47 protein-coding genes and 2 tRNA genes are annotated in these 55,192 nt (G+C 71.3%); 43 read left to right on the forward strand and 6 right to left on the reverse strand.

Features of this window, described 5'->3' with window-relative positions:
• Positions 1-150 precede the first annotated feature (150 nt).
• The 11 genes from AB0M11_RS26730 (at position 151) to AB0M11_RS26780 (ending at position 15,673) form a co-directional block, all read left to right on the forward strand.
• Positions 151-2,652 carry a SpoIIE family protein phosphatase gene (locus tag AB0M11_RS26730; RefSeq protein ID WP_365709740.1) on the forward strand — a complete coding sequence of 834 codons (2,502 nt, stop codon included), beginning with the start codon at positions 151-153 and terminating at the stop codon, positions 2,650-2,652.
• On the forward strand, positions 2,645-4,159 hold the full coding sequence (locus AB0M11_RS26735) for a folylpolyglutamate synthase/dihydrofolate synthase family protein (protein WP_365709742.1): 1,515 nt from the start codon (positions 2,645-2,647) through the stop codon (positions 4,157-4,159). The genes AB0M11_RS26730 and AB0M11_RS26735 overlap by 8 nt, the downstream gene beginning before the upstream one ends.
• 2 nt (positions 4,160-4,161) lie before the next feature.
• Positions 4,162-4,518: a DUF4233 domain-containing protein gene (locus tag AB0M11_RS26740; protein WP_365709744.1), complete on the forward strand. Its 357-nt coding sequence runs from the start codon at positions 4,162-4,164 to the stop codon at positions 4,516-4,518.
• Between the two features lie 186 nt (positions 4,519-4,704).
• Positions 4,705-5,118: a nucleoside-diphosphate kinase gene (gene ndk / locus AB0M11_RS26745; protein WP_365709746.1), complete on the forward strand. Its 414-nt coding sequence runs from the start codon at positions 4,705-4,707 to the stop codon at positions 5,116-5,118.
• Between the two features lie 350 nt (positions 5,119-5,468).
• Positions 5,469-6,488: a rod shape-determining protein gene (locus tag AB0M11_RS26750; RefSeq protein WP_046734341.1), complete on the forward strand. Its 1,020-nt coding sequence runs from the start codon at positions 5,469-5,471 to the stop codon at positions 6,486-6,488.
• 198 nt (positions 6,489-6,686) lie between these two features.
• Complete coding sequence (gene mreC, locus AB0M11_RS26755; RefSeq protein ID WP_365709748.1) at positions 6,687-7,694, forward strand: rod shape-determining protein MreC; 1,008 nt, start codon at positions 6,687-6,689, stop codon at positions 7,692-7,694.
• Positions 7,695-7,709: 15 nt separating this feature from the next.
• Entirely contained in the window at positions 7,710-8,387 is a 678-nt protein-coding gene (gene mreD, locus AB0M11_RS26760; protein WP_365709750.1) for a rod shape-determining protein MreD, read from the forward strand.
• A 115-nt stretch (positions 8,388-8,502) separates the two neighbouring features.
• Positions 8,503-10,758, forward strand: coding sequence for a penicillin-binding protein 2 (gene mrdA / locus AB0M11_RS26765; RefSeq protein WP_365709752.1), 2,256 nt, complete (start codon positions 8,503-8,505; stop codon positions 10,756-10,758).
• Positions 10,755-11,954: a rod shape-determining protein RodA gene (gene rodA, locus AB0M11_RS26770; RefSeq protein ID WP_365709754.1), complete on the forward strand. Its 1,200-nt coding sequence runs from the start codon at positions 10,755-10,757 to the stop codon at positions 11,952-11,954. Before mrdA ends, rodA begins: the two co-directional genes overlap by 4 nt.
• 136 nt (positions 11,955-12,090) lie before the next feature.
• Positions 12,091-13,593: a CYTH and CHAD domain-containing protein gene (locus tag AB0M11_RS26775; protein WP_365709756.1), complete on the forward strand. Its 1,503-nt coding sequence runs from the start codon at positions 12,091-12,093 to the stop codon at positions 13,591-13,593.
• Positions 13,594-13,723: 130 nt separating this feature from the next.
• Positions 13,724-15,673, forward strand: coding sequence for a TIGR03960 family B12-binding radical SAM protein (locus tag AB0M11_RS26780; protein WP_365709758.1), 1,950 nt, complete (start codon positions 13,724-13,726; stop codon positions 15,671-15,673).
• A gap of 40 nt (positions 15,674-15,713) precedes the next feature.
• Here AB0M11_RS26780 and AB0M11_RS26785 read toward each other — a convergent pair whose 3' ends face one another.
• Positions 15,714-16,676, reverse strand: a complete 963-nt coding sequence (locus AB0M11_RS26785) for a zinc-binding dehydrogenase (RefSeq protein ID WP_365709760.1) — start codon at positions 16,674-16,676, stop codon at positions 15,714-15,716.
• A 131-nt stretch (positions 16,677-16,807) separates the two neighbouring features.
• Here AB0M11_RS26785 and AB0M11_RS26790 point away from each other — a divergent pair, with 131 nt between their 5' ends.
• The 5 genes from AB0M11_RS26790 (at position 16,808) to AB0M11_RS26810 (ending at position 20,124) form a co-directional block, all read left to right on the forward strand.
• A complete protein-coding gene (locus tag AB0M11_RS26790) occupies positions 16,808-17,443 on the forward strand; it encodes a helix-turn-helix domain-containing protein (RefSeq protein WP_365709762.1) in 636 nt (211 codons plus the stop codon).
• A gap of 205 nt (positions 17,444-17,648) precedes the next feature.
• The gene (locus AB0M11_RS26795; RefSeq protein ID WP_365709764.1) at positions 17,649-18,296 is read left to right on the forward strand and encodes an isochorismatase family cysteine hydrolase; all 648 of its coding nucleotides are present in this window, start codon (positions 17,649-17,651) and stop codon (positions 18,294-18,296) included.
• Positions 18,297-18,347: 51 nt separating this feature from the next.
• Entirely contained in the window at positions 18,348-19,097 is a 750-nt protein-coding gene (locus AB0M11_RS26800; RefSeq protein WP_365709766.1) for an SDR family oxidoreductase, read from the forward strand.
• 53 nt (positions 19,098-19,150) lie between these two features.
• On the forward strand, positions 19,151-19,759 hold the full coding sequence (locus AB0M11_RS26805) for a VOC family protein (protein WP_365709768.1): 609 nt from the start codon (positions 19,151-19,153) through the stop codon (positions 19,757-19,759).
• Positions 19,760-19,860: 101 nt separating this feature from the next.
• Positions 19,861-20,124, forward strand: coding sequence for a DUF6400 family protein (locus AB0M11_RS26810; RefSeq protein ID WP_365709770.1), 264 nt, complete (start codon positions 19,861-19,863; stop codon positions 20,122-20,124).
• 100 nt (positions 20,125-20,224) lie between these two features.
• Here AB0M11_RS26810 and AB0M11_RS26815 read toward each other — a convergent pair whose 3' ends face one another.
• Positions 20,225-20,578, reverse strand: coding sequence for a DUF805 domain-containing protein (locus tag AB0M11_RS26815; protein ID WP_365709772.1), 354 nt, complete (start codon positions 20,576-20,578; stop codon positions 20,225-20,227).
• 171 nt (positions 20,579-20,749) lie between these two features.
• Here AB0M11_RS26815 and AB0M11_RS26820 point away from each other — a divergent pair, with 171 nt between their 5' ends.
• The 11 genes from AB0M11_RS26820 to AB0M11_RS26870 all read left to right on the forward strand — a co-directional run bounded on the left by AB0M11_RS26820 (position 20,750) and on the right by AB0M11_RS26870 (position 38,385).
• Complete coding sequence (locus AB0M11_RS26820) at positions 20,750-21,568, forward strand: hypothetical protein (RefSeq protein ID WP_365709774.1); 819 nt, start codon at positions 20,750-20,752, stop codon at positions 21,566-21,568.
• A gap of 80 nt (positions 21,569-21,648) precedes the next feature.
• Positions 21,649-22,413 (forward strand): TIGR03936 family radical SAM-associated protein, encoded by a 765-nt coding sequence (locus tag AB0M11_RS26825; RefSeq protein ID WP_365709776.1) that lies wholly within the window; start codon positions 21,649-21,651, stop codon positions 22,411-22,413.
• A 275-nt stretch (positions 22,414-22,688) separates the two neighbouring features.
• Entirely contained in the window at positions 22,689-26,924 is a 4,236-nt protein-coding gene (locus AB0M11_RS26830; RefSeq protein WP_365709778.1) for an Rne/Rng family ribonuclease, read from the forward strand.
• A 394-nt stretch (positions 26,925-27,318) separates the two neighbouring features.
• On the forward strand, positions 27,319-27,639 hold the full coding sequence (rplU, locus tag AB0M11_RS26835) for a 50S ribosomal protein L21 (RefSeq protein ID WP_030217740.1): 321 nt from the start codon (positions 27,319-27,321) through the stop codon (positions 27,637-27,639).
• Between the two features lie 14 nt (positions 27,640-27,653).
• Positions 27,654-27,908, forward strand: a complete 255-nt coding sequence (gene rpmA, locus AB0M11_RS26840) for a 50S ribosomal protein L27 (RefSeq protein WP_007381992.1) — start codon at positions 27,654-27,656, stop codon at positions 27,906-27,908.
• 129 nt (positions 27,909-28,037) lie between these two features.
• Positions 28,038-29,477, forward strand: a complete 1,440-nt coding sequence (gene obgE, locus AB0M11_RS26845; protein WP_365709780.1) for a GTPase ObgE — start codon at positions 28,038-28,040, stop codon at positions 29,475-29,477.
• Between the two features lie 340 nt (positions 29,478-29,817).
• Entirely contained in the window at positions 29,818-31,368 is a 1,551-nt protein-coding gene (locus AB0M11_RS26850) for an alkaline phosphatase D family protein (RefSeq protein ID WP_365709782.1), read from the forward strand.
• A 123-nt stretch (positions 31,369-31,491) separates the two neighbouring features.
• The gene (locus AB0M11_RS26855; protein WP_365709784.1) at positions 31,492-32,736 is read left to right on the forward strand and encodes a hypothetical protein; all 1,245 of its coding nucleotides are present in this window, start codon (positions 31,492-31,494) and stop codon (positions 32,734-32,736) included.
• A 315-nt stretch (positions 32,737-33,051) separates the two neighbouring features.
• Complete coding sequence (locus AB0M11_RS26860; RefSeq protein WP_365709786.1) at positions 33,052-34,551, forward strand: bifunctional cytidylyltransferase/SDR family oxidoreductase; 1,500 nt, start codon at positions 33,052-33,054, stop codon at positions 34,549-34,551.
• Positions 34,552-34,704: 153 nt separating this feature from the next.
• Positions 34,705-36,819: a hypothetical protein gene (locus AB0M11_RS26865; protein WP_365709788.1), complete on the forward strand. Its 2,115-nt coding sequence runs from the start codon at positions 34,705-34,707 to the stop codon at positions 36,817-36,819.
• Positions 36,820-37,224: 405 nt separating this feature from the next.
• Positions 37,225-38,385, forward strand: coding sequence for a glycosyltransferase family 2 protein (locus tag AB0M11_RS26870; RefSeq protein ID WP_365709817.1), 1,161 nt, complete (start codon positions 37,225-37,227; stop codon positions 38,383-38,385).
• Positions 38,386-38,398: 13 nt separating this feature from the next.
• Here AB0M11_RS26870 and AB0M11_RS26875 read toward each other — a convergent pair whose 3' ends face one another.
• A complete protein-coding gene (locus tag AB0M11_RS26875; RefSeq protein ID WP_365709790.1) occupies positions 38,399-39,817 on the reverse strand; it encodes a polysaccharide pyruvyl transferase family protein in 1,419 nt (472 codons plus the stop codon).
• 203 nt (positions 39,818-40,020) lie between these two features.
• Here AB0M11_RS26875 and proB point away from each other — a divergent pair, with 203 nt between their 5' ends.
• The 5 genes from proB to AB0M11_RS26900 all read left to right on the forward strand — a co-directional run bounded on the left by proB (position 40,021) and on the right by AB0M11_RS26900 (position 45,029).
• Positions 40,021-41,148: a glutamate 5-kinase gene (gene proB, locus AB0M11_RS26880; protein ID WP_365709793.1), complete on the forward strand. Its 1,128-nt coding sequence runs from the start codon at positions 40,021-40,023 to the stop codon at positions 41,146-41,148.
• Between the two features lie 123 nt (positions 41,149-41,271).
• Positions 41,272-41,700, forward strand: a complete 429-nt coding sequence (locus tag AB0M11_RS26885; protein WP_189261483.1) for a hypothetical protein — start codon at positions 41,272-41,274, stop codon at positions 41,698-41,700.
• Between the two features lie 112 nt (positions 41,701-41,812).
• The gene (locus tag AB0M11_RS26890; RefSeq protein WP_365709795.1) at positions 41,813-43,099 is read left to right on the forward strand and encodes a glutamate-5-semialdehyde dehydrogenase; all 1,287 of its coding nucleotides are present in this window, start codon (positions 41,813-41,815) and stop codon (positions 43,097-43,099) included.
• A gap of 146 nt (positions 43,100-43,245) precedes the next feature.
• Complete coding sequence (locus tag AB0M11_RS26895) at positions 43,246-43,857, forward strand: hypothetical protein (protein WP_365709797.1); 612 nt, start codon at positions 43,246-43,248, stop codon at positions 43,855-43,857.
• A gap of 101 nt (positions 43,858-43,958) precedes the next feature.
• The gene (locus AB0M11_RS26900; protein ID WP_365709799.1) at positions 43,959-45,029 is read left to right on the forward strand and encodes a hypothetical protein; all 1,071 of its coding nucleotides are present in this window, start codon (positions 43,959-43,961) and stop codon (positions 45,027-45,029) included.
• Positions 45,030-45,060: 31 nt separating this feature from the next.
• Here the strand turns inward: AB0M11_RS26900 and AB0M11_RS26905 are convergent, their stop codons facing one another.
• Positions 45,061-46,182, reverse strand: a complete 1,122-nt coding sequence (locus tag AB0M11_RS26905) for a M48 family metallopeptidase (protein WP_365709801.1) — start codon at positions 46,180-46,182, stop codon at positions 45,061-45,063.
• A gap of 100 nt (positions 46,183-46,282) precedes the next feature.
• Here AB0M11_RS26905 and AB0M11_RS26910 point away from each other — a divergent pair, with 100 nt between their 5' ends.
• The 7 genes from AB0M11_RS26910 (at position 46,283) to AB0M11_RS26940 (ending at position 50,644) form a co-directional block, all read left to right on the forward strand.
• The gene (locus AB0M11_RS26910) at positions 46,283-46,444 is read left to right on the forward strand and encodes a hypothetical protein (RefSeq protein ID WP_365709803.1); all 162 of its coding nucleotides are present in this window, start codon (positions 46,283-46,285) and stop codon (positions 46,442-46,444) included.
• A gap of 120 nt (positions 46,445-46,564) precedes the next feature.
• Entirely contained in the window at positions 46,565-46,729 is a 165-nt protein-coding gene (locus AB0M11_RS26915; protein ID WP_165939217.1) for a hypothetical protein, read from the forward strand.
• Between the two features lie 82 nt (positions 46,730-46,811).
• Positions 46,812-47,504, forward strand: coding sequence for a nicotinate-nucleotide adenylyltransferase (nadD, locus tag AB0M11_RS26920; protein WP_365709805.1), 693 nt, complete (start codon positions 46,812-46,814; stop codon positions 47,502-47,504).
• Between the two features lie 16 nt (positions 47,505-47,520).
• Complete coding sequence (locus AB0M11_RS26925) at positions 47,521-49,236, forward strand: LCP family protein (protein ID WP_365709807.1); 1,716 nt, start codon at positions 47,521-47,523, stop codon at positions 49,234-49,236.
• Between the two features lie 112 nt (positions 49,237-49,348).
• Complete coding sequence (gene rsfS, locus AB0M11_RS26930) at positions 49,349-49,792, forward strand: ribosome silencing factor (protein ID WP_365709809.1); 444 nt, start codon at positions 49,349-49,351, stop codon at positions 49,790-49,792.
• Positions 49,792-50,460 carry a histidine phosphatase family protein gene (locus AB0M11_RS26935; RefSeq protein WP_365709811.1) on the forward strand — a complete coding sequence of 223 codons (669 nt, stop codon included), beginning with the start codon at positions 49,792-49,794 and terminating at the stop codon, positions 50,458-50,460. Before rsfS ends, AB0M11_RS26935 begins: the two co-directional genes overlap by 1 nt.
• 111 nt (positions 50,461-50,571) lie before the next feature.
• Positions 50,572-50,644, forward strand: a tRNA-Ala gene (locus tag AB0M11_RS26940).
• A 61-nt stretch (positions 50,645-50,705) separates the two neighbouring features.
• Here AB0M11_RS26940 and AB0M11_RS26945 read toward each other — a convergent pair.
• Entirely contained in the window at positions 50,706-51,647 is a 942-nt protein-coding gene (locus AB0M11_RS26945) for a helix-turn-helix transcriptional regulator (RefSeq protein WP_365709813.1), read from the reverse strand.
• A gap of 94 nt (positions 51,648-51,741) precedes the next feature.
• Here AB0M11_RS26945 and AB0M11_RS26950 point away from each other — a divergent pair, with 94 nt between their 5' ends.
• The 3 genes from AB0M11_RS26950 to AB0M11_RS26960 all read left to right on the forward strand — a co-directional run bounded on the left by AB0M11_RS26950 (position 51,742) and on the right by AB0M11_RS26960 (position 53,690).
• Positions 51,742-53,211, forward strand: coding sequence for an MFS transporter (locus AB0M11_RS26950; protein WP_365709815.1), 1,470 nt, complete (start codon positions 51,742-51,744; stop codon positions 53,209-53,211).
• Between the two features lie 68 nt (positions 53,212-53,279).
• Entirely contained in the window at positions 53,280-53,453 is a 174-nt protein-coding gene (locus AB0M11_RS26955) for a hypothetical protein (protein WP_107483215.1), read from the forward strand.
• Positions 53,454-53,456: 3 nt separating this feature from the next.
• On the forward strand, positions 53,457-53,690 hold the full coding sequence (locus AB0M11_RS26960; protein ID WP_006136074.1) for a hypothetical protein: 234 nt from the start codon (positions 53,457-53,459) through the stop codon (positions 53,688-53,690).
• On the opposite strand, the gene AB0M11_RS26965 is transcribed toward AB0M11_RS26960, so the two are convergent.
• Complete coding sequence (locus tag AB0M11_RS26965; RefSeq protein WP_365709819.1) at positions 53,680-54,894, reverse strand: glycosyltransferase 87 family protein; 1,215 nt, start codon at positions 54,892-54,894, stop codon at positions 53,680-53,682. The genes AB0M11_RS26960 and AB0M11_RS26965 overlap by 11 nt on opposite strands.
• Before the next feature lie 149 nt (positions 54,895-55,043).
• Between AB0M11_RS26965 and AB0M11_RS26970 the strand changes: the two genes are divergently transcribed.
• Positions 55,044-55,116, forward strand: a tRNA-Ala gene (locus AB0M11_RS26970).
• Positions 55,117-55,192: the final 76 nt, after the last annotated feature.

Below are 55,192 nucleotides of genomic sequence, written 5' to 3' on the forward strand. Positions count from 1 at the left end.
CGCCGTCCCGAGGCGTCCCCGCCGGCGCCCGGCGGCCCCCTCGCACGGGGCCGCCGGGCGCCTGCGCGCTGTGTCCCGCCCTACAATCCAGAAGTGGGAACATGACCTTAATGTTCCGTTTTGGTGCCTTGTGGCGGAGGGAACGCCCACATGCAGCGCAGGGGACGGACGCGGACTCCACCGCACCGGGGGCTGGTCCCCCTGACGACGGTCGCGGGCGCCCTGCTCGCCGTGCTGACGGGCCTCGTCTTCCTGATGCTGGTGCTCGCGATCCAGGACGCCCGGCACTCCCTGCTCTCCGCCCGCAGCGGCCGTCCCGCCCTGGACCAGGTCGGGGTGGTCCAGGGGACCATCCTCGACATGGAGGGCGGACAGCGCAGCTACGTCATCACCCGGCAGGACGCGTTCCTCGCGCCGTGGCGGACCGCCACAGCCGCGTTCCCCGCGCAGGCACAGCGGCTCGTGGACGTCAGCACGTCACCCTCCCAGCGGCAGCTCGCCCGGCAGATCCAGCGGGCCGGGCAGTCCTTCGTCGACGACTACTCGGTCCCGCTCGTGGCCGCGGCCCGGCGCGGCGACCCCGACGCGAGCAGCACCGCGCGGACCCTGGAGGGCAAGCAGCGGCTCGACGCGCTCCGCGGCCAGTTCTCCCGCTACCTGCGCGCCCAGCGCGCCGCGGTCAGCCGGCACGAGAACGCGCTGGAGGCCCGGATGCGCACGCTGATGATCGCCGCCTCCGCCGGGGTCGGGGTCGCCCTCCTCCTGATCGCCGCCTTCGGCGCCTACCTGACCCGGGTGATCGTCTGGCCGGTGCGCAGGATGGCCCGCTTCGCCACCCGGCTGGCCGCCGGCGACCTCGGCGCCCGGGTACCGCTCACCGGACGCCGGGAGATCGGCCAGCTGGAGGCCGCGTTCAACAGCATGGCCGGCTCCCTGGAGAAGAGCCACCGGCGACTCCGGCTGCTCTACGACGCCGGTACCGCCGTCGGCAACACCCTGGACATCAGGCGCACCGCCGACGAACTGGTGCGGGTGGCCGTACCCCGCTTCGCCGACTTCGTCACCGTCGACCTGGAGGAGTCCGTCCTGCTGCTCGGCGGGGAGCCGACGGCCAAGGAGACCGTCCTGCGGCGCGTCGCCCTGGGCGGCGTCCGCGACGACTCCCCGCTGGAGGCGGCCGACGCCCTGATCGCCGTGGAGCCGCCCGTCGAGGCCGTCCGGGACCCCGGCAGCGCCGCGTCCCTCGTCGCCGACCTGCGGGACGCCCCGGACGCGGTCTTTCCGGAGGCGTCCCGCACCGACCGGCTCCTCGACTACGGGATGAGCTCGCTGATCACCGTGCCGCTGTCGGTCCAGGGCGTCCTGATGGGCGTCGTCGTCTTCTGGCGCACCCGGGACTCACCGCCGTTCGAGGAGGACGACCTGTCCGACGCCCGGGAACTCGCCGCGAGGTCCGCGACCGCCATCGACAACGCACGGCGCTACACCCGGGAGCGCGAGACCGCGCTCGCGCTCCAGCGCAGCCTGCTGCCGCACGTCCTGCCCGACTCCCCGAGCCTCGACTTCGCCTTCCGCTACCTCCCCACCGGCACCCGGGCCGGCGTCGGCGGCGACTGGCTCGACATCATCCCGCTGTCCGGCACCCGGGTGGCCCTGGTCGTCGGGGACGTCGTCGGACACGGCATCGAGGCCTCCGCCACCATGGGCCGGCTGCGCACGGCGGTGCGCACCCTCGCCGACGTCGACCTGCCCCCCGACGAACTCCTCACCCACCTGGACGACCTGGTCCTGCACCTGGACGACGGCGCCGGAGAACAGGCCGGTGAGGTCGGCTCGACCTGCCTGTACGCCGTCTACGACCCGATCTCGCGGCAGTGCTCGCTGGCCAGCGCCGGCCACCCGCTGCCCTTCGTGATCTCCCCGCAGGGTGCGGTGGAACCCGCCCCCGGGCAGGCCGGACCCCCGCTCGGGCTCGGCGGGCTGCCCTTCGAGACCACCGACCTCCTCCTCCCCGAGGGCGCCACCCTCGCGCTGTTCAGCAACGGCCTGGTGCACTCCCGCGACCTCGACCTGAGCCACGGTCTCGACCGGCTGCGCCGCGCGCTGGCGGCGTCCGGTGCGGAGGAGTCGCTGGAGGCGGACTGCGACCGGGTGGTGGCCGCGCTGCGCACCGGCGAACCCGCCGACGACGTCACCCTGCTGCTGGCCCGGACCCGTGCCCTGCCCGGCGACCAGGTGGCCGCCTGGGAGGTCCCCCCGGACCCCGAGCAGGTCGCGCGGGCCCGGACCCTGACCACCGGCCAGCTCGGCGCCTGGAAACTGGACGAGCTGTCGTTCACCACCGAACTCGTGGTCAGCGAACTCGTCACCAACGCCATCCGCTACGGCGGCCCCCCGATCCGGCTGCGGCTCATCAGAGACACCAGGGCGCTGATCTGCGAGGTCTCCGACGGCAGCAGCACCGCCCCCCATCTGCGGCGGGCCCGGGTCTTCGACGAGGGCGGCCGCGGCCTGCTGCTGGTGGCCGGGCTCACCCGGCGGTGGGGGACCAGGCAGACCGCCGCGGGCAAGACGATCTGGTGCGAGCAGGCGCTGCCGGCGACCGACGCGTCCGGGCGTGCGCCGGGCTCCGTAGACTGGTCCCGTGAGTGATCTGCCTCCGCACGACCCCCATGAGAGCTTCGACGACCACTTCGACGACATCGTCGAGGCCGAGACGGACCGCGACCCCGATCTCGCGGTGATCGAGGCCGGCAGCCGGACCCTGCGCACCCAGGGCGGACCGCAGCAGGCCGACGTCCCCGGCCGTCCCGAGGACCCCGAGGTCGACAAGGCCCTGCGCGAGGTCGAGGCGGAGCTCGCCACCCGCTGGGGCGAGACCAAGCTGGAGCCGTCGGTCACCAGGATCGCCGCGCTGATGGACGTCCTGGGGGACCCGCAGCGGTCGTACCCCTCCATCCACATCACGGGCACGAACGGCAAGACGTCCACCGCCCGGATGATCGAGGCCCTCCTCGGCGCCTTCGACCTGCGCACCGGCCGCTACACCAGCCCGCACGTGCAGTCGATCACCGAGCGCATCAGCCTCGACGGCGCCCCGGTCTCCGCCGAGCGGTTCATCGAGACGTACCAGGACGTCAAGCCGTACATCGAGCTGGTCGACGCCCGGCAGGAGTACCGGCTCTCCTTCTTCGAGGTGCTCACCGCGATGGCGTACGCGGCCTTCGCGGACGCCCCCGTGGACGTGGCCGTCGTCGAGGTCGGCATGGGCGGCTCCTGGGACGCCACGAACGTCATCGACGGTGACGTCGCCGTCGTCACCCCCATCGACCTCGACCACACCGACCGGCTCGGCACGACCACCGCCGAGATCGCCGCAGAGAAGGCCGGCATCATCAAGCAGGACGCCACCGTCATCCTGGCCCAGCAGCCGGTCGACGCGGCGCAGGTCCTCCTGAAGAAGGCCGTCGAGGTGGACGCCACCGTCGCCCGCGAAGGCCTGGAGTTCGGCGTGGTCGCCCGCCAGGTCGCCGTCGGCGGCCAGCTGCTGACGCTGCGCGGCCTCGGCGGCGAGTACGACGAGGTCTACCTGCCCCTGCACGGCCCCTACCAGGCCCACAACGCGGCCGTCGCGCTCGCCGCGGTCGAGGCGTTCTTCGGGGTCGGCTCGCAGCGTCCCGAGCCCCTGGACATCGACACCGTCCGCAAGGCCTTCGCGGCCGTCTCCTCGCCGGGCCGCCTCGAAGTCGTACGGCGCTCTCCGACCGTCGTCCTGGACGCCGCCCACAACCCGGCCGGGGCACGGGCCACCGCCGAGGCCGTGGGCGAGGCCTTCGACTTCAGCCGGCTGATCGGCGTGGTCGGGGCCAGCGGCGACAAGAACGTCCGGGGCGTCCTGGAGGCCTTCGAGCCGCTCTTCGCCGAGGTCGTGATCACCCAGAACTCCAGCCACCGCGCGATGGACGCGGACGAGCTGGCCGCGGTCGCCGTCGAGGTGTTCGGCGAGGACCGCGTCCAGGTCGAGCCGCGGCTGCCCGACGCCCTGGAGGCCGCGATCACGCTGGCCGAGGAGGAGGGCGAGTTCGCCGGCGGCGGGGTGCTGGTCACCGGCTCGGTCGTCACCGTCGGCGAGGCCCGGCTGCTCCTCGGGAGGGGCTGACCATGCGCACGCTCTGTTCCTCGACCCTGATCGGCGAGTTCTTCGTCATCGGCTTCGCCGCCCTGGTCGCCATGAAGGACCCCGGCCTCTCCGCCTCCACGGTGTGGCTGGTCAGCGGCATCGCCATGGCCCTGTGCGTCGCCCTGTGCGGGGTGCTCACCCGCCCGGGAGGCGTCCCCCTCGGCTGGGCCCTGCAGCTCGCCCTGATCGCGTCCGGGATCTTCGTGCCGACGATGTACTTCCTGGGCGCGGTGTTCGCAGGCCTGTGGTGGGCGTCCGTCCACTACGGAAGAAAGATCGACGAGGCCAAGGCCCGCTTCGCCGCCCAGCCCCCCGAGAACACCCCGTCCGGCGCCTGACCACCGAGGCCGACCGGTGCGTCCGGGAGCGGAAGCAGGCCGGCGCGGCACCTCGGTCTGCCGGGCGTCCGGGGCGCAGCCCCGAAGACGGCCCGGCCGCCCGACCCGCACACGGTGTAACGGGCGCTCAGACCGGCCCTGTAGCCTCTCCTCACCGCACCCGGCCAGTACCGAAGGAGCCCTCCCGTGACCCAGCGCACCCTCGTCCTGCTCAAGCCCGACGCCGTCCGTCGGGGCCTGACCGGCGAGATCATCAGCCGTATCGAGCGCAAGGCCGGCTGGCAGATCACCGCGCTGGAACTGCGTACCCTGGAGCGCGCCACGCTGGAGCAGCACTACGCCGAGCACGTCGGCAAGCCGTTCTACGAGCCGCTGGTCGAGTTCATGTCCTCCGGTCCGGTCGTCGCCCTGATCGTCGAGGGCGAGCGGGTCATCGAGGGCATCCGCGTGCTGGCCGGTCCCACCGACCCGATCGCCGCCGCGCCCGGCTCCATCCGCGGTGACTTCGGCGTCATCGTCCGCGAGAACCTGATCCACGCCTCCGACTCGGAGGAGTCCGCCGAGCGCGAGGTGAAGATCTTCTTCCCGGGCCGCGGGTAACCGCAGCGGACCCGCGACGCACCCCCGACGGGCCCGCGACGGGCCCGTACGGAGTTTTCGTGGACGTTTTTGACGCGATGTCAGCCCGATGGGCCGGACGCGCGGGGACGGCCGGACGATTTCGGCCGTCCCTCGGCATATGCGTGCCGATCGGGGGAACGAGTGGCCCCGTTGGCCCGTCTCCACAAGCGAGGCGGCCCGGTACGTGCTGACAATGGCGAAGACCCTCGCGCAGTGTTCGTGCAGGCGCGTCTACGATGGAAGCCTTCACGCCACAGCACCCACTTCGCCGACCTGAAATGCCCTCAAAAGCTCCCGGGAAGGCCAGACGAATCCTGATGGGGAACTCAATGTCGTTCATTGGCCGTGACATGGCTGTCGACCTCGGGACCGCCAACACGCTGGTGTACGTCAGGGGTCGCGGGATCGTACTCAACGAGCCGTCCGTTGTCGCGATCAACACGAACACCGGTGGAATTCTGGCGGTCGGCGCGGAGGCGAAGAAGATGATCGGGCGCACGCCCGGCAACATCGTCGCCGTGCGCCCGCTCAAGGACGGCGTGATCGCCGACTTCGAGATCACCGAGCGGATGCTCCGCTACTTCATCCTGAAGATCCACAAGCGCCGGTACCTGGCCCGTCCCCGTGTCGTCGTGTGCGTGCCCTCCGGCATCACCGGTGTCGAGCGCCGTGCCGTCATCGAGGCGTCCTCGCAGGCCGGAGCCCGCCAGGTGCACATCATCGAGGAGCCCATGGCGGCCGCCATCGGCTCCGGCCTGCCGGTCCACGAGGCCACGGGCAACATGGTGGTGGACATCGGCGGCGGCACCACGGAGGTCGCGGTCATCTCGCTCGGCGGCATCGTCACCGCCCAGTCCATCCGTGTCGCCGGCGACGAGCTGGACAACGCGATCATCCAGCACATCAAGAAGGAGTACAGCCTCCTCCTCGGTGAGCGGACGGCCGAACAGATCAAGATCACGATCGGTTCCGCGTACGAACTCGACTCCGACGAGCACACCGAGATCCGCGGCCGGGACCTGGTGTCCGGGCTGCCGAAGACCGTGGTCATCTCCGCCGCCGAGGTCCGCAAGGCGATCGAGGAACCCGTCAACGCGATCGTCGACGCCGTCAAGACGACCCTCGACAAGTGCCCGCCGGAGCTGTCCGGCGACATCATGGACAGGGGAATCGTTCTGACCGGCGGCGGAGCACTGCTGCGCGGTCTGGACGAGCGGCTGCGCCGCGAGACCGGCATGCCGATCCACATCGCCGAGGACCCGCTGGACAGCGTGGCGCTCGGTTCCGGCAAGTGCGTCGAGGAGTTCGAGGCGCTCCAGCAGGTCCTGGACGCCCAGCCGCGCAGATGAGGTAACTCTTCGATTCCGCCGTACGAGACGAACCCCTCTCGTGCGGCGGATCGTTGACATGGAGGCATAGGCTCGCACCGAGCGGGTTCCCCCACCCCGGTTCCCCGCCCCGACGGACCTCCGCACCCCCCACCTGGTTCACAAGCTTCCGCAACCAAGCCCCACCATTTCCTATCGAGGAAGGCACGGCCGCCGCACGTGAGGGACACGAAAGAGAGCCGGCTGCTCCTGGTGCTGCTGATCGCGATCGCGTTCGCGCTGATCACGGTGGACATCCGAGGTGGCAGGAACTCCCCGGTCGACGGCGCCCGGCAGGCCGCGGCCGCGGTCTTCGGCCCGATCGAGAACGGCATGTCGACGGTGGTGGACCCGGTCGGCAACGCCGTCTCCGCCGTCCGCAACTCCGGCGAACGGCACGACCGGCTGACCCGGCTGGAGAAGGAGAACGCGGCTCTCAAGGCGAAGCTCGGCAGCGACGACCGCAACCGCAGCCGCCTCAACCAGCTCGACAGGATGCTGAACATCGCCGCCGAGGGCCAGTACGGCATCAAGGGCGCCCAGGTCATCGCCATAGGATCCGCGCAGGGCTTCTCCTGGACCATCACCATCGACGTCGGCTACAACGACGGCATCAAGCGGGACATGACCGTCCTCAACGGCGACGGCCTGGTCGGCCGCGTGACCACCGTCGGCCCGGACGCCTCCACCGTGCTCCTCGCCAACGACCCCGACTTCACCGTCGGCACCCGCATGGAGGGCAGCGACGAACTCGGCTTCGCCTCCGGGCAGGGCGACCGCCCGCTCCGCGTCGAACTCCTCAACGGCAAGGCCGAGGTGAAGAAGGGCGACCGGCTCGTCACCTTCGGCTCCCAGAACGACAGGCCGTTCGTGCCCGGCGTTCCCGTCGGCACCGTCACCGGCGTCGACCCGTCCAACGGCGGCCTCACCCGCACCCTGTACGTCACGCCGTTCGTGTCCTTCACCAAACTCGACATCGTCGGCGTGGTCGTCCAGGCCCCCAAGAAGGACCCGCGCGACGAGGTGCTCCCGGCCAAGCCCAGGCCGACCCCGACGCCGACGGTGACCGTCACGGTCACCCCGTCCGCGAGCGCGGGCACGGGCGCGAACACGGCATCGGACTCCGGCACCGACGCGGGCACGGCCCAGGCCACGGACGCGACCGCCACCAACGACCAGCAGCGGTAGGAGCTGAATCCCCTCATGCGTGTCAACCGGATCCTGCTCTCCTCCGCCCTCGTCGTCGTCGCCCTGGTCATCCAGGTCAGCGTCCTCGCCCGCCTCCACCTGCCCGGCGCCGTCCCCGACCTGATGCTGCTCACCGTCCTCGGCCTCGCCATGGTGTACGGCCATGTGGGCGGCGCCCTCGTCGGATTCGGCGCCGGACTCCTCGCCGACCTCGCCCCGCCCGCCGACCACGCGGCCGGCCGCTACGCCCTGGTGCTGTGCGTCGTCGGCTACTTCGCCGGCCTCATCAAGCCGGAGAACGGCCGCCTGAAGTCCGCCACCGGCCCGATGCTCGTCGTGGTCGCCGCCGCCGTCGGCTCCACCCTGCTGTACGCGGGCGTCGGTGCCCTCGTCGGCGACACCGCCGCCCGGCACGTCGGCATGACCAGCCTGCTGGTCACCGCCGCCCTCTACGACCTGCTGCTCGCCCCGTTCGTGGTCCCCGGTGTCATGGCCCTGGCCCGCCGCGCCGACAACGACCCGCTGACGGAGGCCAACTCCGGCTCCAAGGCGGGCGACATCTCGGCCGGCTGGATCTCCTCCGGCACCGGCATGCGCATCGGCGGCCAGCGCGGCGGCCTCGGCGGCCTCAAGGCCAAGGCCCGCACCCGGACCGTGCGCGTCGGCCGCATCAAGGGGGTCAAGCGCCTGTGACCAGGGGCGAGTTCACCCGAACGGGTACACCGGGGCGGAACGCGGCCTCACAGGTCCGTCGTTCATCATGCGTACGCGCAGGCGCAGACGTGCAGCGAGAGGGGGAGCCAGCCCAGTGACCAACATCCCCGAGACCGGTCGGACCCCACGGGTCCAGATCCGTCTCGTCGTCATCCAGATCCTCGTGCTCTCCCTGCTCGGCACCCTCGGCGGCCGCCTGTGGTACCTGCAGATCCGCGAGGGCGCGGAGTACCAGAAGGAGGCCTCGGGCAACCACGTCCAGCAGGTCGTCGACCCCGCCGTGCGCGGATCGATCCTGGACGCCCGCGGAGTCCCCCTCGCGGACAACGAGACCCGGCTGGTGGTCTCCGCCTCCCGCACCGACCTGCTCAAACAGAAGGACGACGGCAAGGCGGTCCTGACCAAGCTCGCGGCCGTCCTCGGCATGAAGCCCGAGGAGGTCATGCAGAAGGTCCGCCTCTGCGACGCCAAGACCCCCCAGCCCTGCTGGAACGGCTCGCCGTACCAGCCCATCCCGATCACCGACGAGGCCACCGCCAAGCAGGCCCTGCAGATCCGCGAGCGCTCCGAGGACTTCCCCGGCATCACCGCCGAGCCCGAGGCCGTGCGCCGCTACGCGGGCCCCGGCAAGTCCAACACCGCCCAGGTCCTCGGCTACCTCTCCCCGGTCACCGACGACGAGATCGAGCGGGCCAAGGACACCTCCTCGCCCTACCTGCGCTCCGACATGGTCGGCCGCTCCGGCCTGGAGCGGGAGTACGACAAGGAGCTGCGCGGCAAGGCCGGCGTCACCCGCTACGAGGTCGACAACCTCGGCCGCGTCATCGGCAAGGCCAAGTCCGACGCCGCCCAGGCCGGTTCCAACCTGGTCACCAGCATCGACTCACGGGTGCAGCGGGTCGCCGAGTACGAGCTGGACAGGGCGATGAAGGCCGCCCGCCAGCAGTACGACAGCATCACCCACGAGAACTACAAGGCCGACTCCGGCGCCGTCATCGTGATGGAGGCCAAGACCGGCCGGATCGTCGCCATGGCCTCCGCCCCGACCTACGACCCGAACGTGTGGGTGGGCGGCATCTCCGCCAAGGACTACAAGGCCCTCACCGGCAAGGACTCCGACTACCCGCTGCTGAACCGGGCCATACAGGGTCAGGCGGCCCCCGGTTCGACGTTCAAGGTGGTCTCCACCGCGGCCGCGGTCAACGCCGGCTACGCCTGGGACGGCGGCTACCCCTGCACCAGCTCCTACTCGGTGGGCGGCCAGGTCTTCAAGAACTTCGAGGGCGAGAACTTCGGCGACATCTCCCTGGGCCGCGCCCTGGAGGTCTCCTGCGACACCGTCTTCTACGGCCTCGCCGACCGCGAGTGGAAGAAGGACGGCGGCATCAACCCGAAGCCGGGCGAACCGAAGGACTACTTCTTCAAGACCGCCCACCAGTTCGGCCTCGGCAAGGAGACCGGCATCGACCTGCCCAACGAGGTCACCGGCCGTGTCCCCGACCGCCAGTGGAAGATCGACTACTGGAAGGCCAACAAGGACGCCTGGTGCAAGTCCGGGAAGAAGGACGGCACCTACGTCGAGAGGATCGAGTACGAGAACTGCCTCGAAGGCAACAAGATGCGCGAGGGCGACGAGATCAACTACTCCATCGGCCAGGGCGACACCCTCGTCACGCCGATACAGGAGGCGATGATCTACGGCGCCGTGGCCAACGGCGGCACCGAGTACCAGCCGACCATCGGCAAGGCCATCGTCAGCGCCGACGGCAGGACCGTCCAGGAGATCAAGCCCAAGGTGGTGCGCAGGCTGCCGGTCACCCAGGCCACCCTCAAGGGCATGGACGAGGCCTTCGCGGGCGTCATCACGCGCGGTACGGCCGCCTGGAAGTTCGGCGGCTGGCCGCAGGACAAGATCGCCCTGCACGGCAAGACCGGTACCGCCGAGGTCTACGGCAAGCAGACCACCTCGTGGCTGGCCACCTACAGCAAGGACTACACCGTCATCATGACCATCTCCCAGGCCGGTACCGGTTCCGGTGCCTCCGGTGAGGCGGTCCGCAACATCTACAGCGCGCTGTACGGCGTGTCCGCCGACGGCTCCATCGACAAGTCCAAGGCGCTGCTCTACACCCCGCAGCAGGGCCTGCCCAAGGTCCGCACGGACGGCACGATCGACTCTCCGAAGATCTCCAAGGACCCGGCGAAGGACTTCCAGGCCTACTCCCAGCAGGGCGACAAGAACACCGACAACGGGCAGACCCCGGCCGCCACCACGGCCTCCCCGTCCGCGGGCAACCGCACCACCCGCAGACGACCGCACAGGCGCGGCAGCCGGAGGACGCTCACATGACCGGCGTGAACAGCTTCTCCGTCTCCGGGTACGGCCCGGCACGCCCCCGCTGGACCAGGGTCTTCGCCCGCGACTCGCTGACCCGCCGGCTGGACTGGCCGATGCTGCTGGCGGCGGTCGCCCTGTCCCTGCTCGGCTCGGTGCTGGTGTACTCGGCGACCCGCAACCGCACCGAGATCAACCAGGGCGACCAGTACTACTTCCTGGTCCGGCACCTGATGAACACCGGCATCGGGCTCGCCCTGATGATCGGCACCATCTGGGTCGGCCACCGCCAGCTCCGCAACGCCGTGCCGATCCTCTACGGCCTCTCCCTGGTCGGCATCCTCGCGGTGCTCACCCCGCTGGGCGCCACCATCAACGGCAGCCGCAACTGGATCGTCTTCGGCGGCGGCTTCTCGCTGCAGCCCGCCGAGTTCGTGAAGGTCACGATCATCCTGGGCATGGCGATGATACTGGCGGCGCGGGTCGACGCCGGTGACAAGAAGTACCCCGACCACCGCACCGTCCTGCAGTCCCTGGCCCTGGCCGCGGTCCCGATCATGATCGTGCTGCTCATGCCCGACCTCGGCACGGTCCTGGTCATGGTGACCATCATCCTCGGCGTGCTGCTCGCCTCCGGCGCCTCCAACCGCTGGGTCTTCGGCCTGCTCACCGCCGGCGTGATCGGCTGCGTCGCCATCTGGCAGCTGCACATCCTGGACGAGTACCAGATCGCCCGCTTCGCCGCCTTCGCCAACCCGAGCCTCGACCCGTCCGGCGTCGGCTACAACACCAACCAGGCCCGCATCGCGATCGGCTCCGGCGGCCTGACCGGCGCGGGCCTCTTCCACGGCTCGCAGACCACCGGCCAGTTCGTCCCCGAGCAGCAGACCGACTTCGTCTTCACGGTCGCGGGGGAGGAGCTGGGCTTCGTCGGCGCGGGCCTGATCATCGTGCTCCTCGGCGTCGTCCTGTGGCGCGCCTGCCGTATCGCCCGCGAGACGACCGAGCTGTACGGCACGATCGTCGCGGCCGGGATCGTGGCGTGGTTCGCGTTCCAGGCGTTCGAGAACATCGGCATGACCCTCGGCATCATGCCCGTCACCGGTCTCCCGCTGCCCTTCGTGTCGTACGGCGGCTCGTCGATGTTCGCGGTGTGGGTGGCGGTGGGACTGCTGCAGTCGATCAGAGCGCAGCGGCCGATGTCGGCATAGCCGGAGCCGGCCGGGGAACTCGCCGGGGTGAAGACACCGGACAGGGTGTCTTCACCCCGATCACATTTTCCGTTTCCCTCCGATTCACCCCCATCGACGTCTGCCCTCTCGGCGGCCACACCACTAGATTCAGCTCATGGCGGATACGAAGCGTGAAATCGAGCGCAAGTACGAGTCCAACGACAGCGGTCTGCCCGACCTGACCGGAGTCGCCGGCGTGGCGAACGTCCTGGACAAGGGCACCACCGAACTCGACGCGACCTACCACGACACCTCGGACCTGCGACTGGCCGCGGCCCGTATCACCCTGCGCCGCCGCCAGGGCGGCAGCGACGCCGGCTGGCACCTGAAACTCCCCGTCGCCCCCGGCGTCCGGGACGAGATCCACGCCCCGCTCGCCGACACCGTCCCCGGCGAACTCGCCGCCCTCACCCGCTCCCGGGTCCGCGAAGGACAACTCGTCCCGGTGGTCCGCCTGCGCACCACACGAGACGTGCAGAACCTCGTCGACGCCCGCGGCCGGCTGCTCGCCGAGGTCAGCGTGGACCACGTCCGCGCCGAACGCCTCTTCGGCGGCGAGGGCACCGCCCAGTGGACCGAGATCGAGGTCGAACTGGCCGACGGCGGCGACCCCGGCTTCCTCGACAAGGTGGAGAAACGACTGGGCAAGGCGGGCGTACGCCCCTCCGACTCCCCCTCCAAGCTGGCCCGCGCCCTCGCCGAGACCAAGGGCGGCAAGCCGCACCCCGCCCCGCCCCCCGGCCGACCCGCCACCGCGGGAGACCACGTCCTCGCCTACGTCCGCGCCCAGCGCGACGCCATCGTCGCCCTCGACCCGGCCGTCCGCCTGGACACCGAGGAGGGCGTCCACGACATGCGCGTGGCCACCCGCAGGCTGCGCAGCACGTTCCGCTCCTTCGGCAAGGTGCTCGACCGGAAGATCACCGACCCCGTCGCCGCCGAACTGAAATGGCTGGCCGGCGAACTGGGCCTCGGCCGCGACCTCGAAGTCCTCGCCGAACGCCTCATCGGCTCCCTCGCCGACGTTCCCCCCGCCCTGGTCTCCGGACCCGTCCACGACCGCCTGCGCGCCTGGGCCGACGCCGGTGAACGCGGCTCCCGGCACCGCCTGCTCGGCGTCCTGGACTCCCGGCGCTACCTCGACCTCCTCGACACCCTGGACGCCCTCATCGCCGACCCGCCCCTGCTCAAGGCGGCCGCCAAGAACCCCGAGAAGGTGCTCACCAAGGCCGTACGCAAGGACTTCCACAAGGTCACCGACCTGATCGAGACGGCCATGGCCCAGCCCCCCGGCCGCGACCGCGACCTCGGCCTGCACGAGGCCCGCAAGAAGGCCAAGCGCACCCGCTACGCGGCCGAGGCGGCCCACCCCGCCCTCGGCAAACCGGCCAAGAAGCTGACCAAGTCCATGAAATCCCTGCAGAGCATGCTCGGTGAACACCAGGACAGCGTGATGGCCCGCGAGACCCTGCGTGAACTGTCCGCGGTGGCCCACGCCGCCGGGGAGAGCGCGTTCACCTACGGGCTGCTGTACGGCCGCGAGGAACAGCGCGCGGCGGCGATCGAGGCCGAGACCCCCGACGCCTGGAAGAGGATCAAGAACAAGGCGCCGGTGTGATCCTGGCGTACGGGGGAGCCCGCCGACCGGGTTAGGCTTGATGGTCACCCGCCCCGGCCGCCGGCCGGGAAGCCGCCCCGGCCACCGGCCGGGGAAGCCGCCCCCCAGCCACCTCACAAAGGTCCGCGAGATGCCTGCCGAAGCCGCCTCTCAGGTCGCCGAGTCTGTGTTCCCGCAGCTCGAAGCACTGCTCCCGCACGTGCAGAAGCCGATCCAGTACGTCGGCGGAGAGCTCAACTCCACGGTCAAGCCGTGGGAGGCGTGCGACGTCCGCTGGGCACTCATGTACCCCGACGCGTACGAGGTCGGCCTGCCCAACCAGGGCGTCATGATCCTCTACGAGGTGCTCAACGAGCAGGAGGGCGTCCTCGCCGAGCGCACCTACAGCGTCTGGCCGGACCTGGAAGCGCTGATGCGCGAGCACCGCGTCCCCCAGTTCACGGTGGACAGCCACCGCCCCGTCAAGGCCTTCGACGTGTTCGGCCTGTCCTTCTCCACCGAGCTGGGCTACACGAACATGCTCACGGCCCTCGACCTGGCCGGCATCCCCCTGGAGTCCCGCGAGCGCACCGTCGACGACCCGATCGTGCTGGCCGGCGGACACGCGGCCTTCAACCCCGAGCCCATCGCCGACTTCATCGACGCGGCCGTCATCGGCGACGGCGAACAGGCCGTCCTCGACATGACGGAGATCATCCGCGCCTGGAAGGCCGAGGGCCGCCCCGGCGGCCGCGAGGAGGTCCTCCTCCGCCTCGCGAAGACCGGCGCCGTCTACATCCCCGCGTTCTACGACGTCGAGTACCTCCCCGACGGCCGCATCGCCCGCGTCGTCCCCAACCGGTCGGGCGTGCCCTGGCGGGTCTCCAAGCACACCGTCATGGACCTGGACGAGTGGCCCTACCCCAAGCAGCCCCTCGTCCCGCTCGCCGAGACCGTCCACGAACGCATGTCCGTGGAGATCTTCCGCGGCTGCACCCGCGGCTGCCGCTTCTGCCAGGCCGGCATGATCACCCGCCCGGTGCGCGAGCGGTCCATCACCGGCATCGGCGAGATGGTCGACAAGGGCCTCAAGGCCACCGGCTTCGAAGAGGTCGGCCTGCTCTCCCTCTCCTCCGCCGACCACTCGGAGATCGGCGACATCGCCAAGGGCCTCGCCGACCGCTACGAGGAAGACAAGATCGGCCTCTCCCTGCCCTCCACCCGCGTCGACGCCTTCAACATCGACCTGGCCAACGAACTGACCCGCAACGGCCGCCGCTCCGGCCTCACCTTCGCCCCCGAAGGCGGCTCGGAACGCATCCGCAAGGTCATCAACAAGATGGTCTCCGAGGACGACCTCATCCGCACCGTCGCGACGGCCTACGGCAACGGCTGGCGCCAGGTGAAGCTGTACTTCATGTGCGGCCTGCCCACCGAGACCGACGACGACGTCCTGCAGATCGCCGACATGGCGACGAAGGTCATCGCCAAGGGCCGCGAGGTCTCCCGCTCCAACGACATCCGCTGCACCGTCTCCATCGGCGGCTTCGTCCCCAAGCCCCACACCCCCTTCCAGTGGGCCCCCCAGCTCTCCGCCGAGGAGACGGACGCCCGCCTGGAGAAGCTCCGCGACAAGATCCGCGGCGACAAGAAGTACGGCCGCTCGATCGGCTTCCGCTACCACGACGGCAAGCCCGGCATCGTCGAGGGCCTCCTCTCCCGCGGCGACCGCCGCATCGGCGCCGTCATCCGCGCCGTCTACGAGGACGGCGGCCGCTTCGACGGCTGGCGCGAGCACTTCTCCTACGACCGCTGGATGGCCTGCGCCGACAAGGCCCTCGCCCCCTTCGGCGTCGACGTCGACTGGTACACCACCCGCGAGCGCACCTACGAGGAGGTCCTCCCCTGGGACCACCTCGACTCGGGCCTCGACAAGGACTGGCTCTGGGAGGACTGGCAGGACGCCCTCGACGAGACAGAGGTCGAGGACTGCCGCTGGACCCCGTGCTTCGACTGCGGGGTGTGCCCGCAGATGGACACCCACATCCAGATCGGCCCGACCGGCAAGAAGCTCCTTCCCTTGACCGTGGTGAACAAGTAGGTCGATCGGGCCCTGCGGGAACGCCCGCGGGGCCCACCGGCTACGGGACGAGCACGATCCTGCCGACCACCTCGCCCGCGTCCATCATGCGGTGCGCCGGCACGGCCTGGTCCAACGGCAGCACCTCGTGCACCACCGTGCGGAGTTCGCCGCGGACCGCCGCAGCGAACTGTTCGGTCCGAACGGCATGTCGCTCGGGTGTGCTCACGGTGTCGGCGCTGAACGTCGCGAACGACATGGACTTCCGGAACGCCGCCATCATGCTCATGCCGAAGTCGGCCGGCGGCGGTCCGCCGACCATGCCGACGGCCACCATGCGGCCGTTCGGGTTGAGCTTCTCGAAGAACGACGGCATGTCCGTACCCGCGACGATGTCGACGATGACGTCGTAACCGGGGGGAGCGTCCTCGCCGCCTGCACCGGAACGGTTCAGCACATGTGTTGCGCCGAGCTCGCGCAGCCGTTCGCCGCGCTCGGCCGACGATGTCGTGACAGCCACGGCGCCGGCACCGGCACCGGCCGCGAGCTGGACCGCCATGATCCCGATGCCGCCGGCCGCGCCGCGCACCAGCACCGACTCGCCAGGGCGGAGGCGGGCATGGGAGAGAGCGAAGCGGGCCACGACTCCGGAGCTTCCGAGCGTCACCGCGTCGGCTGCGGACAGACCGGCGGGGAGGGGGAGGATCTCCTCGACCGGGGCGACGGCCTGCTCCGTGTACCCGCCGCCCAAGCCCGTGAACGCCCACACGCGCTGCCCGATCCATGCCGTGTCGACCTCGTCGCCGACCGCCGTCACCGTGCCCGCCACTTCGCTGCCCGGGACGTGGCCTTCCGTGAAGCCGTAGGCGGCCAAGGCGCCGCTTCGGATCAAGGTGTCGACACCGCCGACGCCGATCGCCTCCGTGGTGATCAGCACATGTCCACGTGCGGGGGCCGGGGGCGGAAGGTCGATGACCGCCAGGCCTTCAGCGCTTCCGAATGTCTGGATCGTGACTGCTTTCAAGGCCGTCTCCTGCTTCTGGGGCCGGTGGGGCCGGTGGGGCCGGTGGGGCCGGTGGGGCCGGTGGGGACGGAGCCGTCCGCCGATCCGGGACGCTAACGGACGCCTGCGTCCGTTTCGCTAAAGTGAGAGCGGTGACGAACCGTTTGCCTCAGACCTTGCGCTCGGACGCCCAGGGCAACCGTGACCGCATCCTCGACGCGGCCCGCACGCTGTTCGCCGCAGAGGGGCTGAACGTGACGATGCGCGCGATCGCCCGGCGCGCCGAAGTGGGCCCCGCCACGCTGTACCGCCGGTTCCCCACAAAGCAGATGCTGGTCACCGAAGCGTTCATGGAGCAGATGCGGGCCTGTCGCGCGATCGTCGACGAGGGGCTCGCCGATCCGGATCCGTGGCGCGGCTTCTGCCGTGTGATCGAGAGAACCTGCGAACTGCACGCCCGCAACCGGGGCTTCACGGACGTCTTCATGGTGACCTTCCCCGATGCGGTGGACTTCGCTGCGGACCGTGAGCACACGCTGACCTCGATCGCCGAACTCGCCCGTCGTGCTCAGAGCACCGGCCGGCTGCGCCCCGACTTCGTGCTGGACGACCTGATCCTCATGCTCATGGCCAACAAAGGCATCCACACCGCATCGACGACCACCCGGGTCGCGGCTTCACGTCGCTTCGCCGCGCTGGTGATCCAGGCGTTCCGGACGTCTCCGACGCACACGTCGCTGCCGCCGGTGGCGCGGTTGGCATCCGCAGCACCCCTCAAGAACGTGTGACGACATGAACGTATGACGATGTGAAGGTGTGCGGCCCGCCGTAGTTCCCGGGCCGCCGCTCGCTCCGTCGGGGCCGCCCCGGCGGTTCGCCGTGTGCCCGGTGCGCCCGGATGCCGTTGCGCCAGGTGGGTGACAGACTGAGGGCTCGGAGTCGGGTGGCCCTGGCGAAGGGCCCGGTCCGCTCGCAGGCCAGTCGGGACCTTCCATGACCTCTGACGCGCGGTACTCCCCGCAGGACACCGCTCTGCTGATCGTCGACCCGTACAACGACTTCCTGTCCGAGGGCGGAAAACTCTGGCCCCGGGCCAAGGATGTGGCGGAGAGGGTCGGCCTGCTCGATCACATGCGTACCGTCCTGGCCACCGCCCGTGACCGGGGCCTGCGGGTCTTCGTCGTGCCGCACCACCGCACGGCGCCCGGCGACTACCGCACCTGGGAGTACCTGTCCCCGACCCAGCAGCGGGTCATGGCCGGCCAGACGTTCGCCGAGGGCAGCTGGGGTGCCGAGTGGCACCCCGACTTCCGGCCGCGCGAGGGCGAGATCGTCGTACGGCAGCACTGGGCCTCCAGTGGTTTCGCCAACACCGACCTCGATCTCCTGCTCAAGCAGCACCACGTCCGCAAGACCGTGTTCATCGGCATGCGGGCCAACACCTGCGTCGACACCACGGCCCGCTTCGGGCAGGAGCTGGGCTACCACGTGACCCTCGTCCGCGACGCCATCGGCTCCTTCGGATGGGAGGAGATGACCGCGACGTTCGACCTCAACGCGCCCCTGTACGCCCACGCCGTGCTCACCACCGGCGAGTTCGTCGGCCTGGTGGACGGTGCGGACGGCGAGGGCTTCCGGTGACGGCCGGTCGGCCCCATGAGGTGGGCGCCGTCGGCGGAGGTGGAGGCGGTCATGCCCGGTGAGCCGAGCGGAGCCCGCGGCGAACTGACCGGACAGACGGTCGTGGTGGTGGGCGGCAGCGCCGGCATCGGCCTGGAGGCGGCCCGGCGGGTGCGGGCCGCCGGCGGTGAGGTGGTGCTCGTGGCGCGGAACGCGGAGCGCCTGCGGCAGGCGGCGGAGGAACTGCGTCCGCTGAGCACGGCCGTGCTCGACGCCCAGGACACCGCGCGGCTGGAGCGCTTCCTCGGGGAGCTGCCCGAGCGGGTCGACCACGTGCTGGTGACGGCCGGCAGCCCGTCGTACACCCCGCTCGACGAACTCGACCTGACCGCCGCCGCCCGGGACTTCGGCGGGCGGATCGCGATGACACTGGCGGTGGCGCGGGCCGGACGGGAGAAGGTCAGGGCCGGGGGAACGCTGGTGTTCATCGGCGGCACGGGCGGCCGGCGCCCCGCGCCCGGGATGGCCGTGATGGGCGCGGTCACCGCGGCGCTGCCCGCGCTCGTCGCCAACCTGGCGCTGGAGGTGGCCCCGGTCCGGGTCAACCTCATCGCGGCGGGCTTCGTGGACACCCCGCTGTCCGCCGCCCTCCTCGGCGACCAACTGGAGGCGCGGCGCGAGGAACTGCGCAAGACGCTGCCCATCGGCCGGGTCGTCGGCCCGGCCGACGTCGCCGCTCTCGCCCTGCACCTGATGGTCAACGGCGCCCTCACCGGTGCCACGTACGACATCGACGGCGGCCAGCAGCTGCTCGCCCACTGACCGGCCGTCGGGCCGGAACTCCCCACGACCCCATCAGACGGGAGACGCAAGCCATGGACATGAAACTGGAGGTCGTCGTGGTCCCGGTGACCGACGTCGACCGGGCCAAGGACTTCTACACCACGCTGGGCTGGCGGCTCGACGCGGACGTCGCCGGCGACGCCGGCTTCCGGGTGGTGCAGGTGACCCCGCCCGGTTCCCCGGCGTCGGTCATCTTCGGCTCGTCGGTCACCGACCAGGCCCCCGGCTCGGCCCAGGGCCTGCATCTGGTCGTCGACGACATCAAGTCCGCGCACGACGAACTGGCCCAGCACGGCGCCGGTCCGAGCGACGTGTTCCACGACGCGGGCGGTGTCTTCCACCACGCCGGCACCGAGGCGCGGGTGGCCGGGCCCGACGGCAGTTACGGCTCGTTCCTGTCGTTCAGCGACCCGGACGGCAACGGATGGCTCCTCCAGGAGGTCACCACCCGGCTCCCCGGGCGGCTCGACCCCGCCGCCACCACGTTCTCCTCGGCCGACGACCTGGCGGCCGCCCTGCGCCGGGCCGCGGCGGCGCACGGTGAGCACGAGGCACGCACCGGAGTCGAGGACCCCGAGTGGCCCGACTGGTACGCGCGGTACCTGGTGAGCGAACAGGCCGGGACCGAACCACCCTCGTGACGGGGGGCGCGGGCCGTGCGCCGCACGCACTGCTCCGACCTGCTGTGATGTGCCCCACGAGCCCTTGTCGTCACTCGTTCGCCGTACCTAGATTCGGTTATATGTCCGACAAAGATGCCTCTGCTCCCGCCGGGCCGGTCGAGTTCTCCGTCGACCTCACGGGTCACGAGATGACCCGCCGGGCGCATGTCATGGCCGCGCTCGGCGACGACTGGGACCCCGTAGAGACGGTGCGGGGCGAGGAGGCGGCCTACGACCTGCTGTACTCCGGCCTCGACCCGGACCAGCAGCGGCTGTACGACACCCTCCTCGCCGCCGGTGTCCTTCCGCGCCGCGGGGACGGTGGAACCACCCACGACGGGTGAGGGCCTCCCGGTCGGCCGACGAGAGGGGTGGGCGAGCCGGAAGGGCGCACAGGCGAGGGCCCGCCGGACGGTTCCGGCGGGCCCTGGCGGTGACTGCGGGTCAGACGGCGGTCGCGTACTTCGGGTTGGCGCCGTACTGGTTCTCCTCCGGCTTGCCGTCGGACGCCAGCCAGACGAGCACGAAGATCCACCCGACCAGCGGGATGATGCCGATCAGGATCGCCCAGCCGGAGCGGCCGGTGTCGTGCAGTCGGCGCACCGCGACACCGAGGCTGGGCAGCAGGACCGCGAGGTCGTAGATCGCGGCGAGCGCGGAGAAGTGGATGGCCGCGCCGACGGCGATGAGCACGATCGCGATGATCGTGTTGATCAGCGTGAACATCCAGTATTCCTGCCGACGCGCGCGCCCGCTGAACACCACGTACTTCTTCAGTACGTCCACGTACCAGTTCATTACTCGTCCCCCCGGGGATCAAGGCGTGTTTGCGCGCCCAGCAAATCAAGCCGACGTGGCCGGTTCCATCTCGATTGGCGTGCGCGGGTCAACCGTTATCTTCTCGCCGCCGTACGGTGATCAAGGGGGTCCGACCGCATCCGCGCGGCACGCCACAGCGTCATTGCGGCCATGGACATCCAGACACAGCCAACACCGCGGACGCAGCACCCCGAAGGGTGTCTGGTCGTCGCGATCCGGATCCCCGTGCGGATCCTCACGTTCCTGGTGGTGCTGCCGGTCCGCCTGCTCTGGGACGCCCTCACCGCCGTCGCGCGCCTCCTGTGGCGCTTTCTCCTCGCCCCCGTGGGCCGCGCCGTCGGCCTGCTCCTGCACGCCCTCCTCGTCGTCCCGCTGATCTGGCTCCACCGCCACGTGCTGACGCCGCTCGGCCACGGTCTCCTGTGGTTCCACGCGCGCGTGCTCACCCCGCTCGGACACGTGCTCCTACGGCTGCTCACCCCCGTCGCGAAAGCCGTCGCCCTGCTCGCCGCGGTCGTCGCCTGGGCGGCCGGGAGACTCGCCGTCGGCCTGTACCGGATCCTGTGCGTGCTCCTCCTCCTGCCCGCCCTCGCCCTGTGGCGCTGGATCCTCGCCCCGGTCACCCGGGCCCTCGCCGTCGTCCTGCGCGAGACGTGGGAGGCCCTCGGCCACGCCTGGCGGGCCGCCGGACACGTCGCACGTGCCGTCGGACGGGTTCTCGGGCCCCTCTTCCGGTGGATCTTCCTGGAACCCGCCCGCCGGGTGTACCGGACCGTCCTCACCCCGGTCGGACACGTCGTGCGGGACCTCGTCCTGCGGCCCGCCGCCCAGGCCGCACGCGCGATCGGCCGCGCCGTCCGCCAGGCTCGCGCCGACGTCCGCCGCGCCCTCTTCGGCACCCCCGCCCGGCCGCTGCCCGCCGACCGGCGGGAACCCGTCGGCCGCGACACACGTACTCTTGACGGATAGGGAAGCAGAACCACGAGAACCACGAAGGACTGACGACACTGGGCAAGCGACAGCCCGAAGGCCCGCCGCCCGCACCCGCGGTGCAGCGCATCCGACTGCGCTACACCAAGCGCGGCCGCCTCCGGTTCACCAGCCACCGTGACTTCCAGCGCGCCTTCGAGCGAGCGCTGCGCCGCTCCGAGGTGCCCATGGCGTACTCGGCGGGGTTCACACCGCACCCGAAGGTGTCCTACGCCAATGCCGCACCCACCGGCACGGGCAGCGAAGCCGAGTACCTGGAGATCGCGCTGACCGCACCCCGCGACCCGGAGCGGCTGCGCGCCCTCCTCGACGAGTCCCTGCCGACCGGCCTCGACATCGTCGACGCGGTCGAGGCGCACACGTCCGGACTGGCCGACCGGCTCACCGCATCCGTGTGGGAGCTGCGGCTGACCGGCCAGGACCCCGCGGAGGCCGAGAAGGCCGTCGCGGCGTTCAACGCCGCCGAGTCCGTCGAGGTCCGGCGCACCACCAAGAACGGCGTCCGCACCTTCGACGCCCGCCCCGCCGTCGTACGACTTGAAACACAGAGTGAAACGGCTGATAGGCCGACCGACCAGCCCTGTGCGATACTGCGGCTGGTTGTTCGGCACGTGACGCCTGCCGTACGACCCGACGACGTCCTGTCCGGTCTCCGCGCCGTGGCCGACCTGGCGCCGCCGGTCGCCGCAGCGGTGACCAGGCTGGCGCAGGGGCTGCTCGATGAAGAGACCGGCACGGTGACCGACCCGCTCGCGCCCGACCGCGAGGCAGCCGAGGCCCTCTCGAAGGCCGAACCGACTGCCACCGCGACGGCACCGGCGTAAGGAAGGTCCCGCGAAGGACGCACGTCGTAGCGCCGCCCTCGTACTCGGGAGCCACCTGGGTCGGGCAGCGCACCGACCAGAAGACTTTCGCCAGGCCGTCCGCGACAAGGCGTACGGAACCGGCGAGACAGGACACAGAGAGCTCCTGTGCGGCGCCCGCGCCCCACACGGCGGCACCGCGCACCGCGCGAGCCGCGGACGTCACCGGCGGTCGCTCGACCGATCGACGCCGGACCAGGCGCGGCGCCCGGGAGCCTGACGGGAGAAACGCCCGCATGCTCGAACCGACCGAGCCCACCGAGGGCTCCGAACCGACCACCCCCAGCGACACCCTGCCGCCGCGCAGGCGTCGCCGTGCCGCGTCCCGCCCCGCGGGACCGCCCGCCGGGACCGAGGCCGTGGCCGAGACCACCGCGCCGGCCCTGCCGCCCGCCGAGACCTTCGATGCCGCCGCAGAGGCGACGGACGAGGCCGTCGAGGCGGACGAGACCGCTGAGGCTGTGGAGACGGCCGAGGCCGTCGAGGAGGCCGTGCCTGCTCCGCGGGCGCGTCGCCGTGCCACCCGTCGGGCGTCCGCGCCCGCCGGTGCCCCGGCCGGGGCCGAGGCGGAGGCCGCCACGACGGCGGTGCCCACCGCCGACGTCGCCCCGCCCGCCGAGATCGCGGCTGCGGCCGAGCCCGCCGTCCAGAGCGCCGTCGAGAGCGGCGAGGAGGCCGCTCCGCCCCGCACCCGCCGGCGTGCCACGCGCCGTTCCTCCGCGCCCTCCGGCACCCCGGCCCCCGCGTCCGAGACCGGCGCGGACGAGACCCTGAAGCCCACCGCGGCAACCGAGGCGGCAGAGGTGGCAGAAGCGGTGCACGCCCCGGCCGTCGCCGAGGTCTCCGAGACCTCCGAGGCCGCGGAGCCTGCCGAGACCGCTGAGGCTGTCGAGGAGGCCGTCCCCGCTCCCCGTACCCGTCGCCGCGCCACCCGCCGGGCGTCCGCACCCGCCGGTGCCCCGACGCCGGCCGAGGCCGTCGAAGAGCCCGCGCCCGCCGCGGCCGTGCAGGTCTCCGCGACTGCCGAGCCCGCTGAGGCTGTCGAGGCCGCTGAGACGGCTGAGGCTGCCGAGGAGGTGGCACCGGCCCCGCGTACCCGTCGCCGTGCCACCCGCCGGGTGTCCGCGCCCGCCGGTGCGCCCGAGAACGCTGCCGTCGAGACGGCCGTGACCGAGGCCGAGGCCCCCGCCGCCGAAGAGCCGCAGGTCCGGGTCGAGGCGGAGGCCGAGGCGGTCCAGACGCCGGCCGCCGAGGCCCCCGAGGCGCCGCGCCGCAGGCGCCGTGTCGTGCGGCAGGCCGCCACCGGGTTCTCCGAGCCCGCCGCCCGGCCCGCCGCCGTTGAGGAGGAGGGGCAGCGCCGCCCGGCCCGCCCCGCCGTCGCCGTATTCCAGGCGCCCGTGTTCGCCGAGCCGAAGTTCCAGACCCCGGAGCGCGCCGCCGCCGAAGCGGCCGCGGAGGCCGCGGGAGCGGAGGAACCCGAGGAGTTCGCGGCGGCCACGGCCGCCCCCGCTGCCACGGCGTCCGCCGCGGAGCCCGCCGAGCAGTCCGACGCCGGTTCGCGCCGTCGGCGCCGCCGCCGGGGCGCCGTGGAGGAGGCCCCCGTCGCCGAGGTCGTCGCCGAGGACGAGACCGAGGAGCCGGAGGAGTCCGTCGAGGACGCCGCCGACGGCGACGACGAGGCCGAGGAGTCCGGCTCCCGCCGGCGCCGCCGCCGTGGTGGCCGTCGTCGCCGCCGCGGTGACGCCGCCGACGGCGAGGGTGCCGACGACGGCTCCGACGAGCTCGCCGCCGAGCAGGCCGACCAGGACGCCGAGGACACCGCCGAGCAGGAGGAAGAGGACGAGGAGGAGGCCCACGACGAGGCCGGCCTGTCCTCCTCCAGCAGCCGCCGTCGCCGTCGGCGTCGCCGGCGTGCCGGGGACACCCCCGACACCGAGCCCGCCGAGAACGACCCGGAGCGCACGGTCGTCAAGGTCCGCGAGCCCCGCAAGCCCTCCGAGCCGTCCGACGAGGTGCAGTCCATCAAGGGCTCCACGCGTCTGGAGGCCAAGAAGCAGCGCCGCCGCGAGGGCCGCGAGCAGGGCCGCCGACGCGTCCCGATCATCACCGAGGCCGAGTTCCTCGCCCGCCGCGAGGCCGTCGAGCGCGTGATGGTCGTACGCCAGCACGGCGACCGTACGCAGATCGGCGTCCTGGAGGACGGCGTGCTCGTCGAGCACTACGTCAACAAGGAGCAGTCGACCTCGTACGTCGGCAACGTCTACCTGGGCAAGGTGCAGAATGTACTGCCGTCGATGGAGGCCGCCTTCATCGACATCGGCAAGGGCCGCAACGCCGTCCTCTACGCCGGTGAGGTCAACTTCGAGGCGCTGGGCATGGCCAACGGGCCGCGCCGTATCGAGTCCGCCCTGAAGTCCGGCCAGTCCGTCCTCGTCCAGGTGACCAAGGACCCGATCGGCCACAAGGGCGCCCGCCTCACCAGCCAGGTCTCCCTCCCGGGCCGCTACCTCGTGTACGTCCCCGAGGGCTCGATGACCGGTATCAGCCGCAAGCTGCCCGACACCGAGCGCGCGCGTCTGAAGACCATCCTCAAGAAGATCGTCCCCGAGGACGCGGGCGTCATCGTGCGCACCGCCGCCGAGGGCGCGAGCGAGGACGAACTGCGCCGCGACGTCGAACGGCTCCAGGCGCAGTGGGAGGACATCCAGAAGAAGTCGAAGAACGGCAACGCCCCGACGCTGCTGTACGGCGAGCCGGACATGACCGTCCGGGTCGTCCGCGACATCTTCAACGAGGACTTCTCCAAGGTCGTCGTCAGCGGTGACGAGGCCTGGGAGACCGTCCACGGGTACGTCGCGCACGTCGCCCCCGACCTCGCCGGCCGGCTGTCGAAGTGGACCTCCGAGGTCGACGTCTTCGCCACCTACCGGATCGACGAGCAGCTCGCCAAGGCCCTGGACCGCAAGGTCTGGCTGCCCAGCGGCGGTTCGCTGGTCATCGACCGGACCGAGGCGATGGTCGTCATCGACGTCAACACCGGCAAGTTCACCGGCCAGGGCGGCAACCTCGAGGAGACGGTCACCAGGAACAACCTGGAGGCGGCCGAGGAGATCGTCCGCCAGCTGCGGCTGCGCGACCTCGGCGGGATCATCGTCATCGACTTCATCGACATGGTCCTGGAGTCCAACCGGGACCTGGTGCTGCGGCGCCTGCTCGAATGCCTCGGGCGGGACCGCACGAAGCACCAGGTGGCCGAGGTGACCTCGCTGGGGCTCGTCCAGATGACCCGCAAGCGTGTCGGGCAGGGCCTGCTGGAGTCCTTCTCCGAGACCTGCGTGCACTGCAACGGCCGCGGTGTCATCGTCCACATGGAGCAGCCCGGCTCCGGCGGCGGTGGCGGCGGCAAGCGCAAGAAGCGCGGGCGCGGCGGCGACGGGCACGAGCACGAGCACGACGTGCACGACACGCACGAGACCCACGAGGTCGTGTCCGACGGGGCCCTGGAGCACGCCGAGGCCGTTCACGCGGTCGAGACGGCTGCGGAGATCGCGGCCGAGGCCGCCGAACCCGTCGCGCTGCCCGCGCCCGACTTCACGCCGGACGAGGAGCTGTACAGCAGCGTCGCCGAGGCGGAGGCCGCGGCCGGCCGCGGCCGTACCCGCCGCCGGGCGAGCCGCCGGGCCTCGGCACCGGCCGGAGCGCCCAGGGAGCGCCGCGGGACGCGTCGGGAGGCCACGCCCGAGGCGGCGGAGGCCGCGCCCGAGGTGGCCGAGGTGGCGGAGGTACCCGCCGCCGAGGCGCACGCCGAGCCGGTCGCCGTCGAGGACCCGGTCGTCGAGACCCCGCAGGCCGCGGTGGCCGAGACGGCCCCGGCAGCCGAGGAGACCGGGCCCCAGGGCCGGACGCGCCGCCGGGCCACCCGGAAGGTGTCGGCGCCCGCCGGTTCGCCGGCCGGGGCCGAGGCGGCCGTGGTGACGGTCGTCGCCGAGAGCGCCCCGACCGCGGACACGTCGGCCGAGGCGCCGGCGCGGACGGCTCCGGAACCGGTCGCTCAGACCGAGGCGGACACGCCCGCGGAGAGCGCCGCTCCGGCCCGCCCGCGCCGCCGCGCGGTGCGCAAGGCCACCGCGCCGACCGCGTCCGAGGAGACGGCCGTCGTGGTCGTGCCGTCGGCGGAGACGCCCACGGCCGCCGAGGCTCCCGCCGAGGCCGCTGCGGCTCCCGCCGAGGCTGCCGAGGGCACCGTCGAGGAGACTGTCGAGGAGGCCGCCCCGGCCAAGAAGACGGCCCGCAAGACGGCTGCCAAGAAGACAGCGGCGAAGAAGACGGCCGCCAAGAAGACCGCCGCCAAGAAGACGGCGGCGAAGAAGACGACGGCCAAGAAGGCGACTGCCAAGACCGCCAAGACGGCCGCCGCCAAGTCGACGGCGAAGAAGACCACCACGGTCGCCACCGCCACCGACGAGGGCTGACGCACGGGCGCGGGGCCGGTCCGCACGACCGGCCCCGCGCTGTACGGGATCTGCTCCGAGAGGGACCCGTGCCGAGGGGCATCGTTCCGCGCGGGCCGCGGGCTCAGTCCCGAGCGGAATCCGTTCCGTGCGGGCCGTGGGCTGCGTTCCGAGTGGAATCCGTTCCGCGGGGGTTCCGTTCCGAGTGACCGGCCCCACACCCCCGGGGCCCGGTTTGACCCCCTCGGCCACCGCCCCGTAACCTTGACCGTCGGCGTGTCCATGGATAAGAGGACGCGCCACATCCCCGTAAACCTCTTCCTCCGGAGCACACGGTGCACCGGAGAGGCGGCCCGCGTTCGCCGGGCGGCTGGACTGCGGGGGTGCCGTTCCCGAGCGAGAGAGTGAGATCCGCGTGTACGCCATCGTGCGCAGCGGTGGTCGCCAGCACAAGGTTGCTGTCGGCGACATCGTCGAGGTTGACAAGATTTCCACCGCCAAGGTTGGCGACACGGTCGAGCTCTCGACCCTGCTCGTTGTCGACGGCGAGGCCGTGACCAGCGACCCGTGGGTGCTGGCCGGCATCAAGGTCCAGGCCGAGGTCGTGGACCACCACAAGGGCCAGAAGATCGACATTCTGCGCTACAAGAACAAGACCGGTTACCGCCGTCGCCAGGGCCACCGCCAGCAGTACACGGCGATCAAGGTCACTGAGATCCCCGCGGCTGCGAAGTAAGGGACTGAGGAGAGATGGCACACAAGAAGGGCGCATCGTCCACCCGTAACGGTCGTGACTCCAACGCTCAGCGCCTCGGCGTGAAGCGCTTCGGCGGTCAGGTCGTCAACGCGGGCGAGATCCTGGTCCGCCAGCGCGGCACCCACTTCCACCCGGGTGCGGGCGTCGGCCGCGGCGGCGACGACACGCTGTTCGCGCTGAACGCCGGCGCGGTGGAGTTCGGTACCCACCGTGGCCGCAAGGTCGTGAACATCGTCCCGGTCGCCTGAGTCTGCTGACAAGCAGGGCTCTGACCGAACGTTTCGCGAGGCGGACCTCACTTCCCGGTCGGGAAGGCGGGTCCGCCTTTCGCGTGTTGACATAGGTATTACCCCGTTAGTATCTGGAGGCACTGCACCATGACCACCTTCGTGGACCGCGTCGAGCTGCACATCGCCGCGGGTAACGGAGGCCACGGCTGCGCCTCCGTGCACCGGGAGAAGTTCAAGCCGCTCGGCGGCCCCGACGGCGGCAACGGCGGCCGCGGCGGCGACGTCATCCTGACCGTCGACCAGTCGGTGACGACGCTCCTCGACTACCACCACTCCCCGCACCGCAAGGCCACCAACGGCAAGCCCGGCGAGGGCGGCAACCGGGCCGGCAAGGACGGCCAGGACCTGGTCCTGCCGGTCCCCGACGGCACGGTGGTGCTGGACAAGGCCGGGAACGTGCTCGCCGACCTCGTCGGCCACGGCACCTCCTACGTCGCCGCCCAGGGCGGCCGCGGCGGCCTCGGCAACGCGGCCCTCGCCAGTGCCCGCCGCAAGGCCCCCGGCTTCGCCCTGCTCGGCGAGCCCGGCGACCTCGGGGACATCGTCCTGGAGCTCAAGACCGTCGCCGACGTGGCCCTCGTCGGCTACCCGAGCGCCGGCAAGTCCTCGCTGATCTCCGTGCTGTCCGCCGCCAAGCCGAAGATCGCCGACTACCCGTTCACCACCCTCGTCCCCAACCTCGGCGTGGTGACCGCCGGTTCCACCGTGTACACCATCGCCGACGTGCCCGGCCTCATCCCCGGCGCCAGCCAGGGCAAGGGCCTGGGCCTGGAGTTCCTGCGCCACGTCGAGCGGTGCAGCGTGCTCGTGCACGTCCTGGACACGGCGACCCTGGAGTCCGAGCGGGACCCGGTCTCCGACCTCGACGTCATCGAGGAGGAGCTCAAGCAGTACGGCGGCCTCGGCGACCGGCCGCGGATCGTCGTCCTCAACAAGATCGACGTCCCCGACGGCAAGGACCTCGCCGAGATGGTCCGCCCCGACCTGGAGGCTCGCGGCTACCGCGTCTTCGAGGTGTCGGCGGTCGCCCATCTCGGCCTGCGGGAGCTGTCGTTCGCGCTCGGCGAGCTGGTCGGCCGGGCCCGCGCGGCCAGGCCCAAGGAGGAGGCCACCCGGATCGTCATCCGGCCCAAGGCCGTGGACGACGCCGGCTTCACCGTCACCCAGGAGGCCGACGGTCTCTTCCGGGTGCGCGGCGAGAAGCCCGAACGCTGGGTCCGACAGACCGACTTCAACAACGACGAGGCCGTCGGTTACCTCGCCGACCGCCTCAACCGCCTCGGCGTGGAGGAGCAGTTGATGAAGGCGGGCGCCCGGGCCGGCGACGGCGTCGCCATCGGACCCGAGGACAACGCCGTCGTCTTCGACTGGGAGCCGTCCATGATGTCGGGCGCCGAGATGCTCGGCCGCCGTGGCGAGGACCACCGCTTCGAGGAACAGCGGCCCGCCGTGCAGCGCCGCCGCGACCGGCAGGCCGAACGCGACGAGGCCCTGGGCGAGTACACCGACTTCGACCCGTTCGAGTGAGGCCGGCGGCGGCCCCGGTCTCCCGGGGCGCCGACCTGCTGACCGCCCCTGTCAGGCTTTGCGAGTCCCTGTCAGGCACCTGCGGCCCCTGACAGGCAAGCGCAGTCCTGACACGCACCGCAGGCCCTGACAGACCTCTCAGGCTCGTTGTGGCCGGGATCCGTTCCCGGCCGCAACGAGCCTGCCGCCGTCCGCCCCGCCGCGCGCCCCGGTGTCTGCCCAGCTGTCTGCCTAGTTGTCATGTGCACGTAGTGACGTGTTCAGTGGACGGCCCGATCGGCCATGGGAGCTTCCGAAGGTCAGACCCTCCAAGAGGCCACTGTGGCAAGGGAGTCCGCGCATGACCGGAGCACCGTCGCCCGACCGACGCCGCTTTCTGACCGCCGGTGCCGCCGCCCTCGGTGCCGCCGCATCCGCCCAGCTCTGGCTGCCGTCCGCCGCTCGGGCCGCCGAACCCCCGCTGCCCGACGGCGTGTTCAGCCTCGGCATCGCCTCCGGCGACCCGCTGCCCGACGGCATCGTGCTCTGGACCCGGCTCGCCCCCGACCCCTTGAACGGCGGAGGCATGCCGGACGAGACCGTCCCCGTCGAATGGGAGATCGCCGAGGACGAGCGCCTGCGCAAAGTCGTCCGCCGCGGCACCGCCCACGCCCGGCCCGAGTACGGGCACAGCGTTCACGTGGACGTACGAGGACTGCGCCACGACCGCTCCTACTGGTACCGCTTCCGCGCCGGCGGCCGGATCTCCCCGACCGGCCGCACCCGCACCGCCCCCCACCCGCACGCCAGGGGCGGCTCCCTGCGCGTGGCCCTCGCCTCCTGCCAGAACTGGCAGAACGGCTACTTCACCCCCTACGCCGACATGCTCGCCCAGGACCCCGACGTCGTCCTCTTCGTCGGCGACTACATCTACGAGTCCGCCCCGTCCTCCGCCGGCCCCCGCCGCCACGAGGGCACCGGAGAGCCGTACACCCTCGCCCAGTACCGCAACCGCTACGCCCAGTACCGCAGCGACCCCGACCTCGCCGCCCTGCACGCGAACACGCCCTGGGTGGTCACCTTCGACGACCACGAGGTCGACAACGACTGGGCCGGCGAGATCCCCCAGGACCCCGGAAAACAGTCCCACGACGCGTTCGTCGCCCGGCTCACCGCCGCGTTCCAGGCCTACTACGAGCACATGCCGGTCCGCGCCGCCGCGATCCCGACGGGTCCGCACATCCAGATGTACCGCCGCCTGGACTTCGGCCGCCTCGTCCGGCTCAACGTCCTCGACACCCGCCAGTTCCGCAGCGACCAGGTCACCAGCCAGGCCGCCGCCGAGGACCCCTCCCTCACCATGCTCGGCGCCACGCAGAAACAGTGGCTCCTCGACGGACTGCACGGCTCACCGGCCCGCTGGAACCTGATCGCCTCCCAGATCATGATGGCCGAGACCGACATCCTGCCCGGCGACGGAAAACTCTGGTACTACGACGCCTGGGACGGCTACCAGGCCGAACGCAACGCACTGCTCGACGAGTTCGCCTCCGTCCGCAACCCCGTCGTGCTCAGCGGCGACCGCCACCTCACCATGATCAGCGACCTGAAGAAGGATTTCGCCGACCCGTCGTCGGACGTCGTAGGCGCCGAGTTCGTCGGCACCTCCGTCTCCAGCAACGGAGACCAGGACCAGGCCGCCTTCCACGCCCAATGGGACCCGCTGAAGGCCGACAACCCGCACTGGAAGGTCGTCGACGCCCACCGCGGCTACCACCTCTTCGACATCCGCCGCGACGGCATCGACGCGCGCGTGCGGGTCGTCGACACGGTCCTCGCGCCCCAGGCCACCGCGAGCACCCTCGCCACCCTGCGCGTCGAGACGGATGAACCGGGCGTACAGATCGCCTGACGAACGAACCGGACGCAACCGCACGGCGGGTCCGTGGAACGGGGGAACAGGAGCCTGGGGTTCATCCGTGTCCCAGGCTCCGCTCAGGTAAATCCAAGGTAAGCGCCTTACCTTCCGTTGACCATGGAGACGGACCGCACGAAAGACGCATCCCCGGTGAACGACGCTCCCGCGTGCCCCACGAGCCCCACCGGTCCCCCTGCCGCCCTGCCGGCCCTTCCCGCCGGCACCCGCCTGCTGCACATCGGCCCGCACAAGACGGGCACCACCGCCATCCAGGGCGCCCTGTTCGCCGCGAAGCACCGGCTCCCCGAACACGGCGTGGAGTTCCCGGCGACCACCCGGCACCCGATGGAGGCCGCCCTCGCCGCCTGCGCCCGGCCCGCGATGATGGGCGACACCACGCCCACCGAGAAACACTGGACCAAGCTGCTCGAACAGGTCGGGGCCACCGGCCCGCGCACCTCGGTGATCAGCAGCGAGTTCTTCGCCGACGCCCCCGACGACGAGACCGTCGCCCGCATCGTCGAACAGCTCGGCGGCGCACGCGTCCACGTCCTCGTCACCCTCCGCCCGCTCGCCAGGATCATGCCCTCGCAGTGGCAGCAGTACGTGCAGAACGGACTGCGCATGGGGTACGAGGACTGGCTGGAGCACATGCTCCGCAAGGCCCCCTACGACAAACCCACCCCCAGCTTCTGGCGCCGCCACCGGCACGATCGGCTCGTCGAACGCTGGGTCCGCGCGGTCGGCGCCGACCGGGTCACCGTCGTCGTGGTCGACGACCGGGACCGCGACGGCCTGATGCGCACTTTCGAGGCCCTCCTCGGACTCCCCGAAAAACTCCTCCGGCCCGCCCCGGAGACGGCGAACCGCTCCCTCACTCTCGCCGAGGCCGAAATGCTGCGAAATCTTAACGTGGAATTCCGCGGCAATGGACTCCCCGACGAGCTGTATTCCAGGCTCGTCCGCAACGGCGCCGTCATGCATATGAAGAACTCGTGCAGCCCCACCGCCGCCGACGTGAAGATCTCCACTCCCGCCTGGGCCGTCGAGGCCGCCGGCCGCACCGGCGCCGAAATGGTGGCGCACATCGCCGCGACGGGCGTCCGCGTCATCGGCGACCCGGCCCTGCTGCACACCCTTCCCGCCGTCCCCGCCCAGCCGGGACCGCCGCCGCCGGCCGCCGAGGCCCGGATCGCCCCGGAGGTCGCCGCCCAGGCCCTCTACGGCGCGCTCGCCGCGGCCGCCGCGGCACCGGCACGCCGCACCACCGACGCGAAAGCCCGCACCGTCCACCAGACGTCGTCGAAGGAACTCGTACGGGTCCTGGGACACCGATGTCTGAGGAAGCTGCGCCGCCGCTGAGAAACCGGTGGGCCGACGACAACGGGCGGCCGCGCGACGGGGACGGCTTAGACGCGCTACGCCGTCCCCGGAACACGACGTAGCGCCGCTGAGAGGTGCGGTGTGTCACGCACAGCAATGAGAGTGTGTTGTGCAGTTACTCACAGCGAATACATGGAACTCTTCCCATGGTGCGGCGGGCGCCGCCCTTCACCAGCGATGCAAGGTGAATGAAAGGTTGCGGGCACATATGCAGGGGACGGCGCTCACCTTGCACAGCGGTTACCGGAAGTGGGAACATTTCCAGGTTCCCTGATGCCCCAAGGTAGGTCACCTGTGTCCCAGCGCATAGCCACGCCCCGAACCACCGCAGTGATCCTGGCCGGTGGCACCGGCCAGCGGGTGGGTCTGTCGATCCCGAAGCAGCTGCTGAAGATCGCAGGCAAGGCCGTCATCGAGCACACCCTGGCCACCTTCGAGAAGGCCGGCTCGATCGACGACATCATCGTGCTGATGGCGCCGGGCTACGTCGCGGACGTCGAGAAGATCGTCGCCAAGGCCGGGCTCACCAAGGTCAAGAAGATCATCGAAGGTGGCAACACGCGGAACGAGACCACCGAGCGCGCCATCGCGGCCCTCGGTGAGGGCCTGGCCGAGGGCGAGGACCTCAACGTCCTCTTCCACGACGCCGTCCGCCCCCTGCTGTCGCAGCGCGTCATCGACGACTGCGTGACCGCCCTGGAGCGCTACCAGGCCGTCGACGTCGCCATCCCCTCCGCCGACACCATCATCGTCACCCGCACCCACGGCGAGGACGGCGAGTTCATCACCGAGATCCCGGACCGCTCCCGGCTGCGCCGCGGGCAGACGCCGCAGGCGTTCAAGCTGTCCACGATCAAGCGGGCCTACGAGGTCGCCGCCGGCGACCCCAACTTCCAGGCCACCGACGACTGCTCCGTCGTCCTCAAGTACCTGCCGGACGTGCCCATCCACGTCGTCGCCGGCGACGAGTACAACATGAAGGTCACCCAGCCCGTCGACGTCTTCATCGCCGACAAGCTCTTCCAGCTCGCCTCCACCGCCGCCCCCGAGCAGAACGGCGAGGACGACTACCGCGCACTCCTCACCGGCAAGACCGCGGTGATCTTCGGCGGCTCCTACGGCATCGGCAAGGACATCGCCGAACTCGCCGAGTCCTACGGGGCGAACGTCTACGCCCTCGGCCGCTCCACCACCGGCACCCACGTGGAGAACCCCGAAGAGGTGGACGACGCGCTCTCCAAGGCGTATGCCGAGACCGGCCGCATCGACTACGTCGTCAACACCGCGGGCGTGCTGCGCATCGGCAAGCTCGCCGAGACCGACAACGCCACCATCGAGGAGGCGCTGAAGGTCAACTACCTGGCGCCGGTGCAGATCGCCCGCTCCAGCTACAAGTACCTCGCCGAGACCAAGGGCCAGCTGCTGCTCTACACCTCCAGCAGCTACACCCGCGGCCGCGCCGAGTACAGCCTCTACTCCTCCACCAAGGCCGCCATGGTGAACCTCACCCAGGCACTGTCCGACGAGTGGGCCGGCGACGGCGTCCGCGTCAACTGCATCAACCCCGAGCGCACCGCCACCCCGATGCGCACCAAGGCGTTCGGCCAGGAACCGGCGGGCTCCCTGCTCTCCTCCGAGGCCGTCGCCCGCACCTCCCTCGACGTGCTGCTCTCCGAACTCACCGGCCACGTCATCGACGTCCGCCAGCAGGACCCGACCGCCGCCGCCGGCCAGGCCACCGGCTTCGAGCAGGCCCTGGCCAGTGTCCTGGACCGACAGGACGGCGTGGCATAATCAGCAGACATTAGTCATCTGTCATTCAGGCCTCTGTGGTTGCGCGTTCGCGGATCATTCACAGGGGCCTGAAGCCGTAAAAACCCAGACCGACCCCCTGCCAGACCGTCCGCAAGGTCAAATTCCGGCCTTTTTGTCAGCAAAAGGTTCTCCGTGATATCCACCGCCATTCGCGTCGCCCGGGTGGGCAGCGCGGCCGAGCTGGCCGCGGCGGCACTCATGATGCTGGGCTTCCCGGTCCTCATGGTCGCCGCACTCGTCCCGAGCGTGTACGCCTTCGCGGCCGCGGCCGCCGTCACATACCTCGCGGACCACTACCTGCACCGCAAGGGCAGCTACCTCGTCAACCGCCTGAGCAAGGTCCGGGCCGGTCTCTCCATCCGCTTCCTGATCCGGCAGCTGCTGCTGATCCTGCTGCTGGCCCGGATGGACCTGTCGAACGGCCTGATCTTCTACGGCGCGATCGCCTGCTTCATCGCCTTCTACGGCCTGCAGGCCCCGCACGGCGCAGTGGTCACACTGATCCGCAACCGCCGCCGGATGCCGGTCGCCACCCGCAACGTCGACCTGAAGTCCCGCATCAACATCCCGGACGCCCCGCCGCTGGGCCTGCTGGACCGCTCCGCCGAGAAGATGCTCCACCTCGACCTCGCGGCCGTCGTCGGCCTGCTGGTCTCCGCGATCACGGAAAGCGCGGTCGCCGGATTCATCGGCATCGGCCTCACCCTCGCCCTGGGCTCCCTGTACGTCCTGGTGCTGACGCCGTACGTCCGCGGCCGCAAGACCCCGCCCGACGCCGACACCGTCCTGGCCGCCGTCGACGACTGGCTGGCCGAGTACCGGCCCGGGACCGTGCTGTACTTCTCCGGCTCCAAGGACTCCGCCTACCAGGTCAACATGTGGCTGGAGACCATGGAACAGCTGGATTCCCGCCCGCTGATCCTGCTCCGCGAACGGGTCATCCTGCAGAACCTCGCCCCGACCACCGTCCCCGTCATCTGCGTGCCCGGCGGCGTGCACCTGATGAACATGGACCTCTCCACGGTCCGCGTCGCCCTCTACGCGGCCAACGTCGGCAAGAACATCCACCTGCTGCGCGTCCCCACCATGAAGCACGTCTTCATCGGCCACGGCGACAGCGACAAGCTGGCCAGCGTCAACCCGTTCAGCAAGGTGTACGACGAGGTGTGGACCGCGGGCCGCGCCGGCCGCGACCGCTACGCCATCGCCGACGTCGGCGTCCGCGACGACGACATCGTCGAGGTCGGCCGCCCCCAGCTCGCCCCCATCCAGAGCTGGCAGGGCGTCCCCGACGGCCGTATCCCCACCGTGCTCTACGCACCCACCTGGGAGGGCTGGGACGGCGACCCCGGGAACACCTCCCTCGTGCTCGCCGGCGAGAACATCGTGAAGAAGCTGGTCAAGGCCGACCCGCCGGTCCGCGTCCTGTACAAGCCGCACCCCTTCACCGGCACCGTCAGCGCCGAGGCGGGCGCCGCCCACCGCCGTGTCACCGCCCTCGTCCAGAAGGCCGCCGACGCCCGCGCCGCCGACCCCCGCTTCACCGCCGACACGACCGCCCAGACGGCGGCCAAGGCCGAACTGACCCGCATCGAGGCCCGCCTGGCCGAGCTCGCCGGCACCGGCGACGACAAGCGCGACGAGGCCGAGGCCAGCCGGGACGACGTCGTCGACCTGAACAAGCACGAGGAGATCGCGCGACTGCGCGCCGCCTGGAACGACTTCTACTGGCAGGCGCTGCCGTCGTACCAGCACGCCGTCATCACCGGCGCCGAACCCCGCCTGTACGACTGCTTCAACGTCTCCGACGCCATGGTCTCGGACATCTCCAGCGTGGTCTCCGACTTCATCGCGAGCGGCAAGCCGTACGCCGTCACCGACTCCGCCGGCGTCGGCGCGGAGGAGTTCAAGCGGGCGAACACCGCCGTGCGCGCCGCCGTGATCCTCTCCAACAGCGCCAAGGAGCTCGGCGGCCTCCTGGACGCCGTACGCGACCCGTCGGCCGACCCGCTGGCCGCGGACCGGGACGAGCTCAAGCACTACCTGCTCGGGCCCGACGAGCCGGCCTCCATCGACCGGTTCAACGGCGCCCTGGCCGCGCTCGCCCGCAAGGCCGAGACCCGCAACCTCGGCCAGGAGGCCCGCATCGCGGCCGGCGACCCCGAGGCGGCCGAACTCGCCGAGGCACTGCCGGGCGCGAAGCCGCGGACGACCGCCGGCGACGCGGAGGGCGCGGCCGCCGGCTGACACCCGCACCCGCGCCCGCCTCGCCGCGGCACTCGCCAGGCCCATGAACGGGCTCGGCCCCGGAGAATCCCGGGGACCGAGCCCGTTCCGGTTTCCCGGCCGTCTTCTCTTACCCTTGCTGAACAGTGGGCGGTTTTCTTCTTACCCGTGCTTCCCCGTTCGGTGTGAGCAGCTCTTACCACGCGTCCGTACTGTTCGACGTAACCCGCCGTACACCACCCGGCTGTGCGTTCGTCATGTGAGCTGGGCCACTGAGTGCGTACTCCAAGGCAACCAGTCGCGTCGATCAGGCATCTAAGACGTTGCGATCGAGGTGACGCAGGGGGAACGCACCATTGACTAGGGGGAAACGTGACCGTCGTTGCGCAGCCTGATGTGACCGTGATCATCGGGGCGTACGAAGCGATGCCGTACCTGGTCGAGTGCCTGGCCTCCGTCGAGCGCCAGACCCTCGACCCGGCCCGCATGGAGGTCATCGCCGTCGACGACGGCTCCACCGACGGCACGGGGGAGTACCTGGAGGAGTTCGCGGCCCGCGCTGCCATGCAGGTGACCGTCGTCCGGCAGGAGAACTCCGGCGGCCCCAGCGGCCCCCGCAACGTCGGCCTCGCCAAGGCCGCCGGCCGCTACGTGTTCTTCCTGGACGCCGACGACCGCCTCGGCGACGAGGCCCTGGAACGCATGGTCGCCATGGCCGACGAGAACGGCACCGACGTCGTCCTCGGCAAGGTCGAGGGAATCAACCGCAAACCCCCGCAGTCGATGTGGGGCCGGACCGTCGGCCGGACCGACGTCTTCTCCTCCAACATCAAGTTCACGCTCAGCGCCCAGAAACTCTTCCGCCGCGCTCTGCTGGAACGGCACGGCATGCGGTTCGACGAGTCCCTGTGGACCGGCGAGGACGCGCTGTTCACCATGGAGGCCTACCTGCGCGCCGACGGCGTCTCGGTGGTCGCCGACTACCCCTGCTACTACCTCGTCGGCCGCGAGGACGGCAAGCACGTCACCAAGAGCGGCAGCTACACCCTCCGCTTCGACTCCGCCCGCGCTCTGATGAACCTCATCGCCGAAATGGTCCCGGCCGGACCGCGCCGCGACAGCCTCATGGTCCGGCCGTTCAAGGTCACACTGCTCCCGCAGTTCGGCCCCAAGTTCCTCAAGGACACCGACGACGTACGCGAACACAAACTGGAACTCGCCAAGCCTCTCATGGACGCCCACTGGAACCCTGAGGTGGCCCGCCGCCTCAAGGTCCACGAGCGGCTCCAGCTGCACCTCGTCGCCGTCGGGCGTACCGATCTCCTCGCGGACGTCGTCCGGTTCGTCCAGGCCAAGAAGCAGCCCGTCCCGGTCCTGGAGAAGCGCGGGACCCAGGTCTACCTGGGCTACCCGCACTTCCGTTCCAAGGCGGCCGGCCTGCCCGACTGGATCTACCTCGCCGAACCGCGCGAGGCGCGGGGCGTCGAGGGCTACCGCGAAGAGGCCGCCAACACCCTCGTGCGGCGCGCGCTGCGCAAGCTGCGGCGGTCGCTGCCGACCCGGGAGGTGAAGGCGGCGGCCGCCTGATCCGGCCGCGCGGTCACCCGCCCGACCCCAGTGCCCGGCGGATCGGCCTGCCCACGGCACGTCGGGCCCGCCGGTAGACCGAGGCCGACGGCGCGCCGGCCGACTTGGCGGCGCGGACCCCGGCCCGCGCCAGCTCCTTCTCCAGGCGGGCGTTGTCCACCGACAGTTCGTCGATGCGGCTGTGCAGCCAGCCGAACCGCGAGGTGAGCGAGGCGATGTCCGCGTCGTTCCAGGGGCGGATCCCCGCCGGGAACGGCAGCGTCCGCATCCGTTCCTCGAAGGCCGCCCCGCCGTCGCCGTGCGTGAAGGTGTTCTCCAGTCCGTTCCTGTCGAGGAACCCGGTGAACCGCTCGAAACGCTCCCGGTGACCGCCGACCAGCCCGCCGAAGTCGGCCTCCGCGTAGAGCTTCGCCGGGTCCGCCGAATCGGGGTCCTTGGCCACCTGGTCCAGTCGCCGGTGCGGAATCTCGAAGTAACGGCACAGTTCCAGCGTCCGCGAGTCACCGCACAGCACGGTGGCCGGCGTGCCCGCCAGCAGCGCCGCTATGTTGCCGTGGATGCGCGAACCGAAGGAGAAGTCGAAGGAGCGCAGATCGTCGATCCAGGTGTACGGGTCGACGTAGACCCGCACCTTGTCCTCGCGGAACATCGGATGGTCCGGGTGGGTCGGCATCCCGGTCACCGCGGCGTTCGCGTCCGACAGGTCCCGCCAGTGCAACTGACGCGCGTCACTGAGGTTCTGGCCGACGAAACGCAGCTGCGGATAGCGCTCGTGGGTGCGCCTGATGATCCGGTCCAGGCCCTGCGCGCGTACGGCACTGTGCGAGCCGTTGATCGCGATCCGCGACTGGGATGTCAGCTCCAGCTCCGTCTTGCGCACCGGGAGCCGCTCCCCGTACATGAACAGCGAGGGGCAGCCGATGACCTCGACGTCCTTGAAGCCCATGGCCCTCAGGTACTGCTCGGTGAACTCGCCCCGCACGCCGATCGACGCGCTGCGCTCCAGCACGGCCGCGCAGAACTCGCGCACGGTCGGCTCCATTCGCTTGAGCCGGTCCGGGTTGTAGCTCACTCCGGTCTGCGCGCCGACGCCGAGCACGACCACCGGGATGCGCAGCTTCGAGATCAGCCGGGTCATCCGCTTCAGCGCGCTCTCGAAGGACGGCCGGAAGGCGTTGGCGAGCGGGACGACGAACGCGTCGTACTCCTCGTTGATGCGTGCGGCGGCGGAGACGTCGGAGGGCATGCCGTTCGAGACGACCTCGGTGTCCGGCGTCTCGAGGATCTTGTGGGCGGCATCGCTGAAGATCAGGTTGCCCGAATTGGTGGCGATGACGTCCCGGTGCAGGGCCTCCTCGACGGTGACGACGTCGTACGGACTCTTTCCCGACCTGATGAGGATGCGCTTCGCGCGGCGATCTTTAGATGACACAGACTTCAAGTTAACTTTGAGTTCGTTTCGATTTCTATAGACAGTCAACACAACCTTTTTGCCATGTGCGGCACGTACACGGAACGGCACGCAGCGTTCGGACGGCCGTCGGTCCCCACGTTGTCCGGAGGCTGGACGGCCGGGCCTGGCGCCGGTCCCCTTCGCGTAGATTGCTGCCACGCGCAAGGAAGTGGGGACAGGACGTGGCAAGGGCTAGGCAGGCCGTCGGCGAGGCCCGCAGGATCGTCGTCAAGGTGGGTTCCTCCTCACTGACCACCGCCTCCGGCGGCCTGGACGCCGACCGGGTCGACGCGCTCGTCGACGTACTGGCCAAGAGCCGCGGCGGAGGAGAGAAGGAGATCGTCCTCGTCTCCTCCGGCGCCATCGCCGCCGGACTCGCCCCGCTCGGCCTGCGCCGCCGCCCCCGGGACCTGGCCCGCCAGCAGGCGGCCGCCAGCGTCGGCCAGGGCCTGCTCGTCGCCCGCTACACCGCCTCCTTCGCCCGCTACGCCGTCCGCGTCGGCCAGGTCCTGCTCACCTCCGACGACATGAGCCGCCGCGCCCACCACCGCAACGCCTCCCGCACCCTCGACAAGCTCCTCGCGATGGGCGCGCTGCCGGTCGTCAACGAGAACGACACCGTCGCCACCGACGAGATCCGCTTCGGCGACAACGACCGCCTCGCCGCGCTCGTCGCCCACCTCGTCCACGCCGACCTGCTGGTCCTGCTCTCCGACGTCGACGGCGTCTACGACGGCGACCCCGGCAGGCCCGGCACCTCGCGGATAGCGCAGGTGAAGGGCCCCGAGGACCTCGCGGGCGTGGAGATCGGCAGCGCGGGTAAGGCGGGCGTCGGCACCGGCGGGATGGTCACCAAGGTGGAGGCGGCCCGGATCGCCGCCGCCGCGGGCATCCCGGTGGTCCTCACCAGCGCCGTGCACGCCGCCGACGCGCTCTCCGGCGCCGACACCGGCACCTACTTCCACCCCACCGGCAAACGGTCCGCAGACCGCCTCCTGTGGCTTCAGCACGCCTCCACCCCGCAGGGCTCGCTCACCCTCGACGACGGCGCCGTCCGCGCGGTCGTCGAGGGCCGCAAGTCGCTGCTGCCGGCCGGGATCGCCGCGGTGGAGGGCGACTTCGCAGCAGGCGACCCCGTCGAACTGCGCGACACCGGCGGACGCGCGGTGGCCCGCGGACTGGTCAGCTTCGACGCCAAGGAGATCCCCCAGCTGATCGGGCGGTCGACCCGGGAGCTGGCGCGGGAACTGGGCCCCGCGTACGAACGCGAGGTCGTACACAGGGACGACCTGGTGATCCTGCACCCGTAAAACGGGACGTAACGACGGACCCCGGTGGGGGACGTTCCGTAAAACCGCCACACGAACCCTTGCGGCCTGCTCAACTTTGTCTCAGGACCACGTTCCGCACCCGCACAGCTGAAGGAGGCCGTCGTGAGACGAGTGCGCCCTGGGGCTGCGGCCTCCCGCGGTGCTCTGACGAGCGTCGCGGCCGGGGACACCTACGAGGAGCCGAAGGACCTGCCACGCCTGTGGCACGTCACCCTCAGCGTCTGCGGTGCCGAGGTCCCCCTGCCTGAACTGCGCCGAGGACTCGAACAACTGGCGCACGACCACCCGTTTCTGCTCACCAGCCGCTACGCCTGCGACCACGCGGAGATCCGCTATTGGGAGGAGGCCCGCGACCTCCACGACGCCGCCGCCGTCGCCCTGCGCCTGTGGGGTGAGCACCGCCAGACCGCCGGCCTGCCGGCCTGGGAGATCGTCGGCCTCGAGGTCATCGACCGCACCACCTACCACCAGCGGATCGCCGAGGGGTACGGGCCGCCGCCCGCGACACCGGTCGGCATCCACCCCTTCTGAGACCGCCCCGGACACAGCCCGCGGCGATGGCCGGTATTCACCCGTTTTGGGTCACGTCTCGCGGTGTGGGATGACGCGTGAACGGCCGGCCGGGGCGCACTACCCTTCCCTCATGACCACGCTCTCGCCGTACGACGCCATGTCCCCGGTCACCCAGGCCGCCTACCGCGCCAAGGCCGCCGCCGCCGACCTCGCGCCGCTGCCGCGTGCCGTGAAGGACGACGCGCTGCTCGCCGTCGCGGACGCCCTGGAGGTCCGTACGAGCGAGATCGTCGAGGCCAATGCCAAGGACATCGCCAAGGCCCGCGAGAACGGCACCAGCGAGTCCGTCATCGACCGCCTCACCCTCACCCCCGAGCGGGTCCGCGCCATCGCCTCCGACGTCCGCGACGTGGCCAAGCTGCCCGACCCGGTCGGCGAGGTCGTCCGCGGCTCCACCCTCCCCAACGGCATCGACCTGCGCCAGGTCCGCGTCCCGCTCGGTGTCGTCGGCATCATCTACGAGGCCCGGCCCAACGTCACCGTGGACGCCGCCGCGCTCTGCCTGAAATCCGGCAACGCCGTCCTGCTGCGCGGCTCCGCCTCCGCCCTGGAGTCGAACACGGCGCTGGTGCGGGTCCTGCGCGACGCCGTCGGCGGCGCCGGGCTGCCCGCCGACGCGATCCAGCTGGTGCCCGGCGAGAGCCGCGAGTCCGTCCACGAGCTGATGCGCGCCCGCGGCCTCGTCGACGTCCTCATCCCGCGCGGCGGCGCCTCCCTCATCCAGACCGTCGTCATGGAGTCGAAGGTCCCGGTCATCGAGACCGGCACCGGCAACTGCCACGTCTACGTCGACGCCCACGCCGACATCGACATGGCCGTCGACATCCTCATCAACTCCAAGGCGCAGCGGGTCAGCGTCTGCAACGCCGCCGAGACCCTCCTCGTCCACCAGGACATCGCCCCCGAGTTCCTGCCGCGCGCCCTGGACGCCCTCGCCGAGGCCGGCGTCACCGTGCACGCCGACGAACGCGTGCTCGCCTACGCCAAGGACTCCAAGGCGACCGTGGTCGAGGCGGTCCCGGAGGACTGGGAGACCGAGTACCTGTCGTACGACATCGCCGCCGCCGTCGTCGACTCCCTCGACCGGGCCGTCGAGCACATCCGGCTGTGGACCTCCGGGCACACCGAGGCCATCGTGACCACCTCGCAGCAGGCCGCCCGCCGCTTCACCCAGCTGGTCGACTCCACCACCGTCGCCGTGAACGCCTCCACCCGGTTCACCGACGGCGGCCAGTTCGGCTTCGGCGCCGAGATCGGCATCTCCACCCAGAAGCTGCACGCCCGAGGCCCCATGGGCCTGCCGGAGCTCACCAGCACCAAGTACATCGTCACCGGCGACGGCCACATCCGCCGCTGACACGCGTCCGCCCGGCACCCGCCCACCCCCGGCACCCGTACGGCGGCGCCCGGCGGCGGGCGGGTGCGCGCAAGGGCGCACGGGCCACGGCACCGGCGTGAGAGGCGTCTCACCGGGCCTATGAATTTCCATACCGTCTGCCCAAATTGACCCCCCAGGTCTACTCTGGATCCGTGCCGGAGGACGTGGGGGGCACGCCGTTTTCCGACGGCTGGGACCCCGACGACGACCATGACCGCGGAATGTCGGACGAGGAATTCGACACCGTGGTCTTCGACGAGGCCTTCGTGAAGGCGGCCGTGGTCCACGAGCCGACCGCCGTCGAACGCCTCCTTGCCGCCGCCCAGGCCAGAGCCGAGGCCTCCGAGGCCGAAGCCCGCCGCGCCCACGCCAGAGGCGAGCGCTACGACGACGGCTACGGCCCCGACGGACCCGAATTCAGTCACGCCGGCGAACTCGACGGCCCGGACGACACCGACGCACCAGACGACGCGTACGGCACCGCCGGGACGTACGGCAAACACGTCCGCTGGCACCGCCCCGTCGCCTGGCTGCTCGCCCTCGTCATGGGCATCGGCATGGTCGCGCTCGCCTTCGCCGCGGTCTACCGCGGCGCCTCCTCGGGCGGCAGCCGCGACCAGGTGCCCAGGCCCCCGTCCACCGGGCAGGAACAGGGCACCGCGGCGGCCCCCTCGGTGTCCGCCGACTACTCCCAGCCGGCCAAGCCGGCGGCCTCCGCGCTCCCGCACACCCCCTGACCCGGCCGCGGCCGCCTCGGTGGCACTTCTGGTGAGAACCTGTCAGAAGTTGTCGTGCGACAGGGCGTTTACCCGAGGCTCCCGAGACCTACTCTGAAGGTATGGGCGGGCCAGGAGACCCACCTGAGGGGGCACCCGAGGGCGGCCCCGCAGGTGGTGAGGACGAATACCGATCCGTCGTCTTCGACGAATCGTTTGTCCGAGCTGCCCGCCTCCAGGAGTCCTCCGCGCGCGAACGCATGACCGACCACGCGCCCGCCGTACGCCGCCGCCCGCCCCTGCGTCGGGGCCTCACCCGGCAGGCCCTGATCCTCGTCGTGCTGATCCTCGTCGCCTTCGGCACAGCGATCTACATGGGCGTCCGCCACCCCTACGGCACCGACGAAGCGCAGCCGCCCGTCGAACCGCTGCGGATGACCGTCATCCCGCTCGCCCCCCAGGGCGCGGTGCCCGGCGCCGCCGACGCCGAGACCCTGTTCGCCCACAGCCCCGCCGCGCAGTACGAGATCGGCGCCGAGGGGATACCGCTGCCGGCCGCCCGCAGCACCGCGCACTTCTCCGACAGCCAGGTCGTCACCGCCCTGACCACGGTCAAGGACTACCTCGTCCGCTCCTCGCTCTACCCCGAGGTCCTCGACGGCAGCGAGGTGCGGCCCGCGCGGGCGCTGCTCGACCCCGGTCAGCTCGACCAGTTCGACCAGAGCGCCGACCACCCCGCGGCGGACGGACGGCACGCCCTCACCGGCTGGCTGGTCCGCTTCGACCCCACCCGCGCCGAACTCGCCGACCCCAGGATCCGCGTCCAGGGCGACCTGACGGCCGCCGAGACCGACCCGGCCACCCTGGAGGTCACCGCCGACCACACCTTCGTCTACGCGCTGCGGCCCACCGGCGCCCAGGCCGGCGCCCAGGTCTCCCTGTTCACCGTCCGCCGCGAGCTGACCTTCCGCTTCGACCGCGACGACCTTCGCCTGCACCAGACCCAGCTGGTCGGTTCCTACGTCCAGGCCGGCCCGCTGTCCTGCGCCGAGGACACCGCCGGCCGTCTGCACCCGCTGCTGGCCGGCCAGACGGCCAGGGCGGGCGGCCCGGCCGGCACCGACCCGTACGCCACGGACAGCGCCACCGCGCTGTGCGGGACACTGGCCGCGGCGGCCGAGCCGAAGGTCTGACCGCTGCCCCGCTCCTCGTCCCGCTGCCCGCCTACTCGTCGTCGCCCTGCGGGTCCCGCGGCGCGTCCTTGCCCGACGCGTCCCCGGGCTGCGCGTCCTTCGGCGGCGGCGCGCTCGTGAACCCCTCGAAGCCGCGCCTGACCCGGCCGCCCAGCCCGCCCGCCCCGCCTGCGATGTCCGTGACCAGCTTCATCAGCGGGTCCCTGGAGCTCTTCACGTCGCCGGCGTAGCTCGCCGCGGACTCCCTGAACGAGTCGCTGACCGAGGTGTCCTTGTCCTCGGTGCGCCGCGGATAGTGACCGTCCATGATCCGCTGGTGGTCGCGGGACTCGGCCCACTTCTTCAGCTCCGCCGCGCGGACCGTGGTGAAGGGATGCGAGCGCGGCAGCACGTTCAGGATCTTCAGCACCGAGTCACGCAGGTCACCGCCCGCCTCGTACTCCTCGGCCTGCTGCAAAAACGCGTCCACGTTCATCTCGTGCAGGTGGTTGCCGCCCGCGATCTTCATCAGGCCGCGCATCGAGGCCCGCACGTCCTGGCCCACCAGCAGACCGGCCCGGTCGGCGGAGAGCTCCGACTTGCGGAACCACTCCCGCAGGGCCGTCACGATCGCCAGGATCGCCAGGTTCCCCAGCGGTATCCAGGCCACCTTCAGGGCGATACTGGTCAGGAACAGCAGGATCGTCCGGTACACCGAGTGCCCGGACAGGGCGTGCCCCACCTCGTGGCCGACGACCGCCCGCATCTCCTCCTCGTCGAGGAGCTCCACCAGCCCCGTGGTCACCACGATGATCGGCTCGTCCAGGCCGATGCACATCGCGTTCGGCTGCGGATCCTGCGTCACGTACATCGGCGGGACCTTCTCCAGGTCCAGGATGTAGCAGGCGTCCCGCAACATGTCGTTCAGGTGTGCGAACTGCTGGTCGGACACCCGGACCGAGTCGGACAGGAACAGCAGCCTCAGGCTGCGCTCCGGAAGCAGCCCGCTGAGCGCCTTGAACACGGCGTCGAAACCGCTCAGCTTCCGGAGCGCCACCAGCGCCGAACGGTCTGCCGGATGCTCGTAGGCGCGCGAGGAGATCCCCGGGAACCGCCTGCGCTGCCTGCCCGGCACGCGCGCGTGCCCGTCGTGCTCGTGGCCTTCGTCGGACATGTCATCCCCCAGGTGCGTGAGTGCCCACGGTGTGCCCCCGAAGCAGGGCCCAGCCTAGGCGGAGATACCGTGGACGGGCAGCACAGCCGAAGGAGTCCTCATGGAGCACCACCCCCCGGCCGCCTGGCTCGCCCAGGCCGCGAGCGCCGCCCAGCACCAGGGCTCGGGCGATCTGCTCCGGGTCGTCATCGTCGTCATGTTCGTCGGCTGCGCACTGACCGCGTGGTTCCTGCTGCGCGGGTACAAACAGAAGGACGACTGAGCCGCCGGGATCGTTCCGCACGTCGGCCCAACGGAGGAGTCGGCGTGATCGCCGCCGGGCCGCCCGCATACGATGAGCCGACATCTTTATCCCGCCCACACGCGATAGGTCCTGCCGCAGATGATGAATCTCCACAGCGCCGCTGCCCAGTTGGTCACCGTTGCCGCCGAGGGCGAGGGAGGCGGCAACCACGAGAGCCTCAACCCGCTCGTCACCGGTGGCAGCGCGTTCATCATCCTGCTGCTCCTGCTGTGGATCACCACCCGCTTCAACCGCGACCGCTGAGCCGTACGCCGGGCCCGGCCCGGCACCGGTCCGCCGGTCCTCCGGGCGAGGCCCACGGGCCGGGCCGGTAGGGTCTGCACGCATGGGAGAGCAGGACATGCCTACCGGTCCGGTGAACGACGGGGCCGACCACGCCGACGACACGGTGACGACCCCGCGGTACACGCCGGGGGGACCCGCGCACACCGGCAAGCGCCGCCTCGGCGTCATGGGCGGCACGTTCGACCCGATCCACCACGGCCACCTCGTGGCGGCCAGCGAGGTCGCCGCCCAGTTCCACCTCGACGAGGTGGTGTTCGTGCCCACCGGCCAGCCGTGGCAGAAGACCGCCCGCGCGGTCTCCCCGGCCGAGGACCGCTACCTGATGACGGTCATCGCGACCGCGGAGAACCCGCAGTTCTCCGTGAGCCGCATCGACATCGACCGCGGCGGCCCCACCTACACCGTCGACACCCTGCGCGACCTGCGCGCCCTGAATCCCGACACGGACCTGTACTTCATCACCGGTGCCGACGCCCTCGGCCAGATCCTCACCTGGCGGGACTCGGAGGAACTCTTCTCCCTGGCCCACTTCATCGGCTGCACCCGGCCCGGCCACCCGCTGAGCGACCGCGGTCTCCCCGCGGGCGGCGTCTCGCTGGTGGAGGTTCCCGCGCTCGCCATCTCCTCCACAGACTGCCGTGCGAGAGTCGCCAAGGGCGATCCCATCTGGTACATGGTGCCCGACGGAGTCGTGCGCTACATCGACAAGCGCGAGCTGTACCGCGGCGAGTGAGCCGAGAGGGGCACCGGTGAACGACCGATACGACGCGGGCTACGGAAGCGACCAGTACGAACTCGTCGGCTACGACGAGTACGGCCAGCCGGTGTACCGCCAGATCCCCGCGCAACCACAGCAGACGTACGACCCCTACGCGGGCCCGCAGGGGCATGACCAGGGGCAGGGGCAGGGGCAGGGCTACGGCTACGACCCGTACGCCGGCGGCGCCCAGCAGACCGCCGCGTCCTACGACACCGGGCAGCACACGCCCGTCCACGACACCGGACAGCAGCCGGCCACGCCCGCGTACGACCCGTACGGCACCGGCGGCCACAACGCCTACGACCCCTACGGGCAGACGGCCGGCAGCGGCCGGCAGTCCCGGGTCGCCGAGCAGACGGCGCACATCCCGCAGCAGGCCGGACCGGCCGACCGTGCCGCCGCTCCCCGCCGAAACGACGACGAACGGGACTACCACACCGGCCAGTTCGCGTTCGTCGAACAGCCCGACGGTGACTCCGAGGACGTCATCGACTGGCTGAACTTCACCGAGAACCGCACCGAGCGCCGCGAGGAGGCCAAGCGCCGTGCCCGCAGCCGGACGATCGCCCTGGTCGTCGTCCTCGCGCTGGTCGCCGTCGGCGGCGTCGGCTACCTCTGGTACGCAGGAAAACTGCCCGGCCTGTCCTCCTCCGGCACCAAGGCCGGCACGACAGCCTCCGCGGCCGCCCAGAAACGCGACGTGATCGTCGTCCACCTGCACAACACCGGCGGTGGCGGGACCTCCACCGTGCTGCTCGTGGACAACACCACCACCAAGCAGGGCAGCACCGTCCTGCTGCCCAACTCCCTCGCCCTCACCGACGACGACGGCACCACCACGACCCTCGCCAAGTCCGTGGACGACGACGGCTCCTCCGGCACCCGCGATCAGCTCGACACCGTCCTCGGCACCAGCATCGAGGGCACCTGGCGACTCGACACCCCCTACCTGCAGAACCTCGTCGAACTCGTCGGCAACATCGACATCGACACCAACGCCGACGTCCCCGACCCGGACGCCAAGAAGAAGGGCGAGGAACTCCTCGTCCACCAGGGCAAGGACCAGACCCTCGGCGGCAAGGCCGCCGTCGCCTACGCCACCTACCGCGCCTCCGGCGAGGCCCAGAACGCGCAGCTGGAGCGGTTCGGGCAGGTCATGCAGGGCGTCCTGCGCAAGATGTCCTCCGACGCCGCCTCCGCGACGACCACCGTGCAGAGCCTCGCGCAGATCCTCGACCCGTCCCTCACCGACAAGGACCTCGGCACTTTCCTCGCCAAGCTCGCCGACCTCGCCAAGGACGGCGCCTACAAGACCGCCCTGCTGCCCGTGCAGAGCGACGGCACCCTCAGCGCCCAGACCAGTTCCAGCGTCGTCAAGGACATCCTCGGCGGCACCGCGAAGAGCCCGTCGGCGGGCTCCGCCGTCCGCGTCTCCGTCGAGAACGCCACCGGCGTCAAGGACGACACCGAGAAGGCCCGCGTGGTCCTCGTCAACGGCGGCTACACCTTCCTGGAGGGCGGCACGGCCTCCGCCCCCCGGGCCACCTCCGAGGTGCTGTACTCCGGCGCCGCCGACAAGGAGAACGCCACCGAGGTCGCCAAGACCCTCGGCCTCGGCGCCGGCGCGGTCCGCAAGGGCACGGTCGGCTCGGGCGCCGACGTCTCGGTCGTCCTCGGCCAGGACTACAAACCGTCCTCGTCCTGAGCGTCCCGCGCGGTGGCCCCTCGCACCCCACGTGACGCGGTAATCACGTGGGGTGCGCCCGGCGGTCCGTGAGACCCTTGAGGTCAAACGACCGCCGAGGGAAAGCCACGCAGTGACCGCAACCGACCGTTCCATCGAGCTCATCACCGCCGCCGCCCAGGCGGCCGCCGACAAGCTCGCCCACGACGTCATCGCCTACGACGTCAGCGACGTCCTGTCGATCACGGACGCCTTCTTGCTGGCCTCCGCGCCCAACGACCGTCAGGTCAAGTCGATCGTCGACGAGATCGAGGAGCGCCTGCAGAAGGAACTCGGCGCCAAGCCGGTGCGCCGCGAGGGCGACCGCGAGTCCCGCTGGATCCTGCTCGACTACGTCGACATCGTCGTCCACGTCCAGCACAGCGAGGAGCGCGTCTTCTACGCCCTGGAGCGGCTGTGGAAGGACTGCCCCGAGATCGGGCTGCCGGCCGACGCCGAGGCCACCCGCGGCAAGGCGGCGGAGCACGCCAGGCTGCAGGCCGCCGAGGACACCGGCGAGCCCGGCGGGGAGTGGTGATGAGCACCACGGGCGAGGTGACCGGCCGCCGGGGCCGCGGCCGCCGCATCATCCTGTGGCGGCACGGCCAGACCGCGTGGAACGTGGAGCGCCGCTTCCAGGGCACCACCGACGTCGAGCTCACCGAGACCGGCATCGGCCAGGCCCGCCGCGCGGCCCGGCTGCTGGCCTCCCTGGGCCCGGACGCGATCGTCTCCTCCGACCTGCGGCGGGCCGCCGACACGGCCGCCCAGCTCGCCGCCCTCACCTCCCTTGAGGTGATCCGCGACGAGGCGCTGCGGGAGACCTACGCGGGCGTGTGGCAGGGCCTCACCCACGAGGAGATCATCGCCCGCCACGGCGAGGAGTACGCCGCCTGGAGGCGCGGCGAGCCGGTCCGCCGCGGTGGCGGCGAACTGGAGACCGAGGTCGCCGACCGGGCCGCCCCCGTCGTGCTCCGGCACGCCGAGAAGCTCCCCGAGGACGGCACCCTCGTGGTGGTCAGCCACGGCGGCACCATCCGCACCACCATCGGCCGCCTCCTCGGTCTGGAGTCCCGGCACTGGGAGAGCCTCGGCGGTCTCACCAACTGCTGCTGGTCCGTGCTCGGCGAGGGCGCCCGCGGCTGGCGGCTCCTGGAACACAACGCCGGCACCCTCCCGGAGCCCGTCCTCGGCGACGACGACTGAGGATCCACCGGCCACCTGACCTCGCCGGGACCCGGATTTCACTTTCCGGCAGGTCGCAGGCTAAAGTTCTTCTTGTTCGCCCCGCCGAGCGGAAAGACGGGAAGAACACAAGGGGCTATAGCTCAGTTGGTAGAGCGCCTGCATGGCATGCAGGAGGTCAGGAGTTCAATTCTCCTTAGCTCCACGGATCGGCACTTCACGCACCGCGTAGTCGCCAAAGATCGCTGACAGAAATCCCGCCCTCCTCAGAGGGCGGGATTTTCTGCGTTCCACCCCCGGATGATCTCAGTGGCCGCCTCCTCCGTCACCGGCCACAAACGCTGCCTGCGCTCACGCAGCAGGGCCACCCGCTCCCGCGTCCGTTCGTCCTCGGGCATGTAGACCACGATCCGCGCCTCTGGCATCCCGTCGATCGACAGCGACTGCGACGTCATCCGCAGCTCGCCCACCGCCTCATGACGGAACGTCTTCACCCGCGGCCCGGGCTGCGCCACCGCCCCGCTCGCCCACAACCGGGCGAAGCTCCCGCTGGCCTCGGACAGCGCCCGTATGAAGTCCTCCCAGGCCGGCTCGCCGACATGCCTGCCGTAGGAGGACCGCAGGGTCGCCACCATCATCGGCAGTTCACGCTGCGGGTGCACCACCGGGCAGGCGTCCTCCGAGACCGTGCACAGCGTCCACAGCACGTTCGGCACGCCGATCCGCACCGCCTGCGGCACCAGGAACAGGTCCCGGTGGGCGGCGTTGGTGGCCAGCACGTCGTAGCGCGACGTGTACACCACCGCCGGCAGCGGATCGAGCGCGTCGAGGATGCCCTGCACCTCCGCGCCGACCGACCGGGACAACCCCTCCGGCGCCGGGGCGAACGGCACCTCCGCCAGCCGGTACAGATGCTCCCGCTCCGGCGGGTCCAGCATCAGCGTCCGCGCCACCGCGTCCAGCACCTGCGCCGACGCGTTGATCGGCCGGCCCTGCTCCAGCCACGTGTACCAGGTCACGCCCACGCCCGAGAGCTGGGCGACCTCCTCCCGGCGCAGCCCCGGTGTGCGCCGCCGCAGCCCCGGCGCCATCCCCACGTCCGCCGGCTGCACCCGGGCCCGCCTGCTGCGCAGGAACGCCGCCAGCTCGGGCCTGCGGCGGTGCGCTGTCGTCGTCATCGTCACGTCCCCGGTCGTCACGTCCTCCATCGTGGGCGCAGCCCCCGCCCCCTGCCAGGTGCTGCCAGTACCAGCATCGGCGGGCTCTCGGCACCCGTACCGGTCCGCCGCCACGCTCGGACGCATGACGACGCCATCCAGGACGGGAGCAGGCTCCGCACCCGCTGCGGCCCCTGCCAGAATAGAAACACCCGGCACCGACAACCGGCCCCGGCTGCTCCTCGCGGTCGTCCTCGCGGCCCTCTTCATGGCCGTGCTGGACGTCTTCATCGTGAACGTCGCAGCCCCCACCATGGGTTCCGAACTGCACGCCACGGGCGCCGACTTGCAACTGGTCGTGGCCGGCTACGCCATCACCTACTCGGTGCTGCTGATCACCGGCGCACGGCTCGGCGACCGGCTCGGCCACGGCCGGGTCCACCTCGCCGGCCTCGCCCTGTTCACCGCGGCCTCGCTCGCCTGCGGCCTGGCCCAGGGGGCCACCGAACTGATCGTGTTCCGTCTGGTGCAGGGCGCCGGATCGGCGGTGATGATCCCGCAGGTCCTCAGCATCATCCAGCGCGCCTTCACCGGCGAGGCCCGGATCCGGGCGCTCGGCGCCTACTCCGCCGTCCTCGCGGTCGGCGCAGCCGCCGGCCAGATCATCGGCGGCGTCCTGGTCAGCGCCGACCTGTTCGGCACCGGCTGGCGGCCCGTGTTCCTCGTCAACGTGCCCGTCGGCGCCGTCCTTCTCGTGCTCGGCCGGCGCGTCCTGCCGCGCGGCACCGGATCCGGCCCCGAACGGGCTCGCGGCCTGGACCTGCCCGGCCTGGTCCTGCTGGGCGCGGCCGTGTCGCTCCTGACAGTTCCGCTGGTGCTCGGCCAGGAGGAGGACTGGCCGCTGTGGTCCTGGCTGTCCCTGGCCGCCGCCGTGCTCCTGTTCGCCCTGTTCTGCGGATACGAGGCGAGGCTGGCGCGCCGCGGCGGCGCCCCGATCGTCGCGCCCCGGGTGCTGCGCCACCCCGGCATGGGCCTGGCCGTCCTGCGGATCCTCGCCGTGATGGCCGTCAATGCCGGATTCCTGTTCACCCTCACCCTGCACGTCCAGAGCGGCCTCGGCTACAGCGCGCTGCGCGCAGGCCTCACCTTCGCGCCGACCGCCGTGGTCTTCGGCGCGGTCGCCCTCACCTGGCGCAGGTGGCCGGCCGCCTGGCAGCGGGCGCTGACCCCGGCCGGGTTCGCGCTCACCGCACTGGGCGTGGCCGGCGTCGGGCTGGCCTTTAACGGGGGCGGCGACGGGGGCGCGCTGCTCTATGTGGCGTACGCCGGCGTGGGCGCGGGGCTCGCGCTCGCGTTCAGTCCCACGCTCACCGGCGCGCTCGCAACCGTGCGCCCCGAGGACGCCGCGGACGCCAGCGGACTCCTCGCGACCGTCACCCAGCTCGGTCAGCTGATCGGCGTCGCCGCGTTCGGCACACTGTTCTTGAACCGGCTTGAGTCAGTCGGGGGCCCGCAGGCGTATACCTCTGCGGAGGCGCTGTCAGCCTGCGCATGGGCGCTCGCCGCGACGGCGGCGGCGGGAGCCGTGTCCGGACTGGTACTGAGGCGTCGCTGACCGTATTGGTCCGGCCGTGGCAGAATCAAACGGCCGGAAGGGGGCGCGGCCCGACGGGAGGAGTAGCGATGCCTGCGAGCATCCTTGAGGAGGGCGGCCACCTCCTCGGTGCGGCGTTGATACGAGACACGATCACCCGGCTGCTCTGCCCTTCCTGCGGTTCCGTGCATGTCGCCCAGGTTCTCGGCGACAACGGCGGGATCTCCTACGTGTGCACGGCCTGCGGCCACAGCTGGAGCTGATCGATGGGTGCACACAGGCGGAAATGCGACTGGTGCGGGAGCGGCACCCCGATCGTCCGCGACATGGAGCCGATCAACCCCGACTACCAGTACTGGTGCGAGGAATGCGCGCGGGCGCTGATCATAAAAGGCGACCCGATCGAGACCTACCGCGAGCTGGAGGGCGAGCCGATCTACGGGCGGCTCCTCGAAGAGCACTGCACGCTCAAGCGGTTCTACTCGTTCGTCACGGCCTGAGCCGCACGGGCGGAGCTGACACGGGGGGATCCGACACGGGCGGATCCGGAGCCGGGTCGGGCCTCCGCAGCGATGTCCGGGCGAGCGCGAGGAACAGCAGCCCCGTGACGGTGTAGAGGCCCGACAGCACCAAGGCGGCCGCGTCCTGGTGCAGTTCGGGCCGCCCGTGGCCGTGCGGCACCCACCACAGGGCGTACGAGCAGAAGACCAGCGCCGTGCCCGCGGCCGCCGTCCGCCGCCCGCGCGTCCACAGCAGCACCACCACCGGCACGCACCACACCCAGTGGTGCGACCAGGACACCGGGCTGATCAGCAGTGCGGTCACCGCGCAGACCGCCACCGCCCAGGCGCGCCGGCCCCGCAACTCGGCCGCCACCGCCACCGCGAGCCCCAGGACGGCCGTCAGGGCCGCCGCGGCGACCCAGAGGCCGCCCGGGTCTGGCGTGTGCAGCAGACGCGCCAGAACGCCACGCAGGGCCTGATTCGCGGTCTCCTCGGCCCGCCCGACCCGCCCCGTCTGGAACACCGTCCCCGTCCAGAACCGCCACGAGTCGTACGGCAGGACGGCCGCCGCCAGCAGGGTCGCCCCCGCGAAGGCGGCCCCCGCCCCGCGCGCGTGCCGCAGCCACGGGCCCGCGTCCCGACCCGCGAGGCGCGCGGCCAGGCCCGTGGCGAGCAGGAACACCGCGAACAGGGCGGGTGTCAGCTTCACCGCGGCCGCGAGCCCCACCCCCACCCCCGCCCAGCGGGCCGGGCGTTCGACGGGACGGCGTGACAGATCCCACAGCACCAGGACGGCCAGCAGCAGATTGACCTGCCCGTAGCGCACAGTCGTCCACACCGGCTCGCACCACACCGCCGCCGCCGCGACCCACAGGACGCCCTCCACGCGCGCGTGCCCCGCGAGCCGCAGGGACAGGCCGACGAACACCAGCAGCAGGCCGAGGTTCCCCGCCGTCGCCAGCGTCCGCATGCCCGTGACGTCCAGCAGGGTCAGCGGAGTGAAGAGCAGGGCCGCGAACGGGGGGTAGGTGGACGGCAGCTGAGCCGCCGTCGTGCGCAGCGCGTAGAGATCGCCGCCCGCACGGACGGTCGCCCCCTCCGCCCGGTAGACCATCAGGTCGATCATCGACACGTGCGCGGCCCGCTGGGCCACCCAGAACGCCGTGAACGACAAAAGACACGCCCCCAGGGCCGCCGGCATCCGGCGCCGGGTCTCAGAGAACGCGATCACGGTCACGAAGTCCGACACTAGCGCCCGTATCCGCACAGAACGGAAACGATTTGGTGGTGCACCCCGTCGACCGTGTAATGTTGGCGTCGCCGCCGGGGAAACCGGGCGGACCAAAACAAGGGGCTATAGCTCAGTTGGTAGAGCGCCTGCATGGCATGCAGGAGGTCAGGAGTTCAATTCTCCTTAGCTCCACACAAATCGAGGGCGGACCATCCGAACGGATGGTCCGCCCGCGACGGTGTTCCGGGTTGTTCCGCGTTGTCCCGGA

This window comes from Streptomyces sp. NPDC051987 (genome assembly GCF_040680735.1).
In the GTDB taxonomy this organism is placed as follows: domain Bacteria; phylum Actinomycetota; class Actinomycetes; order Streptomycetales; family Streptomycetaceae; genus Streptomyces.

What these genes read in the sequence shown, in the direction of transcription:
- AB0M11_RS26730 (WP_365709740.1), top strand. Translation starts at nt 151, where the DNA reads ATGCAGCGCAGGGGACGGACGCGGACTCCACCGCACCGGGGGCTGGTC.
- AB0M11_RS26740 (WP_365709744.1), top strand. Translation starts at nt 4,162, where the DNA reads ATGCGCACGCTCTGTTCCTCGACCCTGATCGGCGAGTTCTTCGTCATC.
- AB0M11_RS26750 (WP_046734341.1), top strand. Translation starts at nt 5,469, where the DNA reads ATGTCGTTCATTGGCCGTGACATGGCTGTCGACCTCGGGACCGCCAAC.
- mreD (WP_365709750.1), top strand. Translation starts at nt 7,710, where the DNA reads ATGCGTGTCAACCGGATCCTGCTCTCCTCCGCCCTCGTCGTCGTCGCC.
- rodA (WP_365709754.1), top strand. Translation starts at nt 10,755, where the DNA reads ATGACCGGCGTGAACAGCTTCTCCGTCTCCGGGTACGGCCCGGCACGC.
- AB0M11_RS26775 (WP_365709756.1), top strand. Translation starts at nt 12,091, where the DNA reads ATGGCGGATACGAAGCGTGAAATCGAGCGCAAGTACGAGTCCAACGAC.
- AB0M11_RS26780 (WP_365709758.1), top strand. Translation starts at nt 13,724, where the DNA reads ATGCCTGCCGAAGCCGCCTCTCAGGTCGCCGAGTCTGTGTTCCCGCAG.
- AB0M11_RS26795 (WP_365709764.1), top strand. Translation starts at nt 17,649, where the DNA reads ATGACCTCTGACGCGCGGTACTCCCCGCAGGACACCGCTCTGCTGATC.
- AB0M11_RS26800 (WP_365709766.1), top strand. Translation starts at nt 18,348, where the DNA reads ATGCCCGGTGAGCCGAGCGGAGCCCGCGGCGAACTGACCGGACAGACG.
- AB0M11_RS26805 (WP_365709768.1), top strand. Translation starts at nt 19,151, where the DNA reads ATGGACATGAAACTGGAGGTCGTCGTGGTCCCGGTGACCGACGTCGAC.
- AB0M11_RS26810 (WP_365709770.1), top strand. Translation starts at nt 19,861, where the DNA reads ATGTCCGACAAAGATGCCTCTGCTCCCGCCGGGCCGGTCGAGTTCTCC.
- AB0M11_RS26815 (WP_365709772.1), bottom strand. Translation starts at nt 20,578, where the DNA reads ATGAACTGGTACGTGGACGTACTGAAGAAGTACGTGGTGTTCAGCGGG.
- AB0M11_RS26820 (WP_365709774.1), top strand. Translation starts at nt 20,750, where the DNA reads ATGGACATCCAGACACAGCCAACACCGCGGACGCAGCACCCCGAAGGG.
- AB0M11_RS26830 (WP_365709778.1), top strand. Translation starts at nt 22,689, where the DNA reads ATGCTCGAACCGACCGAGCCCACCGAGGGCTCCGAACCGACCACCCCC.
- rpmA (WP_007381992.1), top strand. Translation starts at nt 27,654, where the DNA reads ATGGCACACAAGAAGGGCGCATCGTCCACCCGTAACGGTCGTGACTCC.
- obgE (WP_365709780.1), top strand. Translation starts at nt 28,038, where the DNA reads ATGACCACCTTCGTGGACCGCGTCGAGCTGCACATCGCCGCGGGTAAC.
- AB0M11_RS26850 (WP_365709782.1), top strand. Translation starts at nt 29,818, where the DNA reads ATGACCGGAGCACCGTCGCCCGACCGACGCCGCTTTCTGACCGCCGGT.
- AB0M11_RS26855 (WP_365709784.1), top strand. Translation starts at nt 31,492, where the DNA reads ATGGAGACGGACCGCACGAAAGACGCATCCCCGGTGAACGACGCTCCC.
- AB0M11_RS26870 (WP_365709817.1), top strand. Translation starts at nt 37,225, where the DNA reads ATGCCGTACCTGGTCGAGTGCCTGGCCTCCGTCGAGCGCCAGACCCTC.
- AB0M11_RS26890 (WP_365709795.1), top strand. Translation starts at nt 41,813, where the DNA reads ATGACCACGCTCTCGCCGTACGACGCCATGTCCCCGGTCACCCAGGCC.
- AB0M11_RS26900 (WP_365709799.1), top strand. Translation starts at nt 43,959, where the DNA reads ATGGGCGGGCCAGGAGACCCACCTGAGGGGGCACCCGAGGGCGGCCCC.
- AB0M11_RS26905 (WP_365709801.1), bottom strand. Translation starts at nt 46,182, where the DNA reads ATGTCCGACGAAGGCCACGAGCACGACGGGCACGCGCGCGTGCCGGGC.
- AB0M11_RS26910 (WP_365709803.1), top strand. Translation starts at nt 46,283, where the DNA reads ATGGAGCACCACCCCCCGGCCGCCTGGCTCGCCCAGGCCGCGAGCGCC.
- AB0M11_RS26915 (WP_165939217.1), top strand. Translation starts at nt 46,565, where the DNA reads ATGATGAATCTCCACAGCGCCGCTGCCCAGTTGGTCACCGTTGCCGCC.
- nadD (WP_365709805.1), top strand. Translation starts at nt 46,812, where the DNA reads ATGGGAGAGCAGGACATGCCTACCGGTCCGGTGAACGACGGGGCCGAC.
- AB0M11_RS26935 (WP_365709811.1), top strand. Translation starts at nt 49,792, where the DNA reads ATGAGCACCACGGGCGAGGTGACCGGCCGCCGGGGCCGCGGCCGCCGC.
- AB0M11_RS26945 (WP_365709813.1), bottom strand. Translation starts at nt 51,647, where the DNA reads ATGGAGGACGTGACGACCGGGGACGTGACGATGACGACGACAGCGCAC.
- AB0M11_RS26950 (WP_365709815.1), top strand. Translation starts at nt 51,742, where the DNA reads ATGACGACGCCATCCAGGACGGGAGCAGGCTCCGCACCCGCTGCGGCC.
- AB0M11_RS26955 (WP_107483215.1), top strand. Translation starts at nt 53,280, where the DNA reads ATGCCTGCGAGCATCCTTGAGGAGGGCGGCCACCTCCTCGGTGCGGCG.
- AB0M11_RS26960 (WP_006136074.1), top strand. Translation starts at nt 53,457, where the DNA reads ATGGGTGCACACAGGCGGAAATGCGACTGGTGCGGGAGCGGCACCCCG.
- AB0M11_RS26965 (WP_365709819.1), bottom strand. Translation starts at nt 54,894, where the DNA reads ATGCCGGCGGCCCTGGGGGCGTGTCTTTTGTCGTTCACGGCGTTCTGG.